Raw genomic sequence first — 57,671 nt, 5'->3', positions numbered from 1 at the left:
ATACCCGTAAACGTGATGGCGGCCCCCATCATCCCTGGACTCAACGACTCAGAAATCCCCGCTCTGATTCAAGCTGCCGCCGCAGCGGGAGCCAGCAACGCCGCTTATACTTTGGTGCGGCTCAACGGTAGCATCGGCCCTATCTTCGAGGATTGGATACAGCTGGCTTTCCCGGACAGGGCGCAAAAAGTACTGAGCCAGATTGCCGACTGCCATGGTGGCCAGCTAAACGACAGCCGCTTCGGCAAACGCATGCACGGCGAAGGAAAATTTGCCGAGTTGGTCTCCAAGCTTTTCAGGATGAGCAAACAGAAGTATATGGCAGGAAGAAGCATGAAGCCTTACGATTACAGCCATTTCTGCCAGCGAAAAGGCAAGCAGCTTGGCTTATTTTAACGTTGCAAAGTATAAAGTGCTGGCAAATTGCTATATTACCCTAGAAGCAGTAGCCCATAACCCGAACTTATGCTAAAGCATACTTTTTATACTTTTGCCTTTGCCGCCTCCATTCTTTACAGCTGCCAACAAAACTCACCGAAAGAGGCAGACGCGAAAGTGGAAAGCCAGCCGCCCCAGAAAGAAGCGCTCTCCTTCCGCACTGAAACAGTAACCCGTAAATCCAGCTATTGCGCCCAAGACCCGAAAGCGTGTGCCGTGGCGACAATAACATTCCTGAATGTAGTAGGGGGCAATGGTCCGTTGCGGCAAAGTATAAGAAAGTATATCTCAGATCAGATCCTTAGCCTGCAGCTAGATACAAACCCGGAGGCGGATACTGCGGTAACCGGCGCTATCCCGGCCGTAACCGTGGCAGAGGCTTTTATAAAACAGCAGGAGGATTTTATAATTGAGATGAAGGAGATACCTGCCTCCGCAGCCTGGGAACTGCAGGTACTTGTCTCTCCTGTTTACCAGTCTCCCGCTGTTACCACGTTAGCTATTAAAACCTATACTTACGCCGGTGGAGCGCACCCAAATTCTTACCTTAGCCTGCAAAGCTTTGATAGCAGTGGCAGGCAATTAAGAATAAATGACATAGTAACCGACACCACACACTTTCAACAGCTGGTTGAGCAGGAATTCAGGCGCACGCGCAGCACCGTAGGAGATAAACCTTTAGCGGAAGCAGGCTTATTTTTGGAAGGGAACACGCTTCCGTTGCCGCGGCAGGCTGGTTTAACGCCCCAAGGACTGAGGCTATACTATAACGCCTATGAAATTGGCCCCTATGCGTTTGGCCCCACCGACCTGTTGCTGACCTACCAGGAACTAGGCCCCCTATTGCGTAGCAAGTATAAACCATCTGCTTAGCGCCAGAACAAATAATCCCAAAGCAGCTGAAACCTACAACCACTGCTACAGTAAGTACCAAAGCAAAAAAAACACCTACCATAACCTATGCAGCGCGGACAAGACATTGTAGTAAAAAGTTGGGCAGAGCTTCAGGAAGCCCTTTTTAATAACAGCTGGGATGACAAAATCAACCGCTTCCGTTCCTCCTTTGTCTACCGGGGCACCTGGAGCAAATCATTCGACCTAGGCACCAGCATCATGCGCATCGGGCCAAAGTATGAGGAACTGGAGCCGCATCTGCTGCGTAACTTCCGCAAGTATGCCTACAGCAACTCCACACCCGGCGACTCTATCTGGAACTGGCTGGCTGTAGCCCAGCACCACGGGTTGCCAACACGCCTGCTCGACTGGACCTACTCCCCTTACGTGGCGCTGCACTTTGCCACTGCCAACCTCAACCACTACGACAAGGACGGCTGTGTCTGGTGCATTAATTATGTTAAGTCAAGTGAGCATTTGCCATCAACGCTTCGCAACGCACTGCAGGAAGAGGGTTCAAACGTCTTCACCCCGGAAATGCTGGAGCCTGCTGCCCCCTCCTTTAAGGCTCTGAAAAGCTTTCAGGAGGAGGAGTATGTGGTGTTTCTGGAGCCGCCCTCGCTCGATGCCCGTATCGTGCATCAGTATGCCCTGTTCTCCATGATGTCGGATGTAAAGGCCGAGCTGAGCATGTGGCTGCAGCAGCACCCTGACCTATACTTTCGGGTCATCATACCAAAAGAACTGAAGTGGGAAATACGGGATAAACTGGACCAGGCCAACATCACCGAGCGGGTGCTTCTGCCGGGATTGTCAGGGCTCAGCCAATGGCTAACCCGCCACTACACCCACTCTTAATTTTTTACTAAAATAAAGACGAATGGCAAGTATAAATATCAGGAAAATGTATAATTTAAGGCTCTCTTATACATTTAAAACGCGAGTTGATGAATCTGTGCCGAATGATGCGTGTGTCTCCCTTCTCACGCGCCGCTAAAACCTTATTTCCGAAAGCAAGACCTACCGCTTCCCCTTTTATTCGTTATACTTCCGGTGCTGCCCTGCTTTGTGCGCTGCTGCTCCATACTTCCTGCATGCAGGAGCAGGAAGCTAATGCGAATGCCTTACCCTCAGAAGCTGCTACAGTAGCTGCAACACAGCAAGATTCGCTAACGTCTGCCCCAGCTACAGCCGTAGCTCCAGAAACTGCGATCGAAACGGAACATACAGCTTCTAGAGCCCTTGAATGGAATTACCCCGGGCCCAAACCTTTACCTGGCGCCATACTTCCCGGCAAGCGCATCATTGCATTTTACGGCAACCTGCTCTCCAGGCGCATGGGTATTCTGGGTGAGTTAGCCCCCGAACAAATGCTTTCCAAACTGGATGAGGAAGTAGCTAAATGGAGCAAAGCAGATTCTCTGACGCCCGTTCAGCCTGCCCTGCACGCCATTGTGGTTACGGCACAGGGACATCCAAGTGCAGGGGGCAAGTATAGGCTGCGGATGACGCATAAGATGATAGATGAGGTTTTGGAGCTGGCAAAACAGCGCGACGCCCTTGTGTTTCTGGATGTGCAGGTTGGCCACAGCACCCTGCAGGAAGAACTGCCGCAGCTGGAGAAGTACCTGAAAATGCCTAACGTACACCTCGGTATAGATGCCGAGTTCTCGATGAAAGATGGCAATGTTCCGGGCCGCAGTATCGGCACTTTTGACGCAGCAGACATCAATTATGCGACAGAGTACCTCTCCAGCCTGGTTAATCAGAATGGCATACCACCAAAGCTACTGATCGTGCACCGCTTCACGCAGCGCATGATCACGAACTATGAGCACATCGAGCTAAGGCCGGAAACACAGATAGTGATGCACATGGATGGATGGGGAGCCCCAGCTTTGAAAAAAGACACGTATCGACGTTACATTAAAAATGAGCCGGTGCAGTTCACCGGATTTAAGCTATTCTATAAAAACGACCTGAAGAACAGCTCCCGCCTGATGACGCCGGAAGAGGTTATAGCGCTGACGCCAAGCCCTATGTACATACAGTACCAGTAGCCGGGCATAGCCTGAAAAGTATGATATGGGTCATATTTTTTTGTACAGCAGATCAATACATTTGTGTTGTTTGAAAGTATAAACAGACCTCCGCAAAGTATAAATAACTGATTTGCAGGCGCTTTAATATCATGAAATAGTATATATCAGGAACAGGAATTAAGAGGCGTGAAAAAAAGCCAAAAATTTACGCTTAGGATGGAGTAAAAAGGCCTGGATTTTGCGTTAGTTGAGTAGAGAGTAAGGCGTTAGCCGTATTTTTCTCTCATTTCCTGAAGCCTTCATATCTTTAAAAAGGATAAACATGACGCACTACCTACACCACAACCTTCTGAACTTTGCAGTGCGGTTCATCCAGATCATCATTGTCTTCCCGATGGCCGTGTTGTTGAGCTTCTACATCGAACCCTATGGCTCTATGGACTATGAGCTGCATTTCCTGTTGTGCCTGATGGCCGCAGCCGCGACTTCTGTGATCGTAACAAAGTATAGCCGTAAACTGATCGTGTTGATGTTTATTGGCATACTGGGCATGTTTGCGTTTAACAGCACTTTTAAAGCGCAAACCTTTGAAGGGATGTATGATGACTACAACGCCATGCTGGTGAACATGACAAGCAACCCGCATAAGGTGTCGTACTTTAAGCCTGTGCGTGGCACCTACTTTCAGAACCAGCGTGTAAAAAGCGCTATGCAACCAACACACCCAAACGTACGGGCTTTTGCCGTAGAGAACTCTACCCGCTACTTCCATGACGAATATTACCGTAAATTCGGGAAGCTAACACGTTATTTCTCGCTCTTCAAGCACATCCGCCAGAGCTGGAGATACGTAAACGACCCGCTTGGAATGGACTATTACTCCCCTCCTACCGAAAGTATGCAGTTGCTAGCCGGTGACTGCGACGATTACTCTATCCTGATGGCATCGGCTATCATGTCTATCGGTGGCGAGGCTCGCGTGGTTATCTCCCCAAATCATATGTACACAGAGGTTAAGCTGGGCCATGTCGATGACCTGGAGAAGGTTAGTTATGCCGTGCGCACACTTTTCCCGGACGAGGTAGCGGGCGGCAAGATCCACTTCCATGAAACTGGTGAAGATCTCTGGATGAACTTCGATTATACAGCCGAACACCCTGGGGGGCCTTTCCTGGAGCCAGAGCTTTACAGTGTTATCTCTTTTGAGAAGTAAAATTATTCTACTGGAATTCAGCTATTTTCGCTCAAAAGCAAACTTTTTTAATGTAAGCCTATTGCGGATAAAAAAACACCCGCTATATTTGCACCACAATCAGACAGAACGGCCCGTTCGTCTAGGGGTTAGGACGCCAGATTTTCATTCTGGTAACAGGGGTTCGATTCCCCTACGGGCTACCATAGTAAAAAAGCCGCTCCACGTCAAATGGAGCGGCTTTTTTGGTTCGATAAATTTCCCCTTCGGTTTAACTGCAGCTTCTAAGTTATACGCCAAGCATTACCCCGTAAACAAAAGGAGAGAATTCACTAGTAGCAACTATCTACCTGTTTGTTGGGAGGCAAGAGGTGCCTTAATTAGCTTTAGAAAGGAAGAACGTGTCCACCCTATCTAGAAAACGCTCATCCCGCATACCTGTTCTGTTGAACATGACAAGCGTTCCCAGCCCCTGCTCCGGGTACAGCCTCACCTCCACGTAGTACCCGCCACCGCCGCCTGCGTGGGTATAGTAGCGCACGCCGTTGAGCGTGCCGGTAAACCAGGACAGGCACATGCCAGTCGGCTTTCCCGAAGCATCCTCTGTCTCCGTAAACAGTTGCTCTTTGGTGGCAGTTGTGATTATCTGGCTCTCCGGCCTAAGGTACTCCTGCAGATAACGGATCAGCCCCTCAGGTGTGCCTACCAAGCCGCCATATGCTGCCCCGTTCACGTAAAGTGGCCTGAAAGGTCTCCACGCCCCGACTGCTTTGCCCATGTACTGCTCTTTGTCAAGAAACAGGGAAAGAAGCAAACTACTAAAGGACCAGCGCCTGTGGTACCCGGTGGCATGCCTGCCGCTGCCCTGAATCCAGAAGCTCAATGCCTCGGGTGCGATTGCCAGCCTTTCGAGGACGTGCCTTTTCACATACTCCTCGTACGTCATTCCAGACACAGAACCTATCAGCTGCCCCAGCACGAGGTAGCCCAGGTTAGAGTAGCGGAACTTCTCGCCTGACCGGAACTTTGGTTCGGACCTCGAGAGAAGTATCGGCTGGAAGAAATCATCTGCCCTGAAGCGCTTATGCGCAGATGCCAGGTGAATCCAGCTAAGCGGGATTGGATCCGAAATACCGGAAGTGTGGGACAAAAGATGCCTCACGGTAACCTCAGCGGGAAGAGGGGTACTGGGCAAATACTCCTTTACCGGCGCGTCCAGCCTCACCCGCCCCTGTTCCGCCAGCCTGAGCACGGCCAGAGCCGTCACCGTTTTGGTGATGGAGTAAAGGTTATAGCTTGTCCGGCTCGCCGCCGGTTGCTGCGCTTCAATACTTGCCATTCCCTGCCTGAAAGTATAGAGCACCTCCCGCCGGTTAAAGACAAAGTACTGCACGGAGGGGCTGCCTCCCCTTTCCAACTCGTTTAGCAGCACTTGCTCTGCCTTTTGCCGTGCCCCCGGGGAGCAGGCAAGTAAGGCCACTGTTGATGCTATCATAACATTTTTCATTTGACCGCACGGCTCTTCATCTTCACATACTGTACAGGCTATTTCTAAGCCCTTGACTGTCATCAAAGGCAGACTAAAGCCAAAGTATTCTTACAGAGACAAATGTCTTTGAAGATAAGCGGAAACGACTTATCAATTGATAAGAAATAGAGAGTCAGTATATCTGGGCCCGAAGCCGGCTGAAAGACACTGGGGTTATACCCAGAAACGACGCTAGCACCGTGTGCGGAACCATGTTCTCTATGGCCGGGTAATTTTCCCGTACCATAGTCAGCCGCTCCCTTGCCGACATGCTGCGGAAGGCAACCTCATACTGCAACACCCTGGATAGTTCCTCTTCCACCACGCGCTCGCCAAAGAGACGAAGGTCGGCACAGGCGCCCCTCAATTGGTCCATATCACCCACCTCAACTTTGAAAACAGTCACGTCTGTGATGGCCTGAACGGCAAACAGGCTGGCATCCCTGCTTGTCCTGGCGAAGTGGGGCGTAAGCGTGGTCCGGGGGAAGTAAAAGCCTGTGGTGACCTTTGCGCCGCTCTCGGTGATGTTGTAGCGATGGGCTATGCCTTCCACAAGAAAATACTCGTGCCTCTCCCGAGTGTTCTCCTGGATAAGGTGCTGTGCGTGAGCTACCCTGTGCACCTGACACCTTTCGGTCAACCTGTCAAGGGAAGCCCTGGATACCTCGCTGTACCTGAGCACTGTCTGGTGCAGCGCCGTTAGCTCTTCGGGAGTGGCCACTTGAGTGAGTTGATCGTTGAAAAAATTAGCTGCCATAAAAATAAGAAATTACCTCTAACCTACAACTACCAAAAGACTCGCTAATAAGACTTCTTCTTAGCCATACCTTTCAAAAACCTATGGAGAGTGTGGGCGTCAAGCTTTATAACGTTGTCTATGCTTAAGCATTGTTTAATATTCTAAAAAATCCTATGTTATATCCTATATAAGCAGGTACTAAATTGCTATGCGGAAAGAAGCAGTCACTATTAAAAGAAGCCCTAGATCTTTGGATGGCTTTGCAGCCATCAGAGCCGGTTGCCTCTACAGTTTTCGTTGGGTGTGGGAGCTTTGGGAAGGTGTCTTGAAAAACATGTACCACCCTCCTTCTCTGATAACCACCTGCTGCTGTTCTTTACGGGGTTGCTCACGGCAAGAATAGTTTTGACAAGAAGCAAGGAGCACGCCTCCCTGGGCAAGCCGTTAAGCTCCATCGGCCTGTTCTCCTTTTTGGGAAGCCTTTCTTCGGTTTTGCTCTTCAACATATTTGGAAAGGGACTTGGCAGCTAATCACACAGCTTCAGCCATAGCTAATCTCCTTCTCATGGCTGAAGGCATTAGCTAGGTATATCTGGGGGTGGCGCTCTGGAAGGCTCAGGTATCGGCTTCCTTTTACAAACATAAAATTGGGTAACTGAAAATGGCGCAAGTCCGGCACCACAGGAAACTTGTTGGAAAAACAGGCTAACTATGCAGCTGTTGGGGAGGGTAATCTACTTATTCCCCAGGATGTCGAGGAGCTAAGGTTATAGTTCTAAAACAGTAGATAATTTTTCAAGGCACTCTCTTACATTAGCCAAATCCATGTGGATAAGGTTCGATAACTCCATCCTTGGGTCTACACGAAAGGCCTTTAGCGTAAGCTGAAGGCCTTTTTTTATGCACTTCGGACGCTAAATAAGTATCTGTTTCACACTTTTGCCTTAGCGGCTAGACCTAACAAATTGTTACTGCCCCATAAGATATGCAGAACTATTACAACAAATGAAGTAGAGCCTGTAGCAAGAATCTACGGCCGCATTGCATGCAGGTACAGCATACATTCCATTTACTAAACTCTTATAAAAACTAAAGGTGTGTCTCCTCCGGTACCTAGGTAAACACACCTTTAGTTTAACTCAATGCTGTTTGTTTACCTCACCACCACAATCCGGCGAGCGTATACCCTGCCTTTGGAAGAAATCACTACAGTGTATATCCCGGAAGGAAGTGATTCAAGGTGAAGGGTAATTTGCTCTGCACCTCCTCGCTTTGTCAAAACAGTAGCACCCAGGCTGCTTACAAGTTTAACATCCTCTATGGTTCTGTCTAAGCTGATGAATAACTTTTGGTTGGCCGGATTCGGGAATACCTTCAGCAACTCATTTTTCTCATCTGCTATACCTGTTACTGTTTCCTCTACATTATTGATAGTAATCGTTTTCACAGTTTCGTAGGTCAGCCCCCAGATATTTATCACCTGAACACGAATGCTGAAGCTATTTTTCGTCTCGTAGTCAAACACCTGCTTAGCCTTCAATTCATTTCCTTCAATTTTGAATGCGCCATTGTCGGTGTCTCCCTCTCCTGCCGCAAAAGTATAGGTAAAACGCATGCTGTTTGCTGGATCAGCACTATGGAAAGTACCGATTAAGACTCCTTCCTCGTTGTTCTCGTCTATAGAGTTTCCATTTAAGGTAATACCTGACGGGGCGTTGCTTGCATCTACGGCCTCACCGATCTTAAGTACAACCATCTCCCTGCCAAAAGATGAGAGCGTGATATTATCAAAAGTAGCATCCCCTCTGAAGTAACCTGTTACATACAAGTTTCCTATGCCGTCTACCGCGATCCCATTGCCTTGATCAGCTTGTGCACCTCCAGCGCTCTTCGCCCATAGAAGTGTGCCTGAGGCGTCAAACTTTGCAATAAAAATATCCAGGCTGCCTTTGCTTATTAGAGTACTACTACCAAATGTAGCTGTTTCCTCATACATACCTGTAACATACACGTTGCCTGCGTCATCTAAGGTAACTCCAAGGCCTTTATCCGTGCCTTCAGCTCCAATACCCTTCGCCCAAAGCACATCGCCAGTAGGCGTATATTTGGCTATGTAAATGTCGCTATAGCCCTTACCCCGGAGTAATATATCTCCAAAAAATTCAGACCCTCCGAAGTTTCCTACTACTACTAAATTACCCGTTTCGTCTATTGCAATATCCCCCTTATAATCAGGATTGGCCACTTCTCCTTTCTTGGCCCACTGCACTTTGCCGAAGGCATCATATTTTGCTATAAATGTGTAGGAGTAGTTACCACTACCTGTCAAGGTGATATCATCGAAAGTAGCTGCTTCCCTGAAATTGCCTAGCAGATAAACGTTGCCTGCCTTATCCACTTTAATATTATGGCTGTAATCTAAATGAGTTCCCCCAGCTCTCTTCGCCCACAGCAACTCTCCTTCCGCATCAAACTTGGCTACCATTACATCATAATTACCATTGGTAGTTAAGGAGGTACTGCCTATTTGAATTGTACCAGTAAACATACCTGCCAAGTAAAGATTATCATCGTCATCCAGTGTAATCGACATTCCAGCCGCAGAAATTTTTGTTCCACCATACTGCCTGACCCACTGCACATTGCCCCATGCGTCATACTTTGCTATAAACGCAGAGATGCTCCACATTTCTTTGTTCAGTACGGTTATAGTGGTGTCACCAAAAGAGGCTGAACCGGAAAAATAACCTGTTATGTATACATTCCCTGATTTATCTAAGGCTAATGATCTGACATAATCACTTTCAGGCCCTCCTGCTCTTTGCACCCACAGGAGTGCTCCTGCAGCACTGTATTTGGCGATAAAAATATCCTGCCCGCCGCCAACCACCTCGTCATGATCGCCGAAGCTGGCTGAGCCCATAAATGTGCCTGTTACATACACATTACCGTAATCGTCAACAACAGTGCTGTTGCCAACTCCTTCCTGCACCAGTCCTTTTGGATTTTGTGACCATTGCGCTGTGCCTGAGGTATTGTATTTCACTAAAAACGCATCGTAGACTCCGCTGCTCGTTAGGGAGCTATTCCCAAACGAGCTTTTTTCCTGAAAGAAACCAACTACATAAGCATTACCTGAAGCGTCAACTGATATCCCATGCGCTCTGTCATCTTTTGTTCCTCCAGCTCTTCTAGCCCACAGCACGCTTCCGTCAGGACTATATTTGGCCACAAAAGCATCATAGCTGCCGTAAGTATTCAGTGTAGTACTACCAAACGCAGCAGGACCAGCATAGAGACCCGCTACATAGGCGTTTCCTGAATCATCAAGAGCGATATCAATTCCACCTTGGTTATTAGTCCCACCCCCAAGGTTTATATTGTTCATCTCCTTATTCCATTGCAATTCACCGGTGGCATCATACTTTGCAAGAGACTTATTGCCTGTGATGTAGGAGTTACCTGATGCGTCCACAGCAACTGCATTGTTACTATATCCATCTCTTTGCTTTACCCATTGCACAGAACCCGCCGCATCATACTTAGCTAAGAAGACATTCACAGATTGGGTACTGGTGAGACTTTTATCACCAAAAGTGGCCGTACTGGAAAAAATACCTGTTACATATATATTGCCCGCTTCATCCACAGCCATATCTTCGCCTGCATCTATATCATCTCCTCCGGCCTGATTTACCCATTGCAGCTCGCCTGAAGCATTGTATTTGGCCAGGAAGATGTCTTGATCGCCCTCAGTAGTCAGTGTTGTGTTGCCAAAAGTGATTGAAACTCTGAATGAGCCAGTTACATATACATTGCCCGAATGGTCTGTGGCAATGCCTCTTCCATAGTGCTGATAACCAATATTTCCTTCTGCTGTCCCTGCTCGTTGCGCCCATTGCACCTGGCCATCTGTGTCATACTTTGCTACAAAAATGTTATCACCGACTATGCCTTTCAGTTGAACTTGCTCAAAATCAGCGGTACCATTGAAACTACTTATCAGATACAAGTTACCTCTGGCATCCACATCCAGCCCCATGGAAATGTTCATGAGGCCGGTTTCGATCTTCTTTGCCCATTGCACCACGCCATCGGCATCATACTTAGCCAGGTAAATAGCATACTGACCGCGATGATTTGTAAGGGTGGTATTACCTATAATAATGGATTTCTCAAAAATCCCAGCGACATACGCATTACCGGCAGCATCATTCGCTACTTGCCGGCCCTGCTCTTTGACGTCAAGTCCTCCTGTACCGGTTGATTTCTGAGCCCATAATACCTCAGGCGCCTGCGCATGCAGCACGTTTATGTTTACCAGCTGCCAAACCAAGCAGAGAGATATAAATATGTAAAGTTTATTCATGTGTAATGTTTGTTTGTTATAATAGAATATGGATATAGAACCTGATAAAAATTTTCTGAGAAAGTAAGAGAAGATCATTCAGTTTGATAGCCCTGGCAAAACAACGCATGTGAAGCCAAACACTCACTTCACATGCGTTGTTAAGTGCCTATGATTTCAGGTCAATTCACTGCCGAACCATCAAAGGAAAGGATACTTTCTGTACCTGGCTGCCTTGCTTCAACTCCACATGAAGCATTCCGTTTGAGCCCGTGGATGCTGCCCTGGTGGTAATCTGCACTTCCTGTCCGCTCATGCTGAAAGTGGCATCCGCACTAGCTACCTGAAAAGTCACCTGATAGTCTGTCGTCACAACTTTTGCAGGGCTCTGCGTCGCATCCTCCAAGGCTAGCGTGCCGGTATAGATCGTATTGGCATCCAATGTTATGACATTGGGAGAAGTCTTGCCTCCAAGTCCGGTAGCGTCTTTAAAAAGTACGTTCACATCCTGTATACCCTTCTGATCAGAAGATAACATCATGCTTAATCCGGTTACTTTTGCTTGCTCCACAGTTGGTGTTGCCTTATCGTCTTTCTTACAGGCAATACCCAGAAGCGTAATACCGCAAAGCAGGCAAAGTGACAGCAGTTGCCGCACATTCATTTTCTTACTCATGTTTGTTTTGTTTAGTAATTGTGTATTGGTTTTTAAAAACAAATAGGAAGGGAGCAGAACACTCCCTTCCTTGATTGGTTGGTTTACTTTGCCACCACTAGACGGCGGGAATACAATTTACCATTAGCGGAAATCAGGACAGTATAAACGCCGGATGAAAGCGGATCGAGGCTGAGCCTAATTTGGTCTGAACTGCCTTGTCGGGTTAGTACGGTAGCACCCTGACTGTTGACCAGACTGACAGATTCTATAGTTCTGTCAAAGCTGATGGACAGTTGCTGGCTGGCCGGGTTCGGGTATACCTTCAGCATCTGGTTTTTCTCATCCACGATACCGGTTACAGTTCCCTCTACATAATTGATCGTAATGATTTTAACCTCTTCGTAAGTCAACCCTTTACTATCTTCCGCTTGAATACGGATACTATATTTATCTTTTAGTTGAAAGTAGAATATTTGAGCGGCTTTTAATGTGTTGCCTTCGATCACAAAGGCGCCATTATCAGAGCTACCCTCTCCTTCTACAAAGGCGAAGGAATGGAAGTCATTAACATCCTGATCACTGGCGCTCAGCGTACCTATTACTGCTCCTACTTTATTGCTCTCATTGATATCTTCTTTGCTCAACACAATCGCAGTGGGAGCCTCATTTACATCTCTGATATCAATTATTCTGCTTGTAGAATAAGTTAAGCCGCTTTTGTCTTTTACCTGAATTCGAATATTATAGGCAGATTTCTGCTCTCGGTCAAAAACTATAGCTGTCCTTAGCTTGTTGGCTTCAATTGTGAAGAAAGCATTGCCCGTACTTCCTGCCCCGTCTACCAGCTCATAAATGTGGTTTTCATCTTCATCCTCATCCTGTGTAGATAGCGTAGCAATCACATGTCCTATCACATTATTCTCATTAATAAAAGTGGCGCTTAGCGCTAACCCTTTAGGTGCTTCATTCACATCGTTGATAGTGATCACGAACGCCTTATCCAACTTACCTCCGTTTGTGTCTTCAGTTCTTACACGTATAGTGTAAGACTTTTTAACCTCGTAGTTAGGTGATATCTTCATTTTCAAATCGCTTCCACTTATGCTGAACACGCTATTATCCGTGTCTCCTTCACCAGAAATCAAGGTATAAGTATGTGTATCTTCTGCATTAGCATCTTCAGAACTAAAACTACCGACCGCGCTGTTTGCATAAACGTTCTCATTCACGGAAGTCGATGAAAGTGTCAAATCATTTGGTGCGTAGTTTACGAAAGGCACAAATCGCTTGACAACGGCTTTACCATTTGGCCCTTGGTACACGACATAAGGGATTCCGTTCTCGTCGGTAGCTAAATTTGGAAACTGCACTCTCCCATCAGAAAATCCAGCTTTGCCAACAGGGCTCCAGCCTTCTCCGTCAAATCGCATGACAGTTACATTTCTGTTTGCATCTTGGTATGCCATAAGCGGCATGCCTGTAGCGTCAAAGTCTAAGGTAATATGAAGCACTTCCCCTTCAGCAAAGCCCACTTTGCCTAAACTCTCCCAACTGGTTCCATTATACCGCATGGCAGAGGGCTTAAAACCAGTTGTATGATCCGTTTTGTAAGCTATATAAGGGTTACCTGCTCTATCTAATTTAAAAGCAATAGCCGTACTTTTCTCCGGTGAGAAGCCAATAGCTCCCACCGCTACCCAATTGTTATTGACTAGTTTCTTCACTGTCAGTTTGCTATCGCTCAGCACATCAATATAAGCCACGTACATAGTGCCGCTCTTGTCAATTGCTATAACAGGTCGATCACCCATTCTATCGTAATTCGCCCCCCAGTTGCCAACCTCTTCCCAGACGCTATTGTGGTACCTGAGCACTAAAACATTTCTTGTACCTGACACTTCGCATACTACATGGGGTATTCCCGTAGGGTCAAAATCCAAAGCTTGAACCCCTTGATTCACAAACCCTTCAGGGCCTACTGTTTCCCAGTCAGAGCCGTTGAAAGTCATCATGGTAGATTTTTCTCCGAGAGGATGATGAGAATACACGATATATGGTTTGTCATTCGGGTCTAAGGCTAAAATAGGAGAGAAAACTTCTATCCCTGTGAAGCCTACTTTCCCTACAGTTTCCCAAGAATTGCCGTTATATTTCATAACTGTAGCCTTCTTACCATTCTCTTCATCTTTAAAGGCTACATAAGGCATTCCTTTCGAATCTAGCGCTATAGTTGTGTTCCACACAACACCTTCCGAAAAGTCGAGTTTGCCAAGCGCCTGCCAAACCCGTGTGTTGTCAAAGGTGCCCTTGGTTACATTTAATTTTGCAAAAGCAGAGTATGTGCCAGGGCCGTTGCTCACTTTGGCGCGGTAAAGGTCACCATTTACAGAGATAGGTACCTTAGTTAAGTTCAGCTTGGCAGTGGTCGCGCCACTGTAAGCTCCTCCATCATGCACGTCACTGAAAAAGGCACCCCCATCCTTGCTCACCTGCCACTGGTAGGTTAAGTTACCATCTCCTGAGGCTGCCACACTAAGACTTGTATTTCCCCCAGCCTGGATACTGGCTTCAAGGGGCTGCGTTGTTATGACTGGAGGAGCAACATCATACTTTCTAGTAAAGCCCATCACGGCAGTTCTATATCCGACTGACTTATCTTCATAAGCCACAAAAGGAGTATTCTGTCTATCAAAGTCCATCGATATAGAGTAGGCTTCACCCGCTGAGAAACCTGCCGCTCCAACCGGTCCCCAGTTTGCCCCTTCAAATTTCATTACAGTGGCTTTTCTGCCGTTTCCACGATCGCGGAATGCGACATAGGGAGTTTTAGCAGCATCCATTTTCAACATGATATCATCTGCTCCCCCCTCAGAGAAACCCGCCGCCCCTACTGTGACCCATTTGGATCCGCTTCGCTTCGTCACTGTTACCTTATACCCATTGCTATAGTCCTGAAAAGCCACATAAGGTTGATCATCAGGACCGAAGGCAAGCCTGGTAAATGCTGCTCCACCGGCAGAAGCGGTCTCCGCACCAGCGCGCAGCCATCCAAATGAGTTACCGCCATAATACAACACCGTTGCTTTAAGCCCATTGCTCTCATCAGCGTACACTACATGTGGTGCTCCGGTATAAGTGCTTGTTGCCAAGGAAACGTCTCTTACAACACCCGCTGAGAAACCGGCAGGCCCTAACGTTACCCAATTTGTTCCGTCAAATTCCATAACGGTGGCTTTATTACCGTTTGCCCCATCCTGATAGGCTACATAGGGCTGGCTGCCATTAAGCGCCAGCGATAGGTATGTAACTCTTCCTGCAGAAAAGCCTGCAGCGCCCACAGTAACCCAGTTCTTTCCATCGAACTTCTTTACTGTTGCTCTGGCACCGTTGGCAACATCCACAAAGGCTACAAAGGGGGTACCTTCCCTATCAATTAACATTGAAACTTCATAAGCCATATAGTCAGAGATAACCCCAGCTCCCACAGGCAACCAATCAAGGCCATTGAACCGCTTCACTGTGGCCTTGCCATCGTTCATGTCATCCATGAAAGCTACATATGGTACACCATTTGGGTGAATGGCAACAGAAGGATAAGTAGATCTTCCTGATGATGGGCTATTTGCACTTATAGATTGCCAGGCAAAGGAGCTTTGGCCCATACTCTTCCCTATGCCTATAAACAAAAAACAGCATAGAAATAAGAAGTTACTCTTACATAAATTTAGCTGATGTGAACATAAAGAAGTAATGATTTGCTTTAAGCTTGTTTTGCCTTTTAAAAGGACCTGATAGTAAAATTGTTGCATAAATTATTGTTAAGGTATAAAATAAAAGTTAAGTCATTTTTGAAACGCTATTCAGACATTCCCTATCTTAAGAACCTATATCATAACTATTTATTCCAATTAGTAATCATTGGACTACTAATGCCACAGTTTACTACTAAAGGCATTCAGTCCTTCTAAATTGTCTAAGAAAAAGAGATAATATTGTACTAATTTCTATGTAATATATGTGTTATTTAGAATATACAAATAATAAAATATTTGATCTATTCTAATGATGCTAGTATATGGAGGGGGTATTCTATTATTAAAAAGTTAAACCTTTAAGATTTACAGCAAGTTATCCATGAATCACTTTACTTATTTAATTCCTTTTTCAGAAACAAAGTAAAAATAAAGCCTGATATGAAATAGGATCATAATTCATAATAGGCTTTAAACAATAAAGTCAATAGCCTCTCCTCTTCTTAAAAAGAGATAGCCATTTCTGTCTTGTAGCGGGCCGGCCAATTTCTGTTGTTTATTGGATCTGGTAACAGACTTAGGAGAGTCCAAAAAATTTTGTACGCCCTTCATTTGTTTCTCGCTCGTTTGTATTGCCAACTCAAAATTTAATACAGTAGCAGAAAAAGGAATTTTATTATTCATTGGCGGCCTGTGCGGTACAGAAGTGGTGCTCATCATATTAGCTATCGTGCTGCTCTTTGGAGCGAAGCGCATACCAGAATTAGCAAAAGGCTTAGGTCGCGGCATTCGAGAGTTTAAGGACGCCACAAAGGAAATCAAGAATGATTTAAAAGACTCTGCTGAGGCTACCAAGCAGCACGATACGCCAACCGACTCACAGAACCCGCACTAAGTGGCACCTGCATATGCTAGTCGCGGGCGGTGCAGACAAATACACCTGATTGCACCATGGCAAGAAAAGATAGAAGCAAGAAAAAGGAGCTTCAAAGTTCCTGGTGGTGTGATGCATTAATAAATTCGTACTAATAATTTTCGAACTCAGTCCAAAAATTTCACACACTCCAAAGTACTAAAGAAAGGCCAATTTTGTACTTAAGATGATTGTTAAAAAGAAAACTATACTTCATTCGCTCGCGCCAAAAACTGTTCGCGATGTGTAAGGCCTACTGGTATGGCTCTGCCGGCTACGGTTACCTGGTGCCTTTCGATAACATCCATGTGGACATAGATGTCCCTGGCAGAATGCTTTCGGACCCGGAGGGTCGAAAGAGCAGCATATAACACGGATGTTCTTAGCCTAACGGCATTGGCCAACTCTCTAAGCTTAAAACAAAGGTTTAAGCTTCATAAAAGTAAAAAATCCGCTCCCCCCATCATACCCAAATGGATGAGCTGTGTGATTTTTTATGTGAACTTGGAAAAGTATGGATATACAATTTGTGAAGTATAAATCTGCGAGTTGACACTACAACTACTAACGTTGCCGGATTTGAATTTTCAAGCCGGAAGAAGCATAGTATGTTTGGAGCATGAAACAGGCTACCAGCCTGACCATCAACCACTAAGTAAAATGTAACTATGCAGATCCTACGCTATTTCTCAGTATTTCTTCTGGTGGCTTTCCTGCAACCTCTGCACAGCAAAGTTACCCGCTACAAGGCATCTGGCTGGGCAAAACGGTCGTTGAATATGGATGTACAGATGAACACGCTTTCGAGATAATCAGGTGTAACGTCAAGCTGTTTACAGCCGTGGTGCACAGCCTATACCAGAAAGCTTTTGATATACCTGTAGAGGAGGTTTCGACTACAGGCGACACTGTTGTGCTTCAGATCAAGTCCCTGAACGCTACTTATACAGGCATCTTGCAGGATACCACTACCCTGCTGGGGGGGGCTGGCGCAGAACAGCAACTACACTTTTCAACTTAACATGAAAAAGGTAAACCGGCTTCCTGTTTCTAAAGCACGTCGTCCGCAGGAACCTGTAAAACCATACCCTTACCAGGAACTGGAAGAGACCTTTTCACCGGATGTGGTGGAATATATGGTAAACTGGATGAACAGCCTCGATCTTCCAGAAAGCAGAAAGTAGCAGAACAGCAAGAGTTTATCTATCGCGGATAAAGCCGGCTTCATCTATACTTTTGGCAGGTTTATATAATATCATGATTAAATATTGAGGTTCTCTTTTTCATCCTTTAGAGAAACGCTACTTTTGCGGCCGATTTCGGAGGAGTAAAAAGAAGACTCCAAATCGTTACGCAACCCAATACCTACTAAAAATAAAACCATGAAAAAAATCGTATTAGCCGGGCCAGGGCTAACCCCATTGCGCCTGTTCCAAAAGTATGTCTGCCATCTGCAAACCATCACCCCCTTGCTTCCTGGCTCCTTAACCATCAAGTAAAAGGCATAACCCCAACTAAAGTCTCTCCAAAGGAAGTCCTTCAGGATTATACTTTTAAAATTCTGAAGGACTTCCTCAGGAGCTTAGAAGAAGAGCACTGGTTAGTCTGGCGCTGTTGCTTTGCCTCTGCAGCCAACTCATACCACTACCACTACATAGCTACAAAATAAAATTAAGATGAAAAGACTGATTTCTTCTGTTTTGCTGCTGCTTTGCTTGCTTTCTACGGCGGCAGTAGCACAGGAAAAAATAACCCTGAGCGGCCACGTGAAAGACGAAGCCTCCGGGGAAGGACTGATCGGCGCCTCGGTGAGTGTGCAGGAACTACCTGGCACCGGCGTAGCCACCAACGAATATGGGTTTTACTCCCTCACCTTGCCAAAGGGAAACTACACACTGCTTTTTAACTACCTGGGCTACGTTACCGCCAGCAAATCCATGGATCTCACCACTACTCAGAAGCTTGACGTGGGATTAGGACAGCATGCTACCGCCCTGAAAGAGGTAGAAATTACCACCCGCAAAGAAGACAACAACGTGCGCTCCATGGAGATGAGCACCCTTAAAATGCAAGTAGCGGAGATAAAGACCATGCCGGCCCTGCTCGGTGAGGTAGACGTGGTAAAAGCGATTCAGTTACTGCCGGGCGTTCAGAATGCCGGGGAAGGAACCTCCGGATTTTACGTGCGCGGCGGCGGGGCTGACCAGAACCTGATCCTGCTCGATGAGGCACCGGTGTACAATGCATCCCACCTGATGGGCTTCTTCTCGGTTTTCAATGCGGATGCCATCAAGGATGTGCAGCTGTATAAAGGCGGCATTCCGTCACAGCACGGCGGCAGGCTCTCTTCGCTGCTCGATATCCGCATGAAAGAGGGCAACAACCAGAAGGCAGAAGTATCCGGCGGTATCGGCACCATCTCCAGCCGCCTGACGGTAGAGGCCCCGATCATCAAAGACAAAAGTTCTTTTATACTTTCCGGGCGCCGCACCTATGCCGATATTTTCTTCGGGCTGAGCAACGATGAGAATATCAAAGGCAATGATCTGTACTTCTACGACCTGAACGCCAAGGTAAACTATACTTTAAATGACAAGAACCGGCTCTTTGTGTCCGGTTACTTTGGGCGTGATGTGGCCGCCACCAAAAGCTTTATGATGGACTGGGGCAACGCCACCGCCACTATGCGCTGGAACCACCTTTTCAACAACAGGTTATTCTCCAACACCACCTTCATCTTCTCCGACTTCGATTACGCCATGGGCTCAAAGGAAGAAGAGTCAGAGTTTACCTGGAAATCCCACATCAAAGATTACGGCATCAAGAACGACTACACTTACTTCCTGAACCCGAAAAATCAGTTACGGTTCGGCCTGCACGTAACCTACCACAACTTTATGCCTGCCGAAGTGAAACCCGGCGCTAAATCGTATGTGAATGAGCTGAAGCTGAACTCTACCAGCGCCCTGGAAGGGGCTGTTTACCTGAGTAACGAGCACCGGGTTACGCAAAAGCTCACACTGGATTACGGCCTGCGTTTGTCCAGCTTCACAAGTATGGGGCCGGGTAAAGTATATCTCTATGATGATGCTTTTGAGACGCCGGTTGATACCCTAAAGTATGGTCGCTTCGAAAAGATAAAGCAGTATGGCGGACTGGAACCACGTATATCGGCCAAGTATGAGCTGAACGAGGTGAGCGCTGTGAAAGCTTCTTACAACCGTACACTGCAATACCTGCACCAGGTATCCAACTCCACTTCTGCCACACCTTTTGATGTATGGATTCCGAGCAGCACCTATGTAAAGCCCCAGTTAGCCGATCAGGTTGCGGCCGGCTACTTCCGCAACTTCGCCGATAACATGTTCGAGGGTTCGGTGGAAATATACTACAAATGGATGGATAACCAGATAGATTATAAGGACTACGCAGAGATCTTCCTGAACGAGCGCCTGGAAACAGAGCTGCTGCGTGGTACAGGAGAGGCCTATGGTGCCGAGTTTTACCTGCGCAAGCAAAAAGGCCTGCTGACCGGATGGCTTAGTTATACTTTGTCAAAGACGGAGCGCACAGTACCGGGCATTAACAACGGCAACCCATACCCGTTGCGCCACGACCGTCGCCACTCCGGCAACCTGGTGCTGGCTTACCAGTTCAGCCCAGGTATAAACTTCGGGGCTAACTGGACCTACAGCACCGGCGGAGCCATTACCATGCCGGTAGGCCGCTACGAGTATAACGGCAAAACGTACCCGGTTTACTCAGAGCGAAACGGCTATCGCCTGCCTGCTTACCACCGCCTCGATCTGTCGGCCACCTATGAGAAGCCGCACAACGAGTTTAAGAAGTATAGCGGCAGATGGACCCTGAGTGTGTACAACGCCTATGCCCGTAAGAACGCCTTCTCTATATACTTCCGTGAAAATGAGGAGGACAACACCAAAACAGAGGCCGTGAAAACATACCTGTTCGGCCTGATGCCTTCGCTTACTTACAACTTTAAATTTTAAACAGGCAATCCGATGAAAAAGGCAATATTATACCTGACCGCCATGTTGGCGCTGGCTTTTACAAGCTGCGAAGAAGTGATAGACTATGAACTGAGAAACGCGGACTCGAAGCTGGTGGTAGAAGGGCTGATTACAGACCTGCCCGGTCCTTATACCGTGCGTCTCTCCCAAACCAAAGGCTACCTTAGCGAAGGCCTGGCACCTAGTGTAAACGGGGCGCTTGTGATCGTGTCGGATAATCATGGTACCGTAGACACACTGCAGCAAGTGGGTGAAGGCTTATACAAGACCACCAAAATACAGGGCACAGCAGGCTACACCTATTACTTTAAAGCCACTGTAAATGGAGAGGTTTATAGCGCACAAAGTTACATGCCCGCCGTTGCACCACTAGACTCCCTTACCTTTGAGTACCAGACTGCCATGGAAGAGGAAGACGAAGGCTACCACCCGTTCATCCACTTCCGGGACCCGCAGGGCAAAGGCAATTATTACCGCTGGAACATCTATGTTAACGATATGCTGGAGCCGGACGAGCTAGCTGTATTAAGTGACGAGCTTTACGATGGAAACTACGGCCACGCTGATATGGGATTTGCCCTGAAAAAAGGAGACAGGCTAAAGGTAGAAATGTATGGCATTGATAAGCCGGCCTACAAGTTCTGGCTGGCGCTCGCCAATCAACAAAACTCGGCCGGTGGCCCTTTCGAAAGCACGCCGGCTAATGCCCCAGGCAACATCAGCAACGGTGCCATGGGTTATTTCGGTGCCTCAGCCGTGTCTGTAGTGGAGGCAGTTGTGGAGTAATCTTCTTATAAGAATGTCAGATTAGGTGAAGCCGGACAGCTAATAATGTCCGGCTTCTTCTTTTATACCGGTAGCGGTTTTTAAGCACTGGCAAAGTTTTTTACAGTGAATGCGCTTCTACACTACTACCCCCGCTTAACAAAATACTAAAAAGACTGGCAGCACAAGAGTATATTTTCTATATTGAATGTTGTAAACATCTCACAATCAAAAAACAAGCAACATATGAGACTACTTGTACTTCTGCTCTTGTTATCCAGTACTGCTTTTGCACAGGATATTCCGTTCCGCTGGGACGAACTTACCGCGAGCGACTGGCCAAAGGCGCTGGAAAAATCGAACCGCACCTGTATTCTACCTATCGGTATCCTGGAGAAACACGGCCCGCATGCCCCCATGGGCTCCGACCTAATCCATGTTCGGGAGTGGTCGGCACGCGCTGCAAAGAACGAGTATGCGGTGGTATTCCCGGATTACTTCTACGGGCAGGTTTTTGAGGCACAGCAGCAACCTGGCACTTTTGCGCTGCCAAGCAGGGTGGTATGGGATCTGCTGGATGCCACTGTGGCGGAAATAGCCAGAAACGGTTTCGATAAGATAGTGATCGTGAACGGCCATGGAGGCAATCCACAGTTGCTGCGCTACTTTGTACAGTCGCAACTAGAGAAAAGGAGAAACTATGCCGTCTACTTTTTTGACCCGGTTCAAGATCCAGCTTTTACAGAGAAAGTGAATAAAGTGCGTAAGTCTGATCCGTCCTGGGACCAGCACGGTGGCGAGAACGAAACCTCGACCCTGCTCTACCTGCGCCCCGATCTTGTAAAGCAGGAGCGGGCAACACAGGAGTCCGGTGTTAACCAGAAACGCCTGCCGTCGCTTCCGAATCTGTACACCGGCATCTGGTGGTATGCCAGCTACCCGAACCATTACGCCGGCGAGGGGGCAAAAGCATCGAAAGAGCTGGGCAAGCTGCTTACCGAAAACAAAGTGGAAGCCTTAACGAAAGCGCTGAAAGCTGTAAAATCAGACACCAAGACGCTGGAGCTGCAGAAAGAATACTTCGACAAGGCTGACAAAGTTGGCGGAAGATAACACATGAACTTTGCCTTGCGGGTTACTAATCGGCTGCAAGGCAGAGTTTATACTTGCTACAGGTTATCCTGCAGCTGATACTTCACCCCGACTAAATAAATCTTACGTCCATATACACATTAGGCTTCTTCAAAATAAGAATTACATGAAACGACTTTTATTCCTGCTCCTGCTGATAGCGCAGGTAACCACAGCTCAGAACATCCATATTATCCCAAAGCCCGCCAGTGTGCAGGTAAAACCTGGTAAGTTTACGATCACTCAAAACACCACTATCGCTGTAGCAGATAAAGAAGACAGGAAAGCGGCCGAGTTTCTGAACGAATACCTGCAGGAAGTATATGGTTTTAAGCTGGACATCGATAAAAAGGAGAAGAAAGACTACATTCGCCTCTCCACGCGCAAGCCATCAAAAGCTGCTGAGAAAGATGCCTATACTTTAAACATAACCGAAAAAGGTGCTACCATAGAAGGCGACACGTATGCCGGCACTTTTTATGGCCTGCAATCTCTGATTCAGTTGCTGCCGGTTGCTAAAAGCACCTCGTTGGAAGTACCTGCTGTAGTGATACAGGATGCGCCTCGGTTTTCGTACCGCGGGATGCACCTCGATGTATCACGCCATATGTTCCCGGTTTCATTCATCAAGAAGTATATCGATTACCTGGCCTTGCATAAGATGAACTACTTCCACTGGCACCTGACCGAAGACCAGGGCTGGCGATTGGAGATAAAGAAGTATCCGAAACTTACAGAAGTGGGCGGTTACCGCGATGGCACCATCATTGGTCGTTACCCAGGCACCGGCAACGATAACAAACGCTATGGCGGCTTCTATACACAGGAAGAGGCAAAGGAAATCGTAAAGTATGCTGCAGACAGGCATGTTACTGTGGTGCCGGAGATCGAGATGCCTGGCCATTCCAGTGCTGCACTCACCGCTTACCCATACCTGGGTTGCCCAGGCACTGGGCCTTACAAGGTAGAGCAAACTTGGGGTATTTTTGATGATGTATACTGCGCCGGCAAAGACTCTACTTTTACTTTCCTGCAGGATGTAATGGACGAGGTGCTGGCTATTTTCCCGTCTAAATACATACATGTTGGCGGCGACGAAAGCCCGAAAGCTAACTGGAAAACCTGCCCCCTTTGCCAGAAAAGAATTAAAGAGGAAGGCCTGAAAGACGAACATGAACTGCAGAGTTACTTTATCCAGCGCATGGAGAAGTATATCAACAGCAAAGGCAGAACTATAATAGGGTGGGACGAAATATTGGAGGGCGGCCTGGCCCCGAACGCGATCGTGATGAGCTGGCGCGGCGAAGAAGGAGGTATTGCTGCAGCAAAGCAAAACCACTACGTGATCATGACGCCGGGCTCGCACCTTTACCTTGACCACTCCCAGAGTCAGCGGGAAGACTCTGTTACCATTGGCGGCTATACAAGTGTAGAGAAAACGTACAGCTACGACCCTGTTCCTAGTGAACTCACTGCTACGCAAGCAAAGTATGTGCTGGGAGCGCAAGGCAACGTTTGGACTGAGTATATGAAAACACCGGCAAAGGTTGAGTACCAGATCTTCCCGAGAATGACTGCCCTGAGCGAGGTGCTTTGGACGGCTCCGGAAAAGAAAGACTGGAAAGACTTTGAAGGCCGGCTGCTTACCCAGTTCAAACGTTACGAACTGTGGAATACCAACTACAGCAATGCCTTCTATGACATAAAAGCGGATATTACGCCCACGCCAGACCACCAGGGTGTTATGGTTAAGCTAAACGCCAAAACCGACCTGGGTGAGTTGAAGTATGCCATCAAGGGAAAACAACCCGAATCAGTCTATACTTCGCCGCTTGTGCTGAAAGAATCTGCCCAGGTAAGAGGCATGTATTATAAGGATAATGCGCTGGTAGACTCCCTGACACTACAGCTGCACGTAAACAAAGCCACCGGAAAGCAAATCGCGCTTAACGAAAAACCATCTGGCTACTTCCCGGGCAATGGTGCTTTTACGCTGGTGGATGGAATCCTTAACAAGAAAGGCGGCCGCACACACGAGTCGATTGGCTTCTCTGGCAGCGACCTGGAGGCTACTATAGACTTAAGTGCTGAACAGCAGATAAGCCATGTGGTGGTGCATGCCCTAAATGCAGGAGGCACTTATGTTTACCCGCCAAAGGCTGTAGAAGTATACGGGTCTGCCGACGGAGAAAACTTTAAACCGCTAGGCACTGCCAACACTGTGACGCAGGTAGAGGGTTCAAAGGCCATTATAAAAGTTGATTTCGCTCCTGCCACAATACGTTTTGTGAAGGTAGTGGTAAGAAACCAGCAACGCGTTCCTGAAGGCAAGCAGGGCGAGGGCGAAAAAGCCTGGCTATTCCTGGATGAGATACAGGTAAACTAAAAAAAGTAAGAATCTTACATATTCCATTTTATAGTCCTTCGTTAAAGTATACTTAGAGCACAGAAAAGCCCTGCAGCAATAGCTGCAGGGCTTTTTGAATTATTTAACCAGACAGAATTTCCTGATTTGAGGCGGTTTACTCCGGTTGCAGCACTAGATATCGGAATAGTTGGTCGGGTGCAGCAGGTAAATATCCGCCCGCAGAAAGTTATTGGCATACTCCGGCATAGCGGACATTTTTTTCCATTCCGGATCCTGCGAAAAGCTCTTCCAGCGTGCCTCACGATCAGCAAAGTTTTCAAAACTCGTCATGTACATCAGGTTGGGCATTTTGTTGCTTGCCAGCACTTTCCCGTAGAAAACAGCATTAAAGCCAAGCCTGTCAAAAAGCTGTATTTCACCATTGTTAAACATGTCTACTTTATTTTGATGGAGTTTTTCAGTGGCTGCCTCGTAGCTTCGCAACTCGTAGATCCGTTCCGACGGGGATGAGGCCAGGTTCGGGGCCTTCATGGCAGGCATACCGGCAAAGGCCTGCATCAGGCTTGTTTCGATACGCTGATAGTACGGCTTATCGTGGGCGGCTTGAATATACGCCTCGCCAGCAGCGGCGTATTTCTTGTCGTGGGCCAGCTTGTCTTCCAGCCCTGCAAACTGCTCCAGCGATGTAAAGGGTAGCAGCACATACACCTTTGGCTCTGAAGAGTGGTTTTGATCTACCTCGTTAGCAGGTTTAAACACCCCTACCTGCTTAATGCCAGCCCGGTGCAAGGCCGGCAGGTAAGCCTGTTCAAGATAGTGGTCCAGCCGCGCCTCCTGCTCCTTGTCTTTCAGGTGGTATACTTTGAGTTGGTAGTAAGATTGCTTCTGTGCAAAGCTATTTATCTGGCTTAAAAAGATAAGTGCAAACACGGAGAGGCAAAAGGCTATAAAGCCGGTTCTTCTAAAATTCATCATGATTGATTTAATATATCCGGAAAGTATAAAATACAACTGGTAGCAAGGCTTTTAACTCATTGCGGCGCCTACCCGCTCCAGCAGTGCTTTTGTTTTCAGAATACCCTCTTTTTCTGGAAGGCTCTCCCCTTCGTACTCAATGCCCACATAGCCTGTAAAGCCGGCGTCCTTCACTATTTTCAGCATTTTAGGGTAATCAATCTCCATGGCATTGCCCTGCTTATCGAAGTTAAAGGCCTTGGCACTGACACCTTTGGCAAAAGGCATCAGTTCTGCCACACCTTTGTAAGGGTCATACTCCTCGATGCACTTGCCGTCCCAGAAGCCGGGTCCCTCCCGCTTAATGCACCAGTTCGTGAAGTCTGGCAAGGAACCAATGTAAGGCTTATCCAACTGCCGCAGCACATCAGCCAGCCAGTCCGCGTCTGACGACAAGCCACCGTGGTTCTCGGTAACAAGCTCAATCCCAATCTCATTGCAGTACTCTCCCAGCCTGCCCAGTCCATCCACTACAGCTTCTTTTGCCTCTTGTTTACCTCCAGCACCAAAGGCATTTACCCGAATCATGTTACACTCCAGATACTTCGCGGCGTCCGCCCACTTTTTATGCACATCCACAGCCTCCATGCGTTTGTTCCGGTCCTGGTCGCCCAGGTCGTTTTCCACGTCGATCATGATCATGTTGTTGAGCACACCATTGCCTTTGCTGCGCTTCAGGAGCTCCGCCAGGTACTGCTGATCATTCACCTTGTCCTTAAAGAACTGGTTCACATATTCTACAGTATCAATTTTATACACCTTCCTTGCCAGCCCCGGAAAGTCAAGGGTATCGATCTCTTTGTTGAACAAGGATTTATGCAGCGACCACTGGGCCAGCGATAACTTGAAGAACAACTTTTTGGATGGCTCTATGGCAAAGGCTCCAGGACCTAAAAGTGAAACACCCGCTAAACCGGCAGCTACACTGCCCATTTGCTGTAAGAACTTGCGACGATCAGTTGACATAAGCTTTGTTTTAAGGTTAGGTTTATACTTGAGGATATAGGAAGCAAAACTTACTGGAAACTAAACTTTTATATAGTATAAGGCAAATTATTTCAGCGAAAACCTATAAGGTATACCCCATATACTAGATTCCGGACATCAGCCATACTTTAAGACTTTGGCGCCACTGCAATGCATAACCTTCGGGCGGCTAGCCTACACCGTCTCCCTTAGAACCGGAATGCTTGGCAAAACAACTAAAGGTTGGGCATAAAACTGTGTTGAGGCGGCAAAAATTGGGTGCAATCAAACTGCGTGCTGCAATCTTACCATAAGGCTCATCTGTTCTGTTGCTTTTCCCAGCGGAAGTGCTGCAACCTGCCCGGTAGTAAAAGGCAAGTATAAAATTGCAGGTTTATACTTTAAGCCGGATAGGATGCCTTCTTCTTCAGGAAGCGTTAAAATCACACCTACAACTTATCCCTTTTTACCCACTAGATTTAGGACTGGAATATATGGAATCGTGGCCAGGCAGCAACATTTCAAACTAAACACCGTCCAACCAATAAGTGGTAAGTTAAATATCCATACAGAAATGTATCCAGAGCTATGCATAAACTTTTACTTCTCACAGTTGCCTTTCTGACCAGCATGCAGTGCTTTGCACAGGCTCCGGAAGATAATCCAGAAGACAAGCCTACACTCAAGGTTGGAGGTGCGCTTCGCTTCAACTATAACCTCTCCACCTGGAAAGAAGACCAACTGGAACGTGGCGGAGACTTCGGTTATGATATTTTTCGTGTAAATGTGGAGGCGGCCTACAAAGGCATTAAGCTGAACGCCGAGTACCGGCACTACGCCGAGGGCTTTGGAGGGGGCATGCTCAAGCAGGGCTGGTTCCAGTATGATTTCTCAGACGCATCTCAAATACAGGTCGGGCTGAACCAGGTGCCCTTCGGTATTCAGCAGTACAACTCCAACAACTGGTTCTTCAACATGACTTACTACGTAGGTTTTGAGGATGACCACGATATGGGTGTAAAGTATATACGCGACACGGGGCTCTGGAAATGGCAGGCTGCCTACTACAAAAGTGCCGAGGATCTGGTATTCAGCGCTGCGGAGGCCAGCCCAAACCGCTACTCCTACGACATAACCGGCCGCAACAAAGAAAACAACCAGCTGGACTTTAAGATAGTCCGGCGCATGGGCGACAGCCTGGCACATGAACTGGGCATCTCCGCGCAGGGCGGGCTGCTCTACAACCTGGACACAGAGGAGAATGGCACCCGCTATGCCGCCGCCGTACATTACGAGTATAAAACACCCAGCAACCCGTGGAATGTGAAGCTACAAGCCATGCTTTACCGCTTTAATCCCAAGTATGCAAATGGCAACGACCTTGACTTTGTGGAGATGGGCGCTTACGGGGCCAACTATAACGTAGCCAGCAAGGGGGAAATCTACACGGCGGGCATATCGTACCATATCCCCCTAGAAACAAGGCTGCTGCAGGGAATCGACATCTATAACAACTATGGCTATTACAACAAACGGGTAAGCGGCTATGAGAACTCACACATAAATGTGTTGGGGGCTCTGTTCACGGCCGGCCCTATGTACATCTATACCGATGCCGCCTTTGGATATAACCAGCCCTGGTTAGGGCCAGAGTGGACCAATGCGTTCACCACGGGCACTGCAGGCGAAACAGACTGGCATATGCGCTTTAACATCAACTTTGGATATTATTTCTGATATAACAGATTATTTTAATGAGTAAAGTAGCAAGAAGTGATACAAAGAAGTCGCTGGGCCTGGAAGTAAACGGCCCGGTGTTTTGGTCTTCTATCGTTATCCTGATCATCATAATAGCACTTGTGCTTACCTTCCGGGAAGGCGCAGAAGCATTTTTCAGTGAAACACAGGCCTCGGTTACTTCCAACATGGGCTGGCTGTTCATACTTAGTGTGAACGTGTTTGTGGTATTCTGCCTTTATATGGCCTTCGGTAAGTTCGGGCACATCCGGCTAGGGGGCAAAGAGGCGAAACCAGAGTTCAGCACCTCTTCCTGGTTTGCCATGCTGTTTAGCGCAGGTATGGGCATCGGCTTGTTATTCTGGAGTATAGCCGAACCCATCAACCACTTTCAGACACCCCCTCTGGGCGAACCCGGCACACCTGCCGCAGCCAGGCAGGCCATGAACTTTACGTTCCTGCACTGGGGCTTTCATGCCTGGGCGATCTATGCGCTGGTAGGGCTCTCGCTGGCATACTTTACCTACAGCCGTAAGTTACCCTTAACCGTGCGCTCCGTATTTTACCCCTTTCTGGGCGAACGCATCCATGGGTTGATCGGCGATGTTATCGACATACTGGCGGTACTGGCAACACTTTTCGGTTTGGCCACATCACTTGGCCTGGGTGTAAAACAGGTAGCGGCCGGTCTGCATCATGTTTTTCCGGCCATCGACAGCGACGTAACTACACAGATCATGCTGATAGCCGGCATAACAGCCATCGCCACAGTATCTGTGGTAACGGGGGTAGACAAGGGCGTACGCATCCTGAGCGAGTGGAACATTCGCATTGCCCTGGTTATACTTCTGGCGGTGCTGTTTTTAGGCCCGACTGTTTTTATACTTGGTTCCTATGTTCAGAATACCGGCTCCTACCTCGGCAGTTTCCTGCAACTCTCTTTCTGGAACGAGGCATATTCAACCCGGAACTGGCAGGGAGGCTGGACCGTGTTCTACTGGGCCTGGTGGATTTCGTGGGCGCCGTTTGTCGGCATTTTCATAGCCCGTGTTTCAAAAGGCCGTACCATCCGGGAGTTTGTCCTGGGAGTACTGATCGTGCCATCGCTGCTCTCTTTCCTGTGGATGACCGTGTTTGGCAGTACCGCTTTGCGGGAGGTACTGGCCGGTGAAACGGCAGTAGCCGAGGCTGTGGCAGCAGATATCTCAACAGCACTTTTTGTATTCTTCGAGCAGCTGCCGTTCTCCACTGTTCTTTCGGTGATAGGCATTATATTGGTGGCTGGTTTCTTTGTAACCTCCTCAGATTCCGGCTCGCTGGTAGTAGACAGCTTAACCTCCGGCGGGAGGCCCGACTCCCCTGTGGGTGTCCGTGTTTTCTGGGCTTTGGCTGAGGGTGCCATAGCAGCGGTACTCCTGATAGGCGGTGGGCTGCAGGCCCTGCAAACCGCCGTCATCATAACGGGTCTGCCCTTCGCGCTCATCCTGCTTTTAATGTGCTACAGCTTGTATAGAGGCCTGAACGAGGAACTCACAGAAGAGACCAAGCTCGGCAAGGCGCAGCAGCGAAAAGATTACCAGCAGCTTGTAGCCGAGGTAATAGCCAAGCGTGCCGTAAAGCATGACGTGAAAACTCCAGTAGAACGTAAAGACGATACTCCCCATAATCCAAAGCCATGATTGCAATTGATTCCATGATGGTCTGCCTGGACCTGAGCGATATAGACGAAACGCTGGTAAGATTTACACGCTCGGTTTGTGAGCGCCTGCCGGTAAAAAAAGTATACTTTGTACACAACATCAAGACTTCCGAGCTGAGCGATGATTTCCGGGAGTACTTTGGTGACGTGAATATAAGCGACGAGATTGAAGGCAACATAGCTGACATCGTTACAGAGCATTTTGCTAACTGCACCGACTATGAGATTCTGGTAAGCGAGGAGCCCAACACCGAAGTTATACTTGCTGACCTGGTAAAACGCTACACGATAAAGCTGACACTGCTGGGCAAACGCATGAGCGATAAAAGTACAGGAGCCCTGGGCACGAAACTGCTGCGGATCCTGCCCTGCAGCGTGCTGGTATTCCCGGAAACGGCCAGCTTCAAGATTGCCCGTGTGCTCACGCCCATTGATTTTTCGGACACGTCGCTACACGCACTTCACCTGAGCAAAAGCCTGGCCGACCAGTTGGGGCTTGCCCTGGATATTATGCACGTGTATAAACTGCCTACCCAGTACTTTCCTCTTATTTCGGAAGAGAAAGCGATAAAAAAAGCCGAGGAGGTAGTAAAGGAGCGGTTTACGGACATGCAAAAACGCCATAAAGAGATAGCCGGCATACCTTACACGTTGGTGCGGGCCGCCGGAAAAACAGTGGCAGAGCGCATTAACCTGCAGCTGCAGAAGGGAAAACACGATCTGCTGGTCGTCGGTTTGAAGGGACATAACCCCATTCCATCCCTGAGCCTGGGCAGTGTGCCAACCGAACTCTATAACATGGACATAGACATCCCTATCTGGCTAGTGTATTCTGAAGAGGTGATCAAGTAGGAGGCTATACTTTGCCTATTCCATTTATCAGGTGCGTGATTCCTGTCACGACCATGTCTATGCCTATGGCACCCAGGAAGAAGCCGTTTATACGCAGGAGCAATTCCATATTTTTATCGAAAGCCAGCTGTACTTTTTTAGAGCCCATGCTACGCCGTATTTGCTTCATGCCCATAATAAACCCAAAGTTGATGAGCATGATCAGGAAGAGCGACAGTACGCCTTGCCATAGTTGAAGCTCTTCCGACATCAGCACAGTGAGGGAGATTGTACCCGCGCCTACCATAAAAGGTAAGGCAATTTCAGAGGCCAGGTCATGCAGATCGCCTTTGATCTGGATAAATGCCTTCTTGCCCTGCACAATAAAAATGTAAGCAAAAGAGAACAGCACAATGCCGCCGAATATCCGGAACGACTCAAAGTTAATGCGAAACACCTTCTGAAAAACCACATCTCCTAACAACAGGAACACCACGAAAATAGAGAAAGAGATTACGGAAGCCTTTAGAAACACAGCCCTGAAGTCAGCTTCAGACAAGTCGCTCATTACAGGCTTTAAGTAAAGGAAAAGCGCAAAGGGGTTCAGCATTACCAGAAAACTAAGTATAGCGGCTATCATAGGTAAGTTAAAGTATGGATTTTATGAACTTGGAGTTACGGGACAAGAGGCAGGAAGATTCCAGAAAATGCTTTAGCACAAACTTAGAGTGGCACTTTCGGATAGTTTTGCACCTCTGTTTCTTTGCCGCTTTTGGTGCTTACTAACCGGCTGGGCCTGTCCTGCTTCGCCACCTCATGCGCCCTCGACAGTGCCTGCTCCTCCTCCTCGAAAGCCTCTATCAGCTTCCTGTCATGGTCCAGCACACACCACTGTTTTTTCTCCTCATTCCACTGCACCCGATAGGTTTTCACAGGCGCCTTATTTCGGATCAGGTCAATTATAACCTTGCCGTCGCTGTAGTTACCGTCCGGGTAAGGCATGGGCAGCAGGGCAAAGAAAACATAGTATAAAGAGAAGTAGGTGAACTGGTAGGTAAGTATGCCGGCTTCCAGCACCTCGTTTTCGATCAGGTATACCACCGCCACCGCGGCCAATCCATTAAAAAGCGAACCTCCTGCAAAAATAAGAATATGGGCAAAGCGCTGGTTTCGCTTCAGGTTATCAAACGTGCAGAGGCCATACCAGAAATAGTACTGCCGAACCTCCAGGATCCCCACCTGGAAAAGCACTCTCCCACTTCCTACCGTTACCCTGATATTTTTACCCCCCATCAGCCAGGCAAAGAACACGTGACCGGCCTCATGCACAAAAGAGATAATGGGCAGCACCAGGAAGAAGGCAAATAAGAACTTCGGTAAATCGTTTATTCCAAACATATCGGTATCTGTTACGAATTTTGAAACCTAAGATTCAACTTAGTTTCACATTTCATCCTGCGGCAAATCCCGCCAAGGCATACTCTCTCCGCTATTTTACTCAACCAGAGCGGCATAAATGTATCGCCACTGGCATACTTTCCCTTTTTTCCGTAATCTTATAGGTTAAATCTCTACCGATATGAAACACTTCTTCACACTGTTTTTCTTAATCGCCGCTGTACTTCCTGTATCCGCACAGCAAACCCAAAAGCCAGTGATACACGGCAAAAACTGGATAGCCATAACGGGTAAACCTCTGGCTGCCACTGCAGGGGCCATGACTTTCCAGAAAGGGGGCAACGCTGTGGACGCTGCCTGCACCATGCTTGCCGCCACCTGCACCATGTGGGATGTGCTGAGTTGGGGCGGGGAAACGCAGGCGCTGATCTACAACCCTAAAACAAAGAAAGTAATAGCCATTAACGCCCTGGGAGTTGCCCCAACCGGTGCCACGCCTGAGTTCTTCAAAAGCAAGGGATACAATTTTCCGCCTGAGAATGGCCCTTTGGCAGCCACAACACCCGGCACCCCCGGAGGTTTGATGCACATGCTGGCCAATTACGGTACCCTCAGCCTGGAACAGGTGTTGGCACCTGCTATGGAAATGGCAGCCGGGTACCCTATGGAAGCGCAGACAGCCAACAGTATTGAGCGCAATAAAGAGCTGATTAAGCAGTGGCCTTACAGTAAAAAGGTGTTCCTGACACACCCTGGCGAAGAGCGGGAGGCTCCGGAAGCAGGTGAGATATTTGTGCAGCAGGACCTACTGAACACGCTTACCAAACTTGTGGAAGCGGAAAGAGCCGCTCTGAAAAAAGGAAAGAGCCGCAAAGAGGCCATCATGGCAGCCTACGACAGGTTTTACAAAGGCGATATTGCCAAAGAGTTTGTGCGCGGTAGCAAAGAGCAAGGTGGGCTGATCACGATGAAGGACCTGGCAAACTGGAAGCCACTGGAGGAAGAGCCGCTGGTGGCGAATTACAAAGGTATAGACGTGTACAAGCTACAGCAGTGGACACAAGGGCCTGTTATGCTGCAGGCGCTAAACATCCTTGAAAACTTTGATCTGAAGAAGATGGGGTACAACAGCTCGAGGTACATCCATACGCTTTATCAAAGTATGAATCTTGCCTTTGCGGACCGCGACTTCTACTACGGGGATCCATACTTTGCTCCGGCAGAACCCATGAAAGGCCTGTTGAGTGATGCGTATGCCAAACAGCGCGCAGCCCTTATCCAATATGATAAGAACAATCCTCAGGTTGGCCCCGGCGACCCTTACCCTTTTGAAGGAAAGAAAAACCCATACTTAAAACTTCTGAAAGAGAGAGGGTATGAGATAGACACGACAAAACGGAACTTTGCTCCTACCCACGACATCCGCAACGGCTCATCGATGACCGAGTATCAGGACAGGCTGTGGCGAGGCACCACCACTATTGAGGCCACCGATAAGGAGGGATGGGTTGTTTCTATAACCCCGAGCGGTGGCTGGATACCTGCCACAATCGCGGGCAACACCGGTATAGGTATGAGCCAGCGCATGCAAAGCTTTGTACTTGATCCTGCCCTGAATCCCTTTAATGTGGTAGAGCCGGGCAAAAGACCACGGGTAACGCTAACCCCGTCCATGGCCCTGAAAGACGGCAAGCCATACTTGTCTTTTGCGGTGCAGGGCGGCGACACGCAGGACCAGAACCTGCTGCAGTTTTTCCTGAACGTGGTAGAGTTCAACATGACGGTGCAGCAGGCAGCCGAAGCCGCTAACTTCAACACAAACCAGCTTTGGCTCTCTTTAGGAGGTACACAAACAGCGGACCGACAGCCCAAGCCCGGGCATATCCTGCTGCACGACAGCACCCCAGAAAACGTGCGGGAGGAGCTAAAGAAACTGGGCTATACGTTAAGCTTTGACGATCGCACCAGCGGCCCTATCAATGCCATTTACTTTGATTGGGAGCATGGTAGCTTCTGGGGAGGCTCCAGCAACCACGGCGAGGATTACGGAATTGGTTGGTAAATACTATGAACGCCATCCACTACCAGGTTTAAATATGTAGCGGATGGCGTTTACAACACTGAAAGCGTTTCGACCAGGTGGCGGAGTTTGCCAGCATCCGTCACGGCGTTTCCGGTAATGGTGTTGTTAAAGAATACCCATACTTTCTTACCGTCCTGCAGCCAGTCTTTCACCATATAGGCGTAGCGCTCCAGCTTGTCGTCGGCGTAGGCTGAGGCATATAATTTCTCGTCGCCGTGCAGGCGCAGGTATGCCGTGTTGGTGGTAGTGGCCTCCGTACCCGGAAAACGCTTGCCCGCGCTGGCCATCACGATTGTAATGTCATACTCCCGCAGCAGTTCCAGCGACTCTTCCGTAAACCAAGAGGCATGCCTGGCTTCCAAGGCAAACACCTTGTCTGGGTAAAGCTCGCGCAGAGTCCGGTAAAAATCCTCCGCCACCAGCCTGTCGTACCGGAAGCTCCCGGCAATCTGCACCAGCACGGGCCCCAGCCGCTCCCCCATCAGCAGGTACCTCGACATAAACTTCTGCAAGGGCTCTTGAATATCCCGGAACTTCCTCTTGTGCGTGATCTCCTGGTTAAGCTTCGGGGCGAATTTAAAATGCGCCGGCGTCTGCGACAACCACTTTTCGATGGTTTTCGGCATGGTGAAGTGGTAGAAGCTGCTGTTTATTTCCGTAGCGTTGAAACGGGTGGCGTAGTGGCTAAGAAACTCCGCAGACTTCATCTCGGGCGGGTACAAAACCTCCTGCCAACGGTAACTCCAGCCCGAGGTGCCGATGTATAAATTTGGTATCTCCGACATAGTATAAGTATAACAGATAACATATACTTCGCTGCCTTGCCCCGGTTACAACTATCATACTATGCCAAGGTTATACTTCTACAAAGCCCTCCACTAAACACCCTAAGTATAGCCTGCACCCTTTTTCAGCTAATACATTGACTCGAATTGATGAATAGATTTATTTTATGTTGTAGCTTTACCTTATAAAACAAACGCATTGATCGGTAACGTGGGCGCAACTGCGGATGCAGTGCCCAAAGTTGCTTACACTGTTTGAACCACAACTATCTAAACATTACTCCTGCTTATGAATAACTCACAATATGAATTCGGAATGGTCGGCCTCGGTGTTATGGGGAGAAACCTCTTACTTAATATGGCTGATCATGGTATCTCGGTGATAGGACTGGACCTGGACCCGGAGAAGGCTGCTGCCCTGGAAGCTGAAGCCGGTGCCGGAAAACCCGTTCGTGGCACCACCTCCGCCGAAGACTTTGTGAAATCAATTCGCAGGCCGCGCGCCCTCATGCTGCTGGTGCCGGCCGGTAAACCGGTGGATGCAGCTATCAACAGCCTCCTTCCGCTCCTGGAGCCGGGCGATATTATTGTGGACGGTGGCAATTCATACTTCCCGGACACTGACCGCCGCGTGGTGGGGCTGGCCGATAAAGGCATCCACTTTTTCGGGATGGGTATTTCCGGTGGGGAGAAAGGGGCGCGTTTCGGCCCAAGTATGATGCCGGGCGGCAACCGTGAAGCCTACGAGCGACTGCGCCCAATTTTTGAGGCCGTGGCAGCTAAGGTAAACGGGGAGCCTTGCGTTACTTACCTGGGAAATGGCTCGGCCGGCAACTATGTAAAAATGGTGCACAACGGCATAGAGTACGGTGTGATGCAGCTGATTGCCGAAACCTACGACCTGTTGAAGCGCGGATTCGGTTTCTCTGACGAGGAGCTGCAATCTGTCTTTCAGGGGTGGAACCAGACGGAGCTGCAGTCTTTCCTGATCGAGATAACCGGCGAGATACTGCAGAAGACCGATGAGGTGACAGGAAAGCGCCTGGTAAGTATGATCTCCGACAGGGCCCGCTCCAAAGGAACCGGCAAATGGACCTCACAGAACGCCATGGACCTGCAGGTGCCTGTGCCAAGTATAGACATGGCCGTGCTGATGCGCGATATGTCGAAGTATAAGGAAGAACGTGTGGAGGCGGCCAAACTGTTGCCAAATCATACTTTCGAAACGGGTATTAACACCGGTAAGCAGGAAATCGTAAGCCAGATGCAAAATGCCTTTTACTTCGCCATGGTTTCCACTTACGCTCAGGGTATGGCACAACTGCGTGTGGCTTCTGAAGCCTATAACTATGGGCTGCAGCTGCAGGAGGTGGCCAAGATCTGGCGCGGAGGCTGCATCATCCGGGCCGTTTGCCTGGAGGACTTCCGTCAGGCGTACGAAAAGAACAGCGAGCTGCCTAACCTCCTCCTCGACCCGAAAGTAGGAAAGGATCTGCTGGACCGTCAGCAGGATACGAGAACCATCCTGAAATTGGCTATAGACAAAGGTATACCGATGCCTGCCTTTATGGCCTCCCTCAGCTATTTTGATGCTTACCGAAGCGAGACACTGCCAACCAACCTCATCCAGGCGCAGCGGGATTACTTTGGGGCCCATACCTATGAGCGGGTGGACCAGGAAGGCATTTTCCATACCCAGTGGAGCTAAATTTCTAAACTCGGCAGGCTTTTTTAGAGGTATAATGAGAAATCAGAAGTAACCATACTTTACCTTTGCACCGGCTACGCACTACTATAAAGATTTTTGCTCCGTTAAATACCCAATTACATAACACCTGATGAAAGAAACCCAAAAAACGGCCCCCACCATTGCAGTTATATTCGGCGGTACCGGAGATTTGGCAAACCGAAAACTCATACCTGCCTTTTACAACCTGTTTCTGGATGGATGGCTGCCGGAGCAGTTCGCCGTGATCGGCTTAGGGCGTTCTGAACCTAACGACGATGATTACCAGCAGCACCTGCGCGATGGACTGGGGCAGTTCTCGCGCAGCGGCAAGCCTACCGACGAACAGTGGGAATCCTTCCAAAGCTCCATCTATTACCTGCAGTCCGATATAAACGACCCGGAGTCTTACAGACAGCTGGCTGATAAGATTGAGGGCATAGAAGCTATGTGGGGCACCCGCGCCAACAGGATGTTCTACCTCTCCGTATCGCCCCGTTTTATTGAGGCAATTACCGTAAACCTCGGGCTGGTGGGTATTGCCAGCAACCCGGAACTTGACCGCATTGTGGTGGAGAAACCTTTCGGACATGACCTGAAATCAGCCAAGGAACTGAATCAACTCCTGACCCGCACTTTCCAGGAGTCGCAGATCTACCGCATAGACCATTACCTGGGCAAAGAGACAGTACAGAACATACTTGCTTTCCGCTTTGCCAACGCCCTTTTTGAGCCGCTCTGGAACAGGAATTACATTGAGTACGTGCAGATAACGGTGGCAGAGGAGGTTGGCGTGGAAGACCGCGGCGGCTACTACGAGGGAGCCGGCGCCTTGCGCGACATGATCCAGAACCATTTGCTGCAGCTGCTATGCATGGTCGCCATGGAGCCTCCCATCTCTTTCGAGGCCGAGGAGATACGTAACAGAAAAGTGGATGTGCTGCAAGCCGTTCGCCGCCTCTCGCGTGAGGAGGTGGGCAAGTATGCCGTTCGCGGGCAGTACGGCCCGGGCTGGATGAAAGGCAAACAGGTGCCAGGCTACCGCCAGGAGGCCGGGGTAGACCCGCACTCTACGATAGAGACCTACGCCGCCATTAAGTTCTATCTCGATAACTGGCGTTGGCAGGGTGTGCCGTTTTACCTGCGCACCGGTAAACGCATGCAGGAGAAAACGACCTCCATTACCGTGCAGTTCCGCTCTGTGCCGCACCTCACGTTCCCGTCGGCCATGTCGGATAATATCCTGCCGAACCGCCTGATCATCAACATACAACCCCAAATGGATATCCGCCTGAGGTTTATAGCCAAAAAACCAGGCTTGGATATGGCCCTGACCCCGGCTGAGATGGTGTTCGACTTTAACGCGTACTCGCACCAATCGCAATCGCCGGAAGCCTATGAGACCCTGCTGCTGGATGCCATGCAAGGCGATGCCACTTTGTTTATGCGCTCTGACCAGGTAGAAGTAGCCTGGGATGTGATTACGCCGATCCTGGAAACCTGGGAATCAAGGCCGTCGCTGGAATTCCCGAACTACCCGGCCGGCATGTGGGGCCCGGAGAACGCCGAGGCATTAATTGCGCGCCAAGGCCATACCTGGACCGTGGCACAGGCGAAGTAGAATTTAAAAGACTTACACGTATGGTTACCATCTTTAAAGATACAGCTTACCTCAGCCAGCAGGCAGCCGAACTGTTTGTGCAGGCGGCGCAGGAGGCGGTGCAGAAAAATGGCCGTTTCACGGTGGCCTTAACCGGAGGATCATCCCCGAAGCAACTGTACCAACTGCTGGCCCAGGCTCCGTACAAAGAGCAGGTGCCGTGGCAGCAAACCTATATTTTCTGGGGCGATGAGCGCTGGGTGCCTTTAACCGATGAGCGAAGCAACGCCAAAATGGCCAAAGAGCTGCTGCTCGATAAGGTACCTGTACCGCAGGAGCAGATTTACCCGATGTGGGATGAAATGGAGCCAGAGAAGTATGCTCAAAAGTATGAGCAGATCCTGAAGGACCATTTCCAGGACCAGTCCCCTGCCTTCGACCTGATCTTGCTGGGCATGGGCGACGACGGCCACACGGCCTCTCTGTTTCCGGGTACCGAGGTGCTTCAGGAGAAATCCAGCTGGGTGCAGGCCTATTACCTGGCGCCACAGTCCATGTACCGCATCACCTTAACCGCACCGCTTATTAACCAGGCCAAAAGGGTCCTCTTCATGACGTTTGGAGATGGCAAAGCCCAGGCGCTGCACGAGGTGCTGGAAGGCGAGCGCAACCCGGAGCAATACCCGTCGCAGCTCATAAATCCCTTAAACGGGTCGTTGTATTGGTATGTGGATGATAAAGCCGCTTCGCGGTTAGAAAAGTTTAAATAAGACTACAGTATGAAACTGCCTCTCCTTTAAGTATGAGAGGCAGTTTTTTTATACTTTGGATTTGTCGTGAACGCATCGAGAACGGTAAACCCTATACACATCATTCATCACGAAGTATAAAAGTATAAACCCACGCCGATACCGCTAACCTGAAGCCAAACACATCGTTTTACAGGCTGGACCTAAACCTTATACCCATGCACTTTATCACGTTATACTCCTTAAGCTTTGCGGTATCTATACTTGGTAACCTGTACCAGCAGCACATTGTGCAGCCCACTGCTCCCGGAAGAACAGAGCAGCAGATGCAGCAACAGGAAAAATTGAAGGGAGCCTGGCAACTGAGCTCTGGCACAGTACAATTTGCCACCCTGCCGAAGGGTGCCACGGCAGTGGCCATGATGGAGGACGGATACTTTACCGTTGCATACTTTGATAAGGCTGGCAAACAGTTCCTGGGCACCTTTGGTGGAACCTATACGTTGGCAGCAGATGATATGCTAACACGAGAGTTTGAGTACAACACCTTGGACACCGCTACGGTAGGCACACAGGATACCCTGATGTATACCCTCCAAAACGGACAGCTGCAACTAACGGGAGATAACCTGAAGCAGACCTGGGCCAGAGCAGACAAGAACACCGCCTCACCTCTGGAAGGCACCTGGCGCATTACAGGGCGTGCCGGGGAGGATGGCAAAGTGAACCCGATCCATACCTCCGGCCCCAGGAAAACGCTCAAAATTCTGTCGGGTAACCGTTTCCAGTGGATAGCTTTTAATACGGAGACGAAAGAATTCTCCGGCACAGGCGGTGGCACCTATACGGCAGAAAACGGAAAGTATACCGAGCACATCGAGTTCTTCTCCCGCGACTCCAGCCGCGTGGGCGCAAGCCTCGGCTTTAATTATAAAGTGGAAGATGGTAAGTGGCTGCACAGTGGCCAAAGCAGTACAGGCAAAAAAATAAACGAAGTTTGGGAGCGGGAGTAAAAAACCTTAGCCTAAGATTACCGGGCCATATTCGCCATTGATTTATACTTTGACTGAAAGGAGTTTATAAAATAATTAACCTCTTTTGCGTGGCTCAGCACGGATTTGTAAATTTTTTATCGTACATTGTAAAAAATAATGAACAAATATGCCTGCAAAAATGTAGTAGGTGTATAATAATCAAAACAATATGAATAACGGAACAGTAAAATTCTTTAATGACACAAAAGGCTTTGGGTTCATTAAAGAAGCAAATTCAGATCAGGAGTACTTCGTACACGTATCAGGTTTGGTACACGAGATCAGAGAAAATGACGAAGTGACTTTTGAGCTGCAGGAAGGCAGAAAAGGACTAAATGCGGTTAATGTTAAGCGTGCTTAGTTTTAACATATAAGTCATTAGTAAAAGAGCCTTACGTTCAGTAAGGCTTTTTTATTTACCTGTGGCAGCTGACATGTGTTTGCTGCGTTCCGATTTAATTAACCAAAACCCTCTCTCATGAACAGAAAGTATATCGTAGACCCAACCACACGTGAGTATTTATGCGTAGCCTTAAAGAAGGGACAGGACTGGATACCAAACAACCAGGACGAGCTAAAAAGCTTTATGAGCTCACGCTCTAAAGAAATTGAGGCGGAAAAAGAACTGGTGTCAGGCGAGTTTAACGACAATTCTTTTTTTGAGAAATGGATTCGCAACGGCACAAATTTCCTGTTCCGTTATTAAAAATGAAAGGGCTGCAGCGCCCCATTGCTCACAAAACATAACATCAAAGATCAATTAACAATATATGGGTAGATCACAGGAAACCTTTAGTAAAAAAGAAAAAGAAAAGAAAAGGCTTAAAAAGAGGCAGGATAAAGAGCAGAAGAAGGAGGAGCGCAAAGCTTCATCCAGCAAAGGGCAAGGCCTGGACGAGATGCTCGCCTATGTAGACGATGATGGTAACATCACCTCTACCCCACCGGACCCAACCAAGAAAAAGAAAGTGGTGAAGCAGGAGGATATACAGATAGGTGTGCCGAAGCAGGCAGAGCTTGACCCGGCTGACCTGATCAGAACTGGTACCATAACTTTCTTCAACACATCCAAGGGCTACGGCTTTATCAAGGACAGCGATACCGGCGAGAGCATTTTTGTGCATCAGAACGACCTGTCTGGTCCGGTAAAAGAAAACGACAAGGTAAACTTCGAGGTAGAGAAGGGACTAAAAGGGCTGAATGCCGTTAATGTAAAGCTTGTCTAGCTAGAAGCCACTATTCTTAACCTGGCAGTGTCTCCACACTTGCCGGAAGAGACTATTTCGGGTGCCCCTATGGGCACCTTTTTTTATTTCTGTGGGTAGCACGCTTTCCTCTCACCTGCGGTAAACCTTTTCGGCAAATCAGGCATACCACTTCCTCAGCAGTTCATTTTCAACATATATCTCGCATTCAGCGTATTACCAAAACTGCAGGTTGCCTGCACTTTTGGCAGGCGCTGCAGTGATACGAAACTATGGAAAAAACAATCTAGGAAAATGGCTGAAATCAATATTGAGCGAAAAAAGAAGACGATGTGGCCCTGGGTAATCCTGCTGCTGGTAATTATAGCGCTTATTGCCTGGGCACTTTATGAGCTCACCAACGAACCTGATGAGGTGGAATATGAAGAGGTGCCTGCTACCGGCATGGTTGTACCTGCACATACGGAGCATGTTCCAAAATCTATCGCAATAGTATAAAAGCATTAAAAGAATAGAGCTATGAATAACGATGAATTAAGAAACGAGCGCCTGGTGCCGCTGAGTGCCATGAAAGACTATAAAGTGGCCAAAGATAACCCCGACGTGCTTGGCTGGCGTGTAGTGGGTGCCGACGGCGAAAGCCTTGGCATGGTGAAAGACATGATCGTGGACACTGAGGCGATGAAAGTTCGCTACCTCTCTGTGGTGGCTGACCGACGGTTCTTTAACGCAGATTCGGATCAATACCTGCTGGTTCCGATTGGGGTGGCCGCACTCGATAAAAAAGGCAAAAAAGTGTTTATCTCGGCCATAGACTCCAGAACGGTTGGCAGCTACCCTATTTATCCGGGCGGGCCAATTACGGAAGACTATGAGTACGCCGTGCGCGACACGCTACAAAGGTCTCAGCGAGATACCATGCCTGGCACAGCAGAAGACCACAGAGCTGAGTTTAATGAAGCGCTGGAACAGCCGCACAAGTCTCGCCCCGGTTATATTTCCGGTGATTTCTACAACGATGCGACGTTTGATGAGAACCGATTTTATACTTCGGACCAGGAGGTACACCGGGAGAAAAATTACGCTAACCGCGACCACGATCGGGACGAAGAGTTCTCAACCGCAGACCTGCACAGTGAGGAGCGAAGACCTAAAACTGTAGAGGACTCCATCAACACAATTGAAAGACTGGAGCATTTGCGCGAGAAAGGCTCTATTACTGAAGAGGAATTTATACTTCTGAAGAAACGGGCCCTGGACCTGTAGGCGCAGCTTAAACTTTATAATATAACATGACCCGGCCCATTTGATGAAAATACGTCAGATGGGCCATTTTTTGTACGGCTCCGCTTCGCTTTTTATTTCGCTGCCGTAGTTGCTTTCTCCCGCTCCTTTTCTGCCTGCAGCATGTTCTCCATTCCCTTAAAAAAGGCATCCGGGTTAAACGAGATGCTGTTGATACCGTGCTCTACCAGAAACGAGGCGTACTGCGGATAATCACTCGGCGCCTGGCCGCAGAGGCCGACCTTAGTTCCGGTTTGCTTTGCTTTCTGCAGCGTCATCACAATCAGTTGCTGCACCGCTGCATCAAAAGGCGTAAAAATATCGCTCAGCAACCCGGAGTCACGGTCTGCGCCCACGGTAAGCTGTGTCAGGTCGTTGGAGCCGATAGAGAAGCCGTCGAACACCTCTGCGAACTCCTCAGCCAACAGTGCGTTGCTCGGTATCTCCACCATCACGTATACTTCCAGCCCGTTTTCGCCACGCTTCAGGCCATACGTTGCCATCAGGTCAACCACTATTTTGCCCTCCTCTACCGTTCTGCAGAATGGGATCATGAGTTTTACATTGGCCATCCCCATCTCTTCCCGCACCTTTTTCATCGCGCGGCACTCCAGCTCAAAACCCTCCTGGTACAGCGGGTGGTAATAGCGCGAGGCACCCCTAAGCCCGATCATGGGGTTCGCTTCGTTCGGCTCAAACTGGGTACCCCCAACCAGGTTAGCGTACTCATTCGATTTGAAATCACTCATCCGCACGATCACATCCTTGGGGTAAAAGGCGGCCGCAATTATACTTGTCGCCTCGGCCAGCTTCTCTACAAAATAATCTTCCTTGTTCGGGTAGTGGTGCGTGAGCTGCTCTATCTTTTCCCGCGTCTGCTTATCCGTAACTTTATCAAAATTACGCAGCGCCATGGGGTGTATCTGTATGGAGTTATTGATGATGAACTCCATGCGCATCAGCCCCACCCCATCGTTGGGCAGGAAAGAGTATTTGAACGCCTGCTCCGGATCACCAAGTATGAGCATGGCCTGTGTCTGGGGTTTTTCGAGCTTGCTCATGTCGGTTTGCTTCTCGCTCCACTCCAGCTTGCCTTCATACACGTAGCCTGTCTCGCCTCCCGCCGTGGAGACAGTCACCTCCTGTCCGTCCTGTATGGTTTGCGTGGCATTATCCGTACCCAGCACGGCTACGGCGCCCACCTCTCGGGCAACTATAGCGGCATGGCTGGTGCGGCCGCCCTGTTCGGTAATTATGGCGATGGCCTTCTTGAGAATGGGGTCCCAATCGGGGTCGGTTTTGCGGGTCACCAGCACCTCTCCCTCCTGCAGCTTGTCAATCTCATCCGGTGAGTGAAGTATGCGTGCCACGCCAGACACGATGCGGCTGCTAAGGCCTATGCCGGAGCAAAGCACCTTGCCTTCCTCCTTTAAAGTATACTCTGTAAAGAATGCCTGGTTCTTGTGCTGGCTCTGCACTGTTTCGGGTCTGGCCTGCACAATAAACAAGTCGCCGGACTCGCCGTCTTTTGCCCACTCAATATCCATGGGCTGCTTGTAGTGCTCTTCTATGCGCTTGCCCCAACGCGCCAGCTGCACCACTTCCGCATCCTTCAACACAAACTGCTCCTGCTTTTCCGAAGGCGTATCCACGTTTACAATGGCATCCGCCGGGCTTTGCAGCTCCCCCTCCTGCTTCTCGGCATACACCATTGTTTTGGCTTTGCTGCCCAGTTTATGAGAGATGATCGGCTGCTTTGCCTTATCCAGCATCGGCTTGAAAACAACAAACTCATCCGTATTCACAGCGCCCTGCACAATGTTCTCGCCCAAACCCCAGGAACCGGATATCACGACCGCATCCTCAAAACCGGTATCCGGGTCCAGCGTGAACATCACACCGGAGCAGGCTTCATCGGAGCGCACCATCAGCTGTATGCCTACCGACAGGGCCACCTGCATGTGCTCAAATCCATTATCCACCCTGTACTTGATGGCACGATCGGTAAACAGCGATGCATAACTATGGTGGCAGGCATTGTACAGGTTGTGGAGGCCGCTCACGTTCAGATAGGTTTCCAGCTGTCCGGCAAAGCTGGCCGTGGGCAGGTCTTCGGCTGTGGCGCTGCTGCGTACCGCCAACGACACTTTTTCCCCGTATTCTGTTGTAAGGTATCTATACCCCTTCTCAATCTCCCGTCTTATCTCCTCCGGAAACGTAGCGCCCAACACAAGCTCGCGGCATTTCCTGCCCACTTCATTTAAATTTGAGAATTGCTCGGTGTCCAGGCTATCCAGCGCCTGGCTTAGCCGCGAGCGCAGGTCGTTTTGCTCCAGGAAAAACCAGTAGGCAGCAGCGGTAGTGGCAAAGCCGTCGGGCACACTTATACCTTCCGGGTTAAGCTGGTTGAACATCTCTCCCAAGGAGGCGTTTTTGCCCCCCACCTTGCTCAGGTCTTTATAGCTGATCTCTTTGAAAAACTTAATAAATGGCTCCATGGATGAAAAAAAGAGGTAAGGCCTAACACCGGAAAGTGCATCAGGTCAGGAACATTTTATACTTATTTTACTAACGTTTATACTTTTAGCTTGTTTACCCTCCGGCACCCTAAATCGGGCTCCACACCAAAAGCTGATGAAGATCATCTGAATAAGAAAGTATAAAAGCATCTGCTTAGGCGCTTTACCCGTATAATTAAAACTATAATTATTTATAATATCCACATCAAACTGCGCCACCCTTATACTTCCATTACTCTCATTAACCATCAATCTTTATTTATTACTCACTGATATGGTTTCGCCAAACTTAACGGATTATACTTCTGTTGCCTCTGGTTTTAGTTGGGATCGGGAGCAGGCTGGCCTGAGCGGTTTACCTGATAAACAAGGACTAAACATTGCCCACGAAGCCATCGATCGGCATGCATCAGGCGAGTTACAAAACCACACCGCTTTCCGCTTCATCCACAAAGACCTGTCGGTAATGGACTGCTCCTACCAGGATTTTAAGGAGCTTACCAACCGGTTCGCCAATGTGCTGGGCAACCTGGGTATCAGCAAAGGCGACAGGGTGTTTTCCTTTTTGGGGCGCATCCCTGAGTTATACTTTGCCGCGCTGGGCACCCTAAAGAAAGTAGCCGTTTTCTGCCCGCTGTTCAACGTGTTCGGGCCGGACCCTGTGTTTCAGCGCCTGAGCCGTGGCGATGCCAAAGTGCTGGTGACAACCCATGACCTGTTTGAGAAGAAAGTACGGCCTTTGCTGGAGCGGCTGCCAGAACTAAAGTATGTTTTGCTGACGGATGTTGACCACGATGAGAGTGAGCAGATCCGTTCGCTGCCCCGCCTGATGGAGCAGGCCTCAGAAGAATTCACCATACCTCCCACCGATCCCGAAGACCCGGCCCTGCTGCACTTTACCAGCGGCACCACCGGCATGCCCAAAGGCGCACTGCACGTGCACAAGGCGGTGCTGGTGCACTACGTCACGGGCAAGTACGTCCTCGATTTCCACCCCGGGGATGTGTACTGGTGCACCGCCGACCCAGGCTGGGTAACAGGTACCTCCTACGGCATCATCGCCCCGCTGGTAAACGGCGTAACCAATTTGGTGGACGAAGAGGAGTTTGACGCCACCCGCTGGTACTCCATACTGGAGCGGGAGAAAGTGAACATCTGGTATACGGCCCCCACAGGTATTCGCCGCCTGATGCGCATGAATGTCATCCCCCGCGAAAAGTATAACCTGGAGCACCTGCGCCTGATGCTGAGTGTAGGCGAACCGCTGCACGCCGAGGCGGTGGTGTGGGGAGAGAAAAATTTCGGGATGCCCTTCCTGGATAACTGGTGGCAGACGGAAACCGGCGGCATCATGATCGCCAACTACCGGGCCATGCCGGTCCGCCCCGGTTCTATGGGCAAACCGCTGCCGGGTGTGGAGGCCGCCATCGCCGAGGTAACAGACGACAGCTTTACACTGATTGATGAACTCGACAAAGACGGGCACCTGGTACTAAAACGAGGTTGGCCCTCCATGTTCCGCACCTACCTGCACGACGAGGAGCGCTACAGCAAGAGTTTTCGGGGAGACTGGTACATTACCGGTGATCTGGCTCGCCGCGATGCAGACGGGTACTATTGGTTTGTAGGCCGTGCTGATGATATCATCAAAACATCCGGGCATATGGTGGGGCCTTTTGAGGTGGAAAGCGCCCTGATGGAACACCCTGCAGTGGCCGATGCTGCCGTCATCGGCAAACCCGACCCGCTGATTGGGGAGCTGGTAAAAGCTTTTGTGGTACTACAGCCGGGGCAGCAGCAAGACGAAAGTATGAAAACGGACATCACGGCCCATGCCCGCCGCAAACTAGGCCCGGCCGTGGCACCTAAGGAGATCACTTTTATCGATAACCTTCCTAAAACACGCAGCGGCAAGATCCTGCGCCGCCTTCTTAAGGCAAGGGAACTTGGGCTGCCGGAGGGCGATACCTCAACTCTGGAGCAGCCGTGATAAAAGCTGGCTCGGGGTTGTAACCCGTGACTAATAATAATTCGGATTTGCAACCCGTCTGGGCCAGAGGCCCAACCAAAGCCTGCACGAGTCTTAAATCCCGAAGTAACACGGGGCGAGGACGCTCGCACAATGATTTTCTGAAACATGGAACAGCAAGAGCAGCAAAGTATAAATCCGCCACTTGGCAATGAGCAGGCCAAAAAGCTGCTCTACCAGATGCTCCTGATCCGAAAGTTTGAGGAGAAATCAGCGGAAATGTACACCCAGGAGAAGATACGGGGCTTTCTGCATTTATATGTGGGTGAGGAAGCCGTGGCTGTGGGCGTGATGCAGGCCCTGCGCCCCGAGGACAACGTGCTGTGCACCTACCGCGAGCATGGCCATGCACTGGTGCGGGGGCTGAAGCCGGGCGTGATCATGGCAGAGATGTATGGCAGGCAGGAAGGCTGCAGCCGGGGGCGAGGCGGCTCTATGCACCTCTTCGATGCCAAAACGAAATTCTACGGCGGCAACGCCATCGTGGCCGGGCACTTGGCCATGGCGGTAGGCATGGCGCTGGCAGATAAAAAGATGAAGCGCGATCAGCTAACCTGCTGCTTTTTCGGGGAGGGTGCGATGGCGGAGGGTGCTTTTCACGAGGCGATGAACCTGGCGGCGCTGTGGCAGGTACCGGTGCTTTTTTTGTGTGAGAACAACCTTTACGCCATGGGCACCGCGCTTCGCTACACCCATGCCCAAACCAACCTCGAGCTGAAAGGGGCCGCCTTTGGCATCGACTCTTCCACAGTAGACGGAATGGACCTGCTGGCGGTGATAAAAGCAGCCAATACAGCCGTGGCGGCTATCAGAAAGACCGGAAAGCCACACTTCCTGGTCTGCAACACCTACCGCTTCCGGGCCCACTCCATGTTCGACGCCGAGCTGTACCGCGACAAAAGCGAGGTGGAGGAATGGAAGAAACGGGATCCCATTCCTGGCTACTTCAACTACCTTCTCCAGCAACAAATCCTTACTGATGTAGATTTTAAAAAGATAGAAGGGCAGGTAGAACTGGAGGTAAAGCAAGCCGTGGACTTCGCGGAAACCTGCAGCCTGGAACCCGTGGAGGAGCTTACAAAGTATACGTACAGCGAAAAACAGGACTGATGCCGGGGCAACTGATCACATACCGCGAATGCATCAAGCAGGCTATCCGCGAAGCGCTGCAGGCCGATGAGCGCGTGTTTATCATGGGCGAGGATGTAGGCCGTTATGGCGGGGCCTTTGCCGTGAGCAAGAACCTGCTGCAGGAGTTCGGCCCAGAGCGCATCATGGACACCCCCTTATCCGAGGCAGGATTTGTGGGTGCGGGAATTGGCGCCGCGCTGGGTGGCATGCGTCCTATTGTAGAGGTAATGACCGTAAACTTCAGCCTGCTGGCCCTCGACCAGATCGCCAATAACGCGGCCACGCTGCTGCACATGTCGGGCGGGCAGTTTAATGTGCCGCTTGTGATCCGGATGAGTTCCGGCGTTGGCAGGCAGCTGGCCGCACAGCACTCCCACAGCTGGGAACCGCTGTTCGCCCACCTGCCCGGCCTGCGCATACTTTCCGTCGGCACCCACGAGGATGCCCGTTACATGCTGGCCCCTGCCCTCGCAGACCCGGACCCGGTTATCATCTTTGAGTATACCTCCATGCTCAACCTAGAGAAAGAGCTGCCCGACAGCGCGGAAAGTATAGAAATCAGCAAAGCCAAAGTACGACGTGCGGGCAAAGACATTTCCATCATTACCTACGGCACAGGGGTTTACAAAGCCCTGGAAGCGGCCACCGAACTGGCGGCTGCCGGTATAGATGCCGAAGTGGTAGACCTGCGTGTGCTGCGCCCGCTGGATGAGGAAACCATCGTAGCCTCCGTGGCTAAGACAAACCGCGCCTTTTTAGTGGAGGATGCCAGCCGGTCGGTAAGCGTGTCTTCGGAAGTGAGCGCCCGGATCATGGAGCGGTGCTTTTACGACCTGGATGCGCCGGTGCAGCGGCTGTGCGGAGCCGAGGTGCCCATCCCTTACCCGAAGCACCTGGAAGATGCCTCCGTGCCGCAACCCGCCCAAATCGTAACTGCCATTAAAACCCTGCTGCAACATGCTTGAATATAAAATGCCCAGCCTTGGTGCCGACATGGCAAGCGGGTCGCTGCGTGAATGGCGCGTGAAGCCCGGCGACAGGATCAAAAAAGGAGACATCATTGCCGAAATCGAAACCCAGAAAGGAATCATCGAGATTGAGGTATTTGAGGATGGGGTAATCGGTGAGTTACTGGTGAAGGTGGATGAACTGGTGCCGGTGGGCACGTCCATGGCCACCATACTTACGGAGGAAGAAGCCGCCGGCAAAAGACCTGCACCCGCTGAAGCGCCCCGGGAGGAAAAACCAGCGGAAGCCCCTGCTCCCGCTGGTTCGACAACCGAAACTCTCCCGCATCACATCCGGGCATCGCCGCTGGCTAGAAGAATAGCTGAGGAGAAAGGCATTGACATTGCCACCATACAGGGCACAGGTCCGGAGGGAGCCATCCTACGCGAAGATGTGGAGCACGCCATCGCGGCACAGGCAGCGCCTGCAGCAGGCAAAGCAGCAGTAGAGCATGCGGCAGTTCCAGAAGAGGTAACACCCGAGAAACCAGCCCCACCTGTGGCGGAAGAAAAACCCATTCCTGCCGCTGCCACGGCGCAAAGTATACGCATGGCCGTGGCAGCCGCCATGAGCAAGTCGAACCGCGAGGTGCCGCATTATTACTTGGAGACAAAAATTGACATGAGCAAAGCCCTGGCCTGGCTGGCGGATACCAACGGGCAGCGGCCCGTAAAAGAGCGTCTGTTACCAGCCGTGTTGCTAATAAAAGCGGTGGCGAAGGCCTTGAATGACGTGCCTGCACTGAACGCCTGGTGGGAGAACGGCCTGCAGCTAAAAGAAAGTATACACATCGGCTACGTGGTGGCCCTGCGCACAGGCGGCATCATGGTGCCTGCCATACATGATACCGACACCAAATCGGTAGAGGAACTGATGCTTGCGCTGAATGACCTTATTCCGAGGGCAAGAGCACTAAGGCTGCGCAGCTCCGAGCTGGCCGACTCCACCATTACCGTCACCAGTTTGGGTGAGGGAGGTGTGGAGACCGTGTACGGCGTGATCTATCCGCCGCAGGTGGCGCTGGTTGGCTTTGGCGGCATCACGGAGCAACCCTGGTCGGAGAACGGCATGCTCACGGTTCGGCCTGTGCTCACCGCCACCCTGGCCGCCGACCACCGCGCCTCCGACGGAAGCACCGGCAGCAGATTTCTAACAGCCATCAAAAACTACTTACAACAACCTGAAAAACTATGACGCAGGAAGAGATAAAGCAGGCCCTTGTGCAGCGCCTGAAAAGTATAGCCCCCGATACCGAGCCGGGGCAGCTGCAGCCCGACGACAACATCCGCCAGACCCTTGGGATAGACTCCTTCGATTACCTGCAGTTTATCGTGGCGCTGGATGAGCAGTTTGGCATCGAAACACCTGAGGAGGATTATGGCAGGATCCAGACCATGCGGGAGCTAACTGACTATATAGCTGCGCGGGTGAAATCGTAGAAGAACTATACTTTTGCTATGACCGATTTATACTTGCAAACCTGGCAGGAAGCACGTTCCCGCTTCACCAACCTACTCCAAAACATCTCGAAGGAGGACCTATTAAAGAAAATTGGGGCTTCTCCGAACAGCGCAGGTTTCCTGGTGCGGCACATAGGGGATGTGGAGTTTCTGTATGCCAAGAACATCTTCGGCAACCGGGAGCTAAAAGTGTCTGCCAGAACAGTAATGGCGAAGCAGGATACCGGTGAATGGACGAATCTGGAAGAGTTGCTGGTCTACCAGCAGCAGGCGGCGGAGGCACTTCGGGCTGCAATCAAAAGTCAGGCTAATGACGCCTGGGAGGAGACAATAACCACAAAAGAATTCGGCACGAAAACAAAAGCAGAGGCTATGGGCAGAATCATATCTCACACTGCCTACCACGCCGGTCAGTTGGCGCTTTGCCTTAAGTATGGTGTGAGCCAGTAACCCCGCCAACGCAATTTTATACTTCTATGGCGAGCCTAAAAGTATAATCTTCATTGGGTGCATACTTAACAACACTCCAGCTTCTTTTTACTCCCAGCTGCATATTTATACTTCGATTTCCTGAAGAAGCGGCTTGTGTAACCATTGTCACTGAACATGGCTTAAAGTATAGACAAATTTGTTTGAACGAAAAGATAATCCCGAAAAAACCATGCAGGAATTCTGGAACAAACGATACAGCGAAGAGGAAACGGTTTACGGCACAGCGCCTAATGTTTTCTTTAAGGAGCAACTGAGTAAGCTGCAGCCCGGAAAGCTATTGCTACCCGCAGAAGGCGAAGGCAGAAACGCCCTGTATGCGGCCGAGCAGGGCTGGGAGGTGCAGGCCTTTGATTACAGTGAGGCCGGCCAGCAAAAGGCCCTGAAACTAGCTCAGGAACGCGGTGTAAGTATAGATTACCAGTTAACTGAAGCGGATAAGTATAACGCCAAGCCTGATAGCCTGGATGCGGTGGCCCTCATCTACGCCCACTTCCCTCCCGCCCTCCGGCAGGGTTTTCACCGGAAAGTGGTTGGCTGGCTGAAACCGGGCGGCACGGTGATACTGGAGGCTTTCCACCCAAAGCAGCTCGGGTATAACTCAGGCGGGCCAAAGGATGAGGCGATGCTCTATACAGCCGATATGCTGCGCCAGGATTTTAGCGGGCTACAGATAAACCAGCTGGAGGAACTGGAAACAGAGCTTCAGGAGGGGCCTTACCACAGTGGCAAAGGCTTCGTGACCAGGTTAGTGGCTACCAAACCAGCACAGTAACCGAAACATAAATCACTAACACATAAAGCAGGCTGCACAAAAAGCCTCTACACAACATAAGTATATGGAAAAGAAACTAAAGGTTATGGTTCCGGTTGATTTCACGCCGGTATCTTACAAGGCAATGGAGTTTTTGGGATTCCTGATGCAGAGAACCCCGATTGAAACGCACCTGGTGCATGTGGTGCAGGTAAACACCGCCGAGTGGACAGGTGGCACTGAGTCGTCTGAAACGCTGGACAGGGGCGAAATTCGTGCTCTGGACCAGAAGGCGGAGCAGCAGTTTGAGGCCCTGCGCCAGCAGGTAAACTTCGACTTCAGCACCGAGATCCTGCACGGGGGCCTTACCACCACTCTCGCCAAGTATGCCGAGCAGCAGCAGATTGACCTGGTGATTATGGGCACAGAAGGTGCAGAAGGATGGTATGAGCGCATCTCCGGCTCGGAAGCACAGCACGTGGTAAGGTACACCAATGTACCGGTTATCACCATCCACCAGCACGCCTCGCTCACGCCTGTGCAAAATATACTTTGGGTAGCCGATTTTGAGGCGGAGAAACAGCCGCAGCAAAGTATAAATACCCTTAAAACGCTGCAGCAACTCTTCGGTGCCAAGCTTCACCTGCTCCAGATCGTGGACAAGGAGGACGAGGCACACATCACCAGAATAAAAGAAAGAATGCAGCGCTTTGCAGATGAAATGAACCTGCAGAACTACGAGCTGCACTTGCGGCACGACTATAAGGTGCCGGCCGGTGTCCGCAACTTTAACCAGGAAACCGAAATGGACCTGGTGCTGATCGGCACGCATGCGCGCAAAGGGTTTAACCACATCTTCTACGGCAGCATCGCCGAGACGCTTGTCAACCACTGTATCCGTCCGCTCCTGACGTACCACCTGAAGTAGTAAAGGTACTCAGGGGGCGTCGTGTCAAAGCTGCAGCAGCCTCCTCTCTTTCGAGTAGGCTGCTGCAGCTTTTCATTTGAAGCATAATGCGCAACTATGCCAAAAAGCCTGTTTTTCGCGTACAGTTTACGCCAAGCCATACTTCCCGCCAACCTTTATACTTCACCTTAATCCATCACTCCAGAAGTTGACCAATATCATTCTTTCTTCAACAGCTAAAATACTAAATGGCTCGTATACAACGACTTTAAGGTATAACTTTAAGCTACTGCTACAGGATAAAGTATAGATTTCATCAAGTGTAACATATAAAACCAGGTATGGAAGAAACAGTAAACACGATGCCCAGGATAGGCGACAAAGCCCCGGATTTTGAGGCAAACACAACAACCGGGCATCTGAGATTTTCTGATTATAACAAAGGCAGTTGGGTCATCCTTTTCTCGCACCCTGCCGACTTCACCCCAGTCTGCACCACCGAGCTGAGCGGCTTTGCACAGGAGCAGGACGAGTTTTTCGCCAAACACAATACTAAGCTCATCGGTCTGAGCATCGACAGCATCCACTCGCACATTGCCTGGGTCCAAAATGTGCGCGAGAAAACAGGCGTCTACTTCAAATTCCCGATCATCGCCGACATTGACATGAAAGTGGCCAAGCTTTACGGCATGCTGCAGCCCGGTGAGAGCGAGACTGCCGCCGTGCGCGCCGTTTTCATTATAGACCCCGAAGGCATTATCCGCCTGATTATGTACTATCCCCTGAACGTGGGTCGCAACATGGAGGAGATTAAACGGGTGTTGGTGGCGCTGCAGACAGCATCAGAAAACCAGGTAGCGCTGCCGCTGAACTGGCAACCTGGCGACAAGGTAATTGTACCGCCACCGAAAAGCCTGGATGCCCTGGATGAGCGCGTGAACAGCGACCTGGAGATGGTAGACTTCTACCTGGCTAAGAAAAACCTCTAACCTGTGGCCGTACGTTAGTTGGCAAACAAACCGGAGAACGCATAAAAGCCAGCAGGTTTGAATTTATACTTTAAAAGTGAACTAAGGAATAGCTCCTAACCTAACAGCAAGCTTATGTATACGCATTATCAGGTATTAGTAATTGGCGGAGGCACGGCAGGCATCATGCTCTCGGCCAAGCTGCATCGCGAGCAAAAGCACCTGCGCATCGCCATTATAGAGCCTTCCCAAAGTCACTGGTACCAGCCCGCCTGGACATTGGTTGGCGCCGGCACTTTTGACTACGTGGATACCCGCCGCGAGGAGGCATCTGTTATCCCCGAAGGCGTGGATTGGATACAGGATAAAGCCGTAGACATACTTCCGGATGAGCATATGGTTCGCACCGAAACAAGCGGAGAGTACACCTATGATTATCTCGTGGTGGCACCAGGCGCAAAGTATGATTTGGAAGCCATTGAGGGACTGGCCGAGGCAATGCAGCAGCCCAATGTGTGCAGCAACTACATCGACCCGCGCAAAACCTGGAATGTGCTGCTTAACTTTAAGGGCGGGAACGCGGTTTTCACCCAGCCAACCACGCCGATCAAGTGCGGTGGGGCACCCCAAAAGATCATGTACCTGGCCGATGACTATTTCCGGAAAACAGGCGTGCGGGATAAAAGCGAGGTTATCTTCGCCACACCCGGCTCCACGGTATTTGGCGTGAAGGAATTCCTGGCCACACTGCAAGGGGTGATAGAGCGGAAAGACATCATCGTCAGGACTTTTTATGCCCCCATCAAAATAGATGGCGAGCGCAGCGAAATTCACTACAAACGCACCCAACCTGATGCCCCTCCCTTTACACCCGATGAGAAGTTGCATGAACGTGAAGAAGGCCCTGACACTGTGGTGATACCCTACGGCATGCTGCACCTGGCCCCGCCACACGTAGCCCCGGATGTAATCCGCAACAACCCTAAGTTGGCGGTGACCGAGGAAGGAGGTAACAAAGGCTGGCTCGATGTGGACATCCATACCCTGCAGCACAAGCGCTACCCCAACATCTATGGACTGGGAGATATTGCCGCCCTTCCAACCGCTAAAACCGGGGCAGCCGTACGGAAGCAGGCTCCTGTCGTGGCGGCACACCTGCTGGCCCAGATAAACCAGGAAAAGCAGCCGGAACTGCAGTACGGAGGATACTCCTCCTGCCCTTTTATTACCGGTTACGGCAAAATGGTGCTGGCCGAGTTCAAGTATGATAATCTCCGCGACAGCGACCCGCTGATAAGTAAGTTTGTAGATACCACCAAAGAGCAGTGGAGTATGTGGCTGCTGAAGAAGTATGGGTTACCCTGGATGTACTGGAACCTCATGCTGAAAGGCATTATGTAATGTGCTGCCAATGTGACTTAGGTCACTGAGTACAGCAGTTTAGAAACTTATCTTTGTATATACAAATTAGGAAAGTATCTTTAATACCTGCTCAGGTTTGTGAGCAGGAACAAAACACGATGCTTTCCTGCAGAGTATTATAGATCAATAAATCAAAAAACTGAACCATGAAGATAAAACAGTTTGAAGACAAAGGACTAGCGCATTACTCTTATGCCATACTTAGTGAAGAGAACAAAGAAGTGGTGCTGGTAGACCCAGCCCGCGATCCGCAGCCGTATTACGATTATGCACAGGACAACAACGCCAAGATTGTAGGTGTGATTGAAACGCACCCACACGCAGACTTTGTAAGTTCGCACCTAGAGATACACGAAAAAACAGGCGCCACGATTTATGCCCACAGCCTGGTTGGCGCCGACTACCCGCATAAGGCTTTTGACGAGGGTGATACACTACAAATCGGCGAAGTAACCTTCAGATCGATACACACCCCGGGCCACTCGCCGGATGGCATCAGCATCGTGGCGGAGCATGAGGGTAAGGATGTAGCTGTATTTACCGGTGATACCTTGTTCATCGGGGATGTGGGCCGCCCGGATTTACGCGAGAGTGCCGGTAACATCACTGCTAAGCGCGAGGAACTGGCCCGCCAGATGTACCAAAGCACCCGCGAGAAGCTCATGAAGCTGGATGATGACGTAACGGTTTACCCGGCGCACGGTGCAGGCACCCTGTGCGGTAAAGGCCTGAGCGAGGCCAACAGCAGCACCATCGGAGCCGAGAAGCGCAGCAACTACGCTCTGCAGGATATGAGCGAGGACGAATTCGTGAAAATCCTGACCGAAGACCAGCCATTTATACCGAAGTACTTTGGCTATGATGTGGGCCTGAACAAACAGGGTGCCCCCTCCTACCAGCAAAGTATAAAAGGCGTTGCCAGGCTGGAGAAAAACTTTAAGCCGGAGGGTAGCGCCATCGTGGTAGACGCCCGCAGCGAGAGCACCTTCAAGAAAGGCCACTACCAGGGAGCCATCAACATACAGAACGGTGGTAAATTCGAAACTTGGCTGGGAAGTATAGTTGGCCCAAGCGAGAGCTACTACCTGGTGGCCGAAAGCGAGGAAGAACTCTCTGAACTGATCACCAAAGCCGCCAAGATCGGTTACGAGCTCCTGATCAAGGGTGCCTTTGTGATGGATGCAGCGGCTGATGTGAAATCCCCACAGATTGATGTGGAGGAGTTTAAACAGCACCAGGGGGACTATACCATCGTGGATATCCGAAATGCGTCGGAGGTGAAGGGTGGCAAATTCTTCGATAAGGCCATTAACATTCCGCTGCCGGAACTGCGTGAGCGCGCTAATGAAATACCGAAAGACAAGCCAGTGGTGGTGCATTGCGCCGGTGGTTACCGCTCTGCAGCAGGCAGCAGCATTGTAGAGGCCGCCCTTCCGGATGTAAAAGTGCTGGACCTTAGCGAAGCCGTGAACGACTTCAAAAACGGCCAGTAGCAAGTATAAACAAACCAAATTGCCAGTGCGGGTGCCTTTGTGCCCGCACTGGTTTTTTATTTAAATGCGTATCTTTCGTATTCAATAGTAAACACAACAGTATACTTTAATAATATCATCCTATCATCCACTAACTGAACCCACTGAACATACTACTATGGAAATTCTGGATAAAGAAATCGTACTGAAACAGTTTCCTCAACTAGAGCAACCCCTGCTGGACGAGCTCCTGGCGCAAAGCACCTTAAAAGAGGTAGAGGAAGGCGAAGAGGCGATGCGCACCGGCCAATACATCAAATCAACGATTTTGCTGCTCAGCGGCCTTCTGAAAGTATACCGGGAAGATGACGAAGGGAATGAATTCCTGATGTACTACCTGGAGCCCGGCAGCGCCTGTGCCCTGTCCATGATGTGCACCGCCCGAAACGAGCAAAGCCAGATAAAAGCCAAAGCCGTAACCAGGTCCGAAGTCATACTTGTGCCGTCTCACCTGTCCGAAATGTGGCTGGGCAAGTATAAGACCTGGCATAACTTCGTGATAGCCTCTTACCGGCAGCGCTTCGAGGAGCTACTGCAAACCC

General features: G+C 49.8%; 50 protein-coding genes and 1 tRNA gene (2 of these 51 cut by a window edge). 39 read left to right on the top strand and 12 right to left on the bottom strand.

The genetic code is table 11. The features are described 5' to 3' along the window. The 6 genes from OO017_RS03880 to OO017_RS03855 form a co-directional block, all read left to right on the top strand. On the top strand, nucleotides 1-396 hold the final stretch of the coding sequence (locus OO017_RS03880; protein WP_266051477.1) for a PA0069 family radical SAM protein. 666 nt of this gene lie to the left of the window's left edge; only the last 396 of its 1,062 coding nucleotides appear in the window; its start codon lies beyond the left edge, outside the window; it ends in the stop codon at nucleotides 394-396. Nucleotides 397-465: 69 nt separating this feature from the next. Beyond that, nucleotides 466-1,311 (top strand): DUF3298 and DUF4163 domain-containing protein, encoded by an 846-nt coding sequence (locus OO017_RS03875; RefSeq protein WP_266051130.1) that lies wholly within the window; start codon nucleotides 466-468, stop codon nucleotides 1,309-1,311. Nucleotides 1,312-1,398: 87 nt separating this feature from the next. Then, complete coding sequence (locus OO017_RS03870) at nucleotides 1,399-2,190, top strand: FRG domain-containing protein (protein ID WP_266051129.1); 792 nt, start codon at nucleotides 1,399-1,401, stop codon at nucleotides 2,188-2,190. Between the two features lie 89 nt (nucleotides 2,191-2,279). After that, nucleotides 2,280-3,392, top strand: coding sequence for a hypothetical protein (locus tag OO017_RS03865; RefSeq protein WP_266051128.1), 1,113 nt, complete (start codon nucleotides 2,280-2,282; stop codon nucleotides 3,390-3,392). Between the two features lie 304 nt (nucleotides 3,393-3,696). Then, a complete protein-coding gene (locus OO017_RS03860; protein WP_266051127.1) occupies nucleotides 3,697-4,587 on the top strand; it encodes a transglutaminase-like domain-containing protein in 891 nt (296 codons plus the stop codon). A 110-nt stretch (nucleotides 4,588-4,697) separates the two neighbouring features. Beyond that, nucleotides 4,698-4,772 (top strand) — tRNA-Glu (locus OO017_RS03855). A 170-nt stretch (nucleotides 4,773-4,942) separates the two neighbouring features. Here OO017_RS03855 and OO017_RS03850 read toward each other — a convergent pair. From OO017_RS03850 to OO017_RS03825, 6 genes are all read right to left on the bottom strand, one after another. Next, nucleotides 4,943-6,061 (bottom strand): serine hydrolase domain-containing protein, encoded by a 1,119-nt coding sequence (locus OO017_RS03850; protein WP_266051126.1) that lies wholly within the window; start codon nucleotides 6,059-6,061, stop codon nucleotides 4,943-4,945. 166 nt (nucleotides 6,062-6,227) lie between these two features. Continuing rightward, complete coding sequence (locus OO017_RS03845; protein ID WP_266051125.1) at nucleotides 6,228-6,851, bottom strand: Crp/Fnr family transcriptional regulator; 624 nt, start codon at nucleotides 6,849-6,851, stop codon at nucleotides 6,228-6,230. A 1,135-nt stretch (nucleotides 6,852-7,986) separates the two neighbouring features. Continuing rightward, nucleotides 7,987-11,202, bottom strand: coding sequence for an SBBP repeat-containing protein (locus tag OO017_RS03840; RefSeq protein ID WP_266051124.1), 3,216 nt, complete (start codon nucleotides 11,200-11,202; stop codon nucleotides 7,987-7,989). Between the two features lie 166 nt (nucleotides 11,203-11,368). Next, nucleotides 11,369-11,857, bottom strand: coding sequence for a hypothetical protein (locus OO017_RS03835; protein WP_266051123.1), 489 nt, complete (start codon nucleotides 11,855-11,857; stop codon nucleotides 11,369-11,371). An 83-nt stretch (nucleotides 11,858-11,940) separates the two neighbouring features. Then, nucleotides 11,941-15,648 (bottom strand): cadherin domain-containing protein, encoded by a 3,708-nt coding sequence (locus OO017_RS03830; protein ID WP_266051122.1) that lies wholly within the window; start codon nucleotides 15,646-15,648, stop codon nucleotides 11,941-11,943. Nucleotides 15,649-16,062: 414 nt separating this feature from the next. Beyond that, the gene (locus tag OO017_RS03825; RefSeq protein WP_266051482.1) at nucleotides 16,063-16,275 is read right to left on the bottom strand and encodes a hypothetical protein; all 213 of its coding nucleotides are present in this window, start codon (nucleotides 16,273-16,275) and stop codon (nucleotides 16,063-16,065) included. Between OO017_RS03825 and tatA the strand changes: the two genes are divergently transcribed. From tatA to OO017_RS03785, 8 genes are all read left to right on the top strand, one after another. Then, entirely contained in the window at nucleotides 16,262-16,486 is a 225-nt protein-coding gene (tatA, locus tag OO017_RS03820; RefSeq protein WP_266051476.1) for a twin-arginine translocase TatA/TatE family subunit, read from the top strand. The two genes, OO017_RS03825 and tatA, sit on opposite strands and share 14 nt — an antisense overlap. Before the next feature lie 260 nt (nucleotides 16,487-16,746). Next, a complete protein-coding gene (locus OO017_RS03815; RefSeq protein WP_266051121.1) occupies nucleotides 16,747-16,875 on the top strand; it encodes a hypothetical protein in 129 nt (42 codons plus the stop codon). Nucleotides 16,876-17,345: 470 nt separating this feature from the next. Beyond that, nucleotides 17,346-17,525, top strand: a complete 180-nt coding sequence (locus OO017_RS03810) for a hypothetical protein (protein ID WP_266051120.1) — start codon at nucleotides 17,346-17,348, stop codon at nucleotides 17,523-17,525. A 1-nt stretch (nucleotide 17,526) separates the two neighbouring features. Then, on the top strand, nucleotides 17,527-17,688 hold the full coding sequence (locus tag OO017_RS03805) for a hypothetical protein (RefSeq protein ID WP_266051119.1): 162 nt from the start codon (nucleotides 17,527-17,529) through the stop codon (nucleotides 17,686-17,688). Nucleotides 17,689-18,180: 492 nt separating this feature from the next. Further along, complete coding sequence (locus OO017_RS03800) at nucleotides 18,181-20,514, top strand: TonB-dependent receptor (RefSeq protein WP_266051118.1); 2,334 nt, start codon at nucleotides 18,181-18,183, stop codon at nucleotides 20,512-20,514. Between the two features lie 12 nt (nucleotides 20,515-20,526). Continuing rightward, complete coding sequence (locus OO017_RS03795; protein WP_266051117.1) at nucleotides 20,527-21,321, top strand: DUF4249 domain-containing protein; 795 nt, start codon at nucleotides 20,527-20,529, stop codon at nucleotides 21,319-21,321. 225 nt (nucleotides 21,322-21,546) lie between these two features. Continuing rightward, the gene (locus tag OO017_RS03790; RefSeq protein WP_266051116.1) at nucleotides 21,547-22,413 is read left to right on the top strand and encodes a creatininase family protein; all 867 of its coding nucleotides are present in this window, start codon (nucleotides 21,547-21,549) and stop codon (nucleotides 22,411-22,413) included. Between the two features lie 145 nt (nucleotides 22,414-22,558). Next, nucleotides 22,559-24,817 (top strand): glycoside hydrolase family 20 protein, encoded by a 2,259-nt coding sequence (locus OO017_RS03785; RefSeq protein ID WP_266051115.1) that lies wholly within the window; start codon nucleotides 22,559-22,561, stop codon nucleotides 24,815-24,817. A gap of 153 nt (nucleotides 24,818-24,970) precedes the next feature. Here OO017_RS03785 and OO017_RS03780 read toward each other — a convergent pair whose 3' ends face one another. Together OO017_RS03780 and OO017_RS03775 are read right to left on the bottom strand one after the other, a co-directional pair. Next, nucleotides 24,971-25,774 (bottom strand): NIPSNAP family protein, encoded by an 804-nt coding sequence (locus OO017_RS03780; RefSeq protein WP_266051114.1) that lies wholly within the window; start codon nucleotides 25,772-25,774, stop codon nucleotides 24,971-24,973. 51 nt (nucleotides 25,775-25,825) lie between these two features. After that, nucleotides 25,826-26,779 carry a sugar phosphate isomerase/epimerase family protein gene (locus OO017_RS03775; RefSeq protein ID WP_266051113.1) on the bottom strand — a complete coding sequence of 318 codons (954 nt, stop codon included), beginning with the start codon at nucleotides 26,777-26,779 and terminating at the stop codon, nucleotides 25,826-25,828. 588 nt (nucleotides 26,780-27,367) lie between these two features. Here OO017_RS03775 and OO017_RS03770 point away from each other — a divergent pair. The 3 genes from OO017_RS03770 to OO017_RS03760 are packed head-to-tail and all read left to right on the top strand — an operon-like array spanning nucleotide 27,368 to nucleotide 31,067. Continuing rightward, entirely contained in the window at nucleotides 27,368-28,516 is a 1,149-nt protein-coding gene (locus OO017_RS03770; RefSeq protein ID WP_266051112.1) for a putative porin, read from the top strand. Between the two features lie 17 nt (nucleotides 28,517-28,533). Continuing rightward, entirely contained in the window at nucleotides 28,534-30,195 is a 1,662-nt protein-coding gene (locus tag OO017_RS03765; protein ID WP_266051111.1) for a BCCT family transporter, read from the top strand. Continuing rightward, on the top strand, nucleotides 30,192-31,067 hold the full coding sequence (locus OO017_RS03760; RefSeq protein WP_266051110.1) for a universal stress protein: 876 nt from the start codon (nucleotides 30,192-30,194) through the stop codon (nucleotides 31,065-31,067). Before OO017_RS03765 ends, OO017_RS03760 begins: the two co-directional genes overlap by 4 nt. 4 nt (nucleotides 31,068-31,071) lie before the next feature. Here the strand turns inward: OO017_RS03760 and OO017_RS03755 are convergent, their stop codons facing one another. Both OO017_RS03755 and OO017_RS03750 read right to left on the bottom strand, forming a co-directional pair. Beyond that, complete coding sequence (locus OO017_RS03755) at nucleotides 31,072-31,686, bottom strand: MarC family protein (RefSeq protein ID WP_266051109.1); 615 nt, start codon at nucleotides 31,684-31,686, stop codon at nucleotides 31,072-31,074. 83 nt (nucleotides 31,687-31,769) lie between these two features. Beyond that, a complete protein-coding gene (locus OO017_RS03750; RefSeq protein ID WP_266051108.1) occupies nucleotides 31,770-32,444 on the bottom strand; it encodes a M50 family metallopeptidase in 675 nt (224 codons plus the stop codon). Nucleotides 32,445-32,625: 181 nt separating this feature from the next. Between OO017_RS03750 and OO017_RS03745 the strand changes: the two genes are divergently transcribed. Next, nucleotides 32,626-34,506, top strand: coding sequence for a gamma-glutamyltransferase family protein (locus tag OO017_RS03745; protein WP_266051107.1), 1,881 nt, complete (start codon nucleotides 32,626-32,628; stop codon nucleotides 34,504-34,506). Nucleotides 34,507-34,556: 50 nt separating this feature from the next. Here the strand turns inward: OO017_RS03745 and OO017_RS03740 are convergent, their stop codons facing one another. Further along, nucleotides 34,557-35,312 carry a DUF72 domain-containing protein gene (locus OO017_RS03740; protein WP_266051106.1) on the bottom strand — a complete coding sequence of 252 codons (756 nt, stop codon included), beginning with the start codon at nucleotides 35,310-35,312 and terminating at the stop codon, nucleotides 34,557-34,559. Between the two features lie 289 nt (nucleotides 35,313-35,601). On the opposite strand from OO017_RS03740, the gene gnd reads away from it, so the two are divergent. From gnd to OO017_RS03695, 9 genes are all read left to right on the top strand, one after another. After that, on the top strand, nucleotides 35,602-37,020 hold the full coding sequence (gene gnd, locus OO017_RS03735; protein WP_266051105.1) for an NADP-dependent phosphogluconate dehydrogenase: 1,419 nt from the start codon (nucleotides 35,602-35,604) through the stop codon (nucleotides 37,018-37,020). A gap of 130 nt (nucleotides 37,021-37,150) precedes the next feature. Further along, the gene (gene zwf / locus OO017_RS03730) at nucleotides 37,151-38,659 is read left to right on the top strand and encodes a glucose-6-phosphate dehydrogenase (RefSeq protein WP_266051104.1); all 1,509 of its coding nucleotides are present in this window, start codon (nucleotides 37,151-37,153) and stop codon (nucleotides 38,657-38,659) included. 20 nt (nucleotides 38,660-38,679) lie between these two features. Next, on the top strand, nucleotides 38,680-39,408 hold the full coding sequence (gene pgl / locus OO017_RS03725) for a 6-phosphogluconolactonase (protein ID WP_266051103.1): 729 nt from the start codon (nucleotides 38,680-38,682) through the stop codon (nucleotides 39,406-39,408). 197 nt (nucleotides 39,409-39,605) lie between these two features. Continuing rightward, entirely contained in the window at nucleotides 39,606-40,400 is a 795-nt protein-coding gene (locus OO017_RS03720; protein ID WP_266051102.1) for a DUF4488 domain-containing protein, read from the top strand. A 190-nt stretch (nucleotides 40,401-40,590) separates the two neighbouring features. After that, the gene (locus OO017_RS03715) at nucleotides 40,591-40,782 is read left to right on the top strand and encodes a cold-shock protein (RefSeq protein WP_266051101.1); all 192 of its coding nucleotides are present in this window, start codon (nucleotides 40,591-40,593) and stop codon (nucleotides 40,780-40,782) included. Nucleotides 40,783-40,899: 117 nt separating this feature from the next. After that, nucleotides 40,900-41,127, top strand: coding sequence for a hypothetical protein (locus OO017_RS03710; protein WP_266051100.1), 228 nt, complete (start codon nucleotides 40,900-40,902; stop codon nucleotides 41,125-41,127). Nucleotides 41,128-41,191: 64 nt separating this feature from the next. Next, nucleotides 41,192-41,647 carry a cold-shock protein gene (locus OO017_RS03705; RefSeq protein WP_266051099.1) on the top strand — a complete coding sequence of 152 codons (456 nt, stop codon included), beginning with the start codon at nucleotides 41,192-41,194 and terminating at the stop codon, nucleotides 41,645-41,647. 273 nt (nucleotides 41,648-41,920) lie between these two features. Next, a complete protein-coding gene (locus tag OO017_RS03700) occupies nucleotides 41,921-42,124 on the top strand; it encodes a hypothetical protein (protein WP_266051098.1) in 204 nt (67 codons plus the stop codon). 21 nt (nucleotides 42,125-42,145) lie between these two features. Beyond that, a complete protein-coding gene (locus OO017_RS03695; RefSeq protein ID WP_266051097.1) occupies nucleotides 42,146-42,892 on the top strand; it encodes a PRC-barrel domain-containing protein in 747 nt (248 codons plus the stop codon). A gap of 92 nt (nucleotides 42,893-42,984) precedes the next feature. On the opposite strand, the gene ppsA is transcribed toward OO017_RS03695, so the two are convergent. After that, on the bottom strand, nucleotides 42,985-45,408 hold the full coding sequence (gene ppsA / locus OO017_RS03690; protein WP_266051096.1) for a phosphoenolpyruvate synthase: 2,424 nt from the start codon (nucleotides 45,406-45,408) through the stop codon (nucleotides 42,985-42,987). Between the two features lie 295 nt (nucleotides 45,409-45,703). Between ppsA and acsA the strand changes: the two genes are divergently transcribed. From acsA to OO017_RS03630, 12 genes are all read left to right on the top strand, one after another. Further along, nucleotides 45,704-47,419: an acetate--CoA ligase gene (acsA, locus tag OO017_RS03685; RefSeq protein WP_266051095.1), complete on the top strand. Its 1,716-nt coding sequence runs from the start codon at nucleotides 45,704-45,706 to the stop codon at nucleotides 47,417-47,419. 147 nt (nucleotides 47,420-47,566) lie between these two features. Beyond that, nucleotides 47,567-48,568, top strand: a complete 1,002-nt coding sequence (gene pdhA, locus OO017_RS03680) for a pyruvate dehydrogenase (acetyl-transferring) E1 component subunit alpha (RefSeq protein WP_266051094.1) — start codon at nucleotides 47,567-47,569, stop codon at nucleotides 48,566-48,568. Continuing rightward, the gene (locus tag OO017_RS03675; RefSeq protein WP_266051093.1) at nucleotides 48,568-49,554 is read left to right on the top strand and encodes an alpha-ketoacid dehydrogenase subunit beta; all 987 of its coding nucleotides are present in this window, start codon (nucleotides 48,568-48,570) and stop codon (nucleotides 49,552-49,554) included. Before pdhA ends, OO017_RS03675 begins: the two co-directional genes overlap by 1 nt. Then, nucleotides 49,547-50,791: a dihydrolipoamide acetyltransferase family protein gene (locus OO017_RS03670; protein WP_266051092.1), complete on the top strand. Its 1,245-nt coding sequence runs from the start codon at nucleotides 49,547-49,549 to the stop codon at nucleotides 50,789-50,791. The genes OO017_RS03675 and OO017_RS03670 overlap by 8 nt, the downstream gene beginning before the upstream one ends. Then, the gene (locus tag OO017_RS03665; protein WP_266051091.1) at nucleotides 50,788-51,036 is read left to right on the top strand and encodes an acyl carrier protein; all 249 of its coding nucleotides are present in this window, start codon (nucleotides 50,788-50,790) and stop codon (nucleotides 51,034-51,036) included. The genes OO017_RS03670 and OO017_RS03665 overlap by 4 nt, the downstream gene beginning before the upstream one ends. Before the next feature lie 18 nt (nucleotides 51,037-51,054). Next, entirely contained in the window at nucleotides 51,055-51,507 is a 453-nt protein-coding gene (locus OO017_RS03660) for a DinB family protein (RefSeq protein ID WP_266051090.1), read from the top strand. A gap of 211 nt (nucleotides 51,508-51,718) precedes the next feature. Next, a complete protein-coding gene (locus OO017_RS03655; protein ID WP_266051089.1) occupies nucleotides 51,719-52,321 on the top strand; it encodes a class I SAM-dependent methyltransferase in 603 nt (200 codons plus the stop codon). A 64-nt stretch (nucleotides 52,322-52,385) separates the two neighbouring features. Then, nucleotides 52,386-53,228: a universal stress protein gene (locus OO017_RS03650; RefSeq protein WP_266051088.1), complete on the top strand. Its 843-nt coding sequence runs from the start codon at nucleotides 52,386-52,388 to the stop codon at nucleotides 53,226-53,228. A 320-nt stretch (nucleotides 53,229-53,548) separates the two neighbouring features. After that, the gene (locus OO017_RS03645) at nucleotides 53,549-54,196 is read left to right on the top strand and encodes a peroxiredoxin (protein WP_266051087.1); all 648 of its coding nucleotides are present in this window, start codon (nucleotides 53,549-53,551) and stop codon (nucleotides 54,194-54,196) included. A gap of 114 nt (nucleotides 54,197-54,310) precedes the next feature. Beyond that, the gene (locus tag OO017_RS03640; RefSeq protein WP_266051086.1) at nucleotides 54,311-55,576 is read left to right on the top strand and encodes an NAD(P)/FAD-dependent oxidoreductase; all 1,266 of its coding nucleotides are present in this window, start codon (nucleotides 54,311-54,313) and stop codon (nucleotides 55,574-55,576) included. A 167-nt stretch (nucleotides 55,577-55,743) separates the two neighbouring features. Beyond that, entirely contained in the window at nucleotides 55,744-57,090 is a 1,347-nt protein-coding gene (locus OO017_RS03635) for an MBL fold metallo-hydrolase (RefSeq protein ID WP_266051085.1), read from the top strand. Between the two features lie 157 nt (nucleotides 57,091-57,247). After that, a protein-coding gene (locus OO017_RS03630; RefSeq protein ID WP_266051084.1) for a Crp/Fnr family transcriptional regulator crosses the window boundary here: on the top strand, nucleotides 57,248-57,671 show its 5' portion. It continues 224 nt past the right edge of the window; the window shows 424 of its 648 coding nt (coding positions 1-424); it begins with the start codon at nucleotides 57,248-57,250; its stop codon lies off the right edge, out of view.

It is taken from the genome of Pontibacter anaerobius (assembly GCF_026241195.1).
Classification (GTDB): Bacteria; Bacteroidota; Bacteroidia; order Cytophagales; family Hymenobacteraceae; genus Pontibacter; species Pontibacter anaerobius.
This window is presented reverse-complemented; position numbering and strand designations above follow the sequence as displayed.

Coding starts and splice junctions, on each gene's coding strand:
- OO017_RS03800 (WP_266051118.1), top strand. CDS start 18,181: ATGAAAAGACTGATTTCTTCTGTTTTGCTGCTGCTTTGCTTGCTTTCT.
- OO017_RS03760 (WP_266051110.1), top strand. CDS start 30,192: ATGATTGCAATTGATTCCATGATGGTCTGCCTGGACCTGAGCGATATA.
- OO017_RS03665 (WP_266051091.1), top strand. CDS start 50,788: ATGACGCAGGAAGAGATAAAGCAGGCCCTTGTGCAGCGCCTGAAAAGT.
- OO017_RS03670 (WP_266051092.1), top strand. CDS start 49,547: ATGCTTGAATATAAAATGCCCAGCCTTGGTGCCGACATGGCAAGCGGG.
- OO017_RS03700 (WP_266051098.1), top strand. CDS start 41,921: ATGGCTGAAATCAATATTGAGCGAAAAAAGAAGACGATGTGGCCCTGG.
- OO017_RS03845 (WP_266051125.1), bottom strand. CDS start 6,851: ATGGCAGCTAATTTTTTCAACGATCAACTCACTCAAGTGGCCACTCCC.
- OO017_RS03795 (WP_266051117.1), top strand. CDS start 20,527: ATGAAAAAGGCAATATTATACCTGACCGCCATGTTGGCGCTGGCTTTT.
- OO017_RS03770 (WP_266051112.1), top strand. CDS start 27,368: ATGCATAAACTTTTACTTCTCACAGTTGCCTTTCTGACCAGCATGCAG.
- OO017_RS03740 (WP_266051106.1), bottom strand. CDS start 35,312: ATGTCGGAGATACCAAATTTATACATCGGCACCTCGGGCTGGAGTTAC.
- OO017_RS03765 (WP_266051111.1), top strand. CDS start 28,534: ATGAGTAAAGTAGCAAGAAGTGATACAAAGAAGTCGCTGGGCCTGGAA.
- OO017_RS03790 (WP_266051116.1), top strand. CDS start 21,547: ATGAGACTACTTGTACTTCTGCTCTTGTTATCCAGTACTGCTTTTGCA.
- OO017_RS03720 (WP_266051102.1), top strand. CDS start 39,606: ATGCACTTTATCACGTTATACTCCTTAAGCTTTGCGGTATCTATACTT.
- OO017_RS03830 (WP_266051122.1), bottom strand. CDS start 15,648: ATGCAACAATTTTACTATCAGGTCCTTTTAAAAGGCAAAACAAGCTTA.
- OO017_RS03850 (WP_266051126.1), bottom strand. CDS start 6,061: ATGATAGCATCAACAGTGGCCTTACTTGCCTGCTCCCCGGGGGCACGG.
- ppsA (WP_266051096.1), bottom strand. CDS start 45,408: ATGGAGCCATTTATTAAGTTTTTCAAAGAGATCAGCTATAAAGACCTG.
- OO017_RS03840 (WP_266051124.1), bottom strand. CDS start 11,202: ATGAATAAACTTTACATATTTATATCTCTCTGCTTGGTTTGGCAGCTG.
- pgl (WP_266051103.1), top strand. CDS start 38,680: ATGGTTACCATCTTTAAAGATACAGCTTACCTCAGCCAGCAGGCAGCC.
- OO017_RS03825 (WP_266051482.1), bottom strand. CDS start 16,275: ATGAATAATAAAATTCCTTTTTCTGCTACTGTATTAAATTTTGAGTTG.
- OO017_RS03875 (WP_266051130.1), top strand. CDS start 466: ATGCTAAAGCATACTTTTTATACTTTTGCCTTTGCCGCCTCCATTCTT.
- OO017_RS03710 (WP_266051100.1), top strand. CDS start 40,900: ATGAACAGAAAGTATATCGTAGACCCAACCACACGTGAGTATTTATGC.
- OO017_RS03785 (WP_266051115.1), top strand. CDS start 22,559: ATGAAACGACTTTTATTCCTGCTCCTGCTGATAGCGCAGGTAACCACA.
- OO017_RS03675 (WP_266051093.1), top strand. CDS start 48,568: ATGCCGGGGCAACTGATCACATACCGCGAATGCATCAAGCAGGCTATC.
- OO017_RS03635 (WP_266051085.1), top strand. CDS start 55,744: ATGAAGATAAAACAGTTTGAAGACAAAGGACTAGCGCATTACTCTTAT.
- OO017_RS03815 (WP_266051121.1), top strand. CDS start 16,747: ATGTGTAAGGCCTACTGGTATGGCTCTGCCGGCTACGGTTACCTGGTG.
- OO017_RS03775 (WP_266051113.1), bottom strand. CDS start 26,779: ATGTCAACTGATCGTCGCAAGTTCTTACAGCAAATGGGCAGTGTAGCT.
- OO017_RS03805 (WP_266051119.1), top strand. CDS start 17,527: ATGAAAAAGGTAAACCGGCTTCCTGTTTCTAAAGCACGTCGTCCGCAG.
- OO017_RS03640 (WP_266051086.1), top strand. CDS start 54,311: ATGTATACGCATTATCAGGTATTAGTAATTGGCGGAGGCACGGCAGGC.
- OO017_RS03645 (WP_266051087.1), top strand. CDS start 53,549: ATGGAAGAAACAGTAAACACGATGCCCAGGATAGGCGACAAAGCCCCG.
- OO017_RS03745 (WP_266051107.1), top strand. CDS start 32,626: ATGAAACACTTCTTCACACTGTTTTTCTTAATCGCCGCTGTACTTCCT.
- OO017_RS03655 (WP_266051089.1), top strand. CDS start 51,719: ATGCAGGAATTCTGGAACAAACGATACAGCGAAGAGGAAACGGTTTAC.
- OO017_RS03715 (WP_266051101.1), top strand. CDS start 40,591: ATGAATAACGGAACAGTAAAATTCTTTAATGACACAAAAGGCTTTGGG.
- zwf (WP_266051104.1), top strand. CDS start 37,151: ATGAAAGAAACCCAAAAAACGGCCCCCACCATTGCAGTTATATTCGGC.
- OO017_RS03755 (WP_266051109.1), bottom strand. CDS start 31,686: ATGATAGCCGCTATACTTAGTTTTCTGGTAATGCTGAACCCCTTTGCG.
- OO017_RS03695 (WP_266051097.1), top strand. CDS start 42,146: ATGAATAACGATGAATTAAGAAACGAGCGCCTGGTGCCGCTGAGTGCC.
- acsA (WP_266051095.1), top strand. CDS start 45,704: ATGGTTTCGCCAAACTTAACGGATTATACTTCTGTTGCCTCTGGTTTT.
- OO017_RS03780 (WP_266051114.1), bottom strand. CDS start 25,774: ATGATGAATTTTAGAAGAACCGGCTTTATAGCCTTTTGCCTCTCCGTG.
- OO017_RS03660 (WP_266051090.1), top strand. CDS start 51,055: ATGACCGATTTATACTTGCAAACCTGGCAGGAAGCACGTTCCCGCTTC.
- OO017_RS03835 (WP_266051123.1), bottom strand. CDS start 11,857: ATGAGTAAGAAAATGAATGTGCGGCAACTGCTGTCACTTTGCCTGCTT.
- OO017_RS03860 (WP_266051127.1), top strand. CDS start 3,697: ATGACGCACTACCTACACCACAACCTTCTGAACTTTGCAGTGCGGTTC.
- OO017_RS03870 (WP_266051129.1), top strand. CDS start 1,399: ATGCAGCGCGGACAAGACATTGTAGTAAAAAGTTGGGCAGAGCTTCAG.
- pdhA (WP_266051094.1), top strand. CDS start 47,567: ATGGAACAGCAAGAGCAGCAAAGTATAAATCCGCCACTTGGCAATGAG.
- OO017_RS03650 (WP_266051088.1), top strand. CDS start 52,386: ATGGAAAAGAAACTAAAGGTTATGGTTCCGGTTGATTTCACGCCGGTA.
- gnd (WP_266051105.1), top strand. CDS start 35,602: ATGAATAACTCACAATATGAATTCGGAATGGTCGGCCTCGGTGTTATG.
- OO017_RS03750 (WP_266051108.1), bottom strand. CDS start 32,444: ATGTTTGGAATAAACGATTTACCGAAGTTCTTATTTGCCTTCTTCCTG.
- OO017_RS03865 (WP_266051128.1), top strand. CDS start 2,280: ATGAATCTGTGCCGAATGATGCGTGTGTCTCCCTTCTCACGCGCCGCT.
- OO017_RS03705 (WP_266051099.1), top strand. CDS start 41,192: ATGGGTAGATCACAGGAAACCTTTAGTAAAAAAGAAAAAGAAAAGAAA.